Annotated in this window: 59 protein-coding genes and 2 pseudogenes (1 of these 61 running past the window's edge); 50 read left to right on the forward strand and 11 right to left on the reverse strand. The window is 35.5% G+C overall.

The annotated features are described in order from the left end of the window. Window positions 1-542: 542 nt before the first annotated feature. The 7 genes from ACHABU_RS19135 to ACHABU_RS19165 all read left to right on the forward strand — a co-directional run bounded on the left by ACHABU_RS19135 (window position 543) and on the right by ACHABU_RS19165 (window position 9209). Complete coding sequence (locus ACHABU_RS19135; RefSeq protein WP_435766560.1) at window positions 543-1820, forward strand: O-acetylhomoserine aminocarboxypropyltransferase/cysteine synthase family protein; 1278 nt, start codon at window positions 543-545, stop codon at window positions 1818-1820. Between the two features lie 219 nt (window positions 1821-2039). After that, window positions 2040-2639 carry a carboxymuconolactone decarboxylase family protein gene (locus ACHABU_RS19140; RefSeq protein WP_435766561.1) on the forward strand — a complete coding sequence of 200 codons (600 nt, stop codon included), beginning with the start codon at window positions 2040-2042 and terminating at the stop codon, window positions 2637-2639. A 660-nt stretch (window positions 2640-3299) separates the two neighbouring features. Beyond that, window positions 3300-3968, forward strand: a complete 669-nt coding sequence (locus tag ACHABU_RS19145) for a carboxymuconolactone decarboxylase family protein (RefSeq protein ID WP_435766632.1) — start codon at window positions 3300-3302, stop codon at window positions 3966-3968. A 47-nt stretch (window positions 3969-4015) separates the two neighbouring features. Further along, on the forward strand, window positions 4016-5389 hold the full coding sequence (locus tag ACHABU_RS19150; protein WP_435766562.1) for an LLM class flavin-dependent oxidoreductase: 1374 nt from the start codon (window positions 4016-4018) through the stop codon (window positions 5387-5389). Between the two features lie 68 nt (window positions 5390-5457). Next, on the forward strand, window positions 5458-6957 hold the full coding sequence (locus ACHABU_RS19155; protein ID WP_435766563.1) for a sodium:solute symporter family protein: 1500 nt from the start codon (window positions 5458-5460) through the stop codon (window positions 6955-6957). A 178-nt stretch (window positions 6958-7135) separates the two neighbouring features. Beyond that, window positions 7136-8596 carry a CoA-acylating methylmalonate-semialdehyde dehydrogenase gene (locus tag ACHABU_RS19160; protein WP_435766564.1) on the forward strand — a complete coding sequence of 487 codons (1461 nt, stop codon included), beginning with the start codon at window positions 7136-7138 and terminating at the stop codon, window positions 8594-8596. 52 nt (window positions 8597-8648) lie between these two features. Then, window positions 8649-9209, forward strand: coding sequence for an NADPH-dependent FMN reductase (locus ACHABU_RS19165; protein ID WP_435766565.1), 561 nt, complete (start codon window positions 8649-8651; stop codon window positions 9207-9209). 1218 nt (window positions 9210-10427) lie between these two features. Here ACHABU_RS19165 and ACHABU_RS19170 read toward each other — a convergent pair. Together ACHABU_RS19170 and ACHABU_RS19175 are read right to left on the reverse strand one after the other, a co-directional pair. Further along, a complete protein-coding gene (locus tag ACHABU_RS19170; RefSeq protein WP_435766566.1) occupies window positions 10428-11303 on the reverse strand; it encodes a hydroxymethylglutaryl-CoA lyase in 876 nt (291 codons plus the stop codon). A 21-nt stretch (window positions 11304-11324) separates the two neighbouring features. Next, window positions 11325-11972 carry a GntR family transcriptional regulator gene (locus ACHABU_RS19175; protein WP_435766567.1) on the reverse strand — a complete coding sequence of 216 codons (648 nt, stop codon included), beginning with the start codon at window positions 11970-11972 and terminating at the stop codon, window positions 11325-11327. 482 nt (window positions 11973-12454) lie between these two features. On the opposite strand from ACHABU_RS19175, the gene ACHABU_RS19180 reads away from it, so the two are divergent. The 7 genes from ACHABU_RS19180 (at window position 12455) to ACHABU_RS19210 (ending at window position 19570) form a co-directional block, all read left to right on the forward strand. After that, window positions 12455-13663: a CaiB/BaiF CoA transferase family protein gene (locus ACHABU_RS19180; RefSeq protein WP_435766568.1), complete on the forward strand. Its 1209-nt coding sequence runs from the start codon at window positions 12455-12457 to the stop codon at window positions 13661-13663. 436 nt (window positions 13664-14099) lie between these two features. Further along, on the forward strand, window positions 14100-14357 hold the full coding sequence (locus ACHABU_RS19185; protein WP_435766569.1) for a hypothetical protein: 258 nt from the start codon (window positions 14100-14102) through the stop codon (window positions 14355-14357). Further along, the gene (locus tag ACHABU_RS19190) at window positions 14354-15850 is read left to right on the forward strand and encodes a sodium:solute symporter family protein (RefSeq protein WP_435766570.1); all 1497 of its coding nucleotides are present in this window, start codon (window positions 14354-14356) and stop codon (window positions 15848-15850) included. The genes ACHABU_RS19185 and ACHABU_RS19190 overlap by 4 nt, the downstream gene beginning before the upstream one ends. 44 nt (window positions 15851-15894) lie before the next feature. Next, window positions 15895-17139 carry an MFS transporter gene (locus ACHABU_RS19195; protein WP_435766571.1) on the forward strand — a complete coding sequence of 415 codons (1245 nt, stop codon included), beginning with the start codon at window positions 15895-15897 and terminating at the stop codon, window positions 17137-17139. Between the two features lie 41 nt (window positions 17140-17180). Next, complete coding sequence (locus tag ACHABU_RS19200) at window positions 17181-17786, forward strand: flavin reductase family protein (protein WP_435766572.1); 606 nt, start codon at window positions 17181-17183, stop codon at window positions 17784-17786. A gap of 54 nt (window positions 17787-17840) precedes the next feature. Further along, window positions 17841-18749, forward strand: a complete 909-nt coding sequence (locus ACHABU_RS19205; protein ID WP_435766573.1) for a hydroxymethylglutaryl-CoA lyase — start codon at window positions 17841-17843, stop codon at window positions 18747-18749. 470 nt (window positions 18750-19219) lie between these two features. Further along, entirely contained in the window at window positions 19220-19570 is a 351-nt protein-coding gene (locus ACHABU_RS19210; protein ID WP_435766633.1) for a recombinase family protein, read from the forward strand. A 420-nt stretch (window positions 19571-19990) separates the two neighbouring features. Here ACHABU_RS19210 and ACHABU_RS19215 read toward each other — a convergent pair whose 3' ends face one another. Beyond that, window positions 19991-20113 (reverse strand): hypothetical protein, encoded by a 123-nt coding sequence (locus ACHABU_RS19215; RefSeq protein WP_435766574.1) that lies wholly within the window; start codon window positions 20111-20113, stop codon window positions 19991-19993. Further along, the gene (locus tag ACHABU_RS19220; RefSeq protein ID WP_435766575.1) at window positions 20106-20543 is read right to left on the reverse strand and encodes a hypothetical protein; all 438 of its coding nucleotides are present in this window, start codon (window positions 20541-20543) and stop codon (window positions 20106-20108) included. The genes ACHABU_RS19215 and ACHABU_RS19220 overlap by 8 nt, the downstream gene beginning before the upstream one ends. Window positions 20544-21198: 655 nt before the next feature. Here ACHABU_RS19220 and ACHABU_RS19225 point away from each other — a divergent pair. The 14 genes and pseudogenes from ACHABU_RS19225 to ACHABU_RS19290 all read left to right on the forward strand — a co-directional run bounded on the left by ACHABU_RS19225 (window position 21199) and on the right by ACHABU_RS19290 (window position 31412). Continuing rightward, window positions 21199-21411: a hypothetical protein gene (locus ACHABU_RS19225; protein WP_435766576.1), complete on the forward strand. Its 213-nt coding sequence runs from the start codon at window positions 21199-21201 to the stop codon at window positions 21409-21411. Then, window positions 21408-21578, forward strand: coding sequence for a hypothetical protein (locus ACHABU_RS19230; RefSeq protein ID WP_435766577.1), 171 nt, complete (start codon window positions 21408-21410; stop codon window positions 21576-21578). The genes ACHABU_RS19225 and ACHABU_RS19230 overlap by 4 nt, the downstream gene beginning before the upstream one ends. A gap of 234 nt (window positions 21579-21812) precedes the next feature. Then, the gene (locus ACHABU_RS19235; protein ID WP_435766578.1) at window positions 21813-22655 is read left to right on the forward strand and encodes a DUF2971 domain-containing protein; all 843 of its coding nucleotides are present in this window, start codon (window positions 21813-21815) and stop codon (window positions 22653-22655) included. Window positions 22656-22876: 221 nt separating this feature from the next. Further along, window positions 22877-24019: a hypothetical protein gene (locus ACHABU_RS19240; protein ID WP_435766579.1), complete on the forward strand. Its 1143-nt coding sequence runs from the start codon at window positions 22877-22879 to the stop codon at window positions 24017-24019. A 103-nt stretch (window positions 24020-24122) separates the two neighbouring features. Continuing rightward, on the forward strand, window positions 24123-24245 hold the full coding sequence (locus ACHABU_RS19245; RefSeq protein WP_435766580.1) for a hypothetical protein: 123 nt from the start codon (window positions 24123-24125) through the stop codon (window positions 24243-24245). A 236-nt stretch (window positions 24246-24481) separates the two neighbouring features. Next, on the forward strand, window positions 24482-24913 hold the full coding sequence (locus ACHABU_RS19250) for a hypothetical protein (protein ID WP_435766581.1): 432 nt from the start codon (window positions 24482-24484) through the stop codon (window positions 24911-24913). 20 nt (window positions 24914-24933) lie between these two features. After that, the gene (locus tag ACHABU_RS19255; protein WP_435766582.1) at window positions 24934-26034 is read left to right on the forward strand and encodes a BRCT domain-containing protein; all 1101 of its coding nucleotides are present in this window, start codon (window positions 24934-24936) and stop codon (window positions 26032-26034) included. A 124-nt stretch (window positions 26035-26158) separates the two neighbouring features. After that, window positions 26159-27754 carry an RNA-directed DNA polymerase gene (locus ACHABU_RS19260; RefSeq protein ID WP_435766583.1) on the forward strand — a complete coding sequence of 532 codons (1596 nt, stop codon included), beginning with the start codon at window positions 26159-26161 and terminating at the stop codon, window positions 27752-27754. A gap of 203 nt (window positions 27755-27957) precedes the next feature. Next, window positions 27958-28191, forward strand: coding sequence for a colicin E3/pyocin S6 family cytotoxin (locus tag ACHABU_RS19265; protein ID WP_435766584.1), 234 nt, complete (start codon window positions 27958-27960; stop codon window positions 28189-28191). Next, window positions 28184-28504 carry a hypothetical protein gene (locus tag ACHABU_RS19270; protein ID WP_435766585.1) on the forward strand — a complete coding sequence of 107 codons (321 nt, stop codon included), beginning with the start codon at window positions 28184-28186 and terminating at the stop codon, window positions 28502-28504. The genes ACHABU_RS19265 and ACHABU_RS19270 overlap by 8 nt, the downstream gene beginning before the upstream one ends. Before the next feature lie 17 nt (window positions 28505-28521). Beyond that, window positions 28522-29820: an ImmA/IrrE family metallo-endopeptidase gene (locus ACHABU_RS19275; RefSeq protein WP_435766586.1), complete on the forward strand. Its 1299-nt coding sequence runs from the start codon at window positions 28522-28524 to the stop codon at window positions 29818-29820. A gap of 873 nt (window positions 29821-30693) precedes the next feature. After that, a pseudogene (locus tag ACHABU_RS19280) lies at window positions 30694-30852 on the forward strand (recombinase family protein); the annotation flags it as partial. Between the two features lie 169 nt (window positions 30853-31021). Continuing rightward, window positions 31022-31171: a hypothetical protein gene (locus ACHABU_RS19285; protein ID WP_435766587.1), complete on the forward strand. Its 150-nt coding sequence runs from the start codon at window positions 31022-31024 to the stop codon at window positions 31169-31171. 70 nt (window positions 31172-31241) lie between these two features. Continuing rightward, window positions 31242-31412: a hypothetical protein gene (locus ACHABU_RS19290; RefSeq protein ID WP_435766588.1), complete on the forward strand. Its 171-nt coding sequence runs from the start codon at window positions 31242-31244 to the stop codon at window positions 31410-31412. 34 nt (window positions 31413-31446) lie between these two features. On the opposite strand, the gene ACHABU_RS19295 is transcribed toward ACHABU_RS19290, so the two are convergent. After that, window positions 31447-32124, reverse strand: coding sequence for an HNH endonuclease (locus ACHABU_RS19295; RefSeq protein ID WP_435766589.1), 678 nt, complete (start codon window positions 32122-32124; stop codon window positions 31447-31449). 774 nt (window positions 32125-32898) lie between these two features. On the opposite strand from ACHABU_RS19295, the gene ACHABU_RS19300 reads away from it, so the two are divergent. The 3 genes and pseudogenes from ACHABU_RS19300 to ACHABU_RS19310 all read left to right on the forward strand — a co-directional run bounded on the left by ACHABU_RS19300 (window position 32899) and on the right by ACHABU_RS19310 (window position 36409). After that, window positions 32899-34695 carry a GmrSD restriction endonuclease domain-containing protein gene (locus ACHABU_RS19300; protein WP_435766590.1) on the forward strand — a complete coding sequence of 599 codons (1797 nt, stop codon included), beginning with the start codon at window positions 32899-32901 and terminating at the stop codon, window positions 34693-34695. A gap of 298 nt (window positions 34696-34993) precedes the next feature. After that, window positions 34994-35356: pseudogene (locus ACHABU_RS19305) on the forward strand (recombinase family protein); the annotation flags it as partial. A gap of 249 nt (window positions 35357-35605) precedes the next feature. Beyond that, complete coding sequence (locus ACHABU_RS19310) at window positions 35606-36409, forward strand: uroporphyrinogen-III synthase (RefSeq protein ID WP_435766591.1); 804 nt, start codon at window positions 35606-35608, stop codon at window positions 36407-36409. Window positions 36410-36808: 399 nt separating this feature from the next. Here ACHABU_RS19310 and ACHABU_RS19315 read toward each other — a convergent pair whose 3' ends face one another. Next, on the reverse strand, window positions 36809-37510 hold the full coding sequence (locus ACHABU_RS19315) for a lysophospholipid acyltransferase family protein (protein ID WP_435766592.1): 702 nt from the start codon (window positions 37508-37510) through the stop codon (window positions 36809-36811). 292 nt (window positions 37511-37802) lie between these two features. On the opposite strand from ACHABU_RS19315, the gene ACHABU_RS19320 reads away from it, so the two are divergent. From ACHABU_RS19320 to ACHABU_RS19335, 4 genes are all read left to right on the forward strand, one after another. Next, window positions 37803-40016: a copper-translocating P-type ATPase gene (locus ACHABU_RS19320; RefSeq protein ID WP_435766593.1), complete on the forward strand. Its 2214-nt coding sequence runs from the start codon at window positions 37803-37805 to the stop codon at window positions 40014-40016. A 345-nt stretch (window positions 40017-40361) separates the two neighbouring features. Next, window positions 40362-40808, forward strand: coding sequence for a hypothetical protein (locus ACHABU_RS19325; RefSeq protein ID WP_435766594.1), 447 nt, complete (start codon window positions 40362-40364; stop codon window positions 40806-40808). Window positions 40809-40864: 56 nt separating this feature from the next. Further along, window positions 40865-41239, forward strand: a complete 375-nt coding sequence (locus ACHABU_RS19330; RefSeq protein ID WP_435766595.1) for a plastocyanin/azurin family copper-binding protein — start codon at window positions 40865-40867, stop codon at window positions 41237-41239. A 385-nt stretch (window positions 41240-41624) separates the two neighbouring features. Continuing rightward, a complete protein-coding gene (locus tag ACHABU_RS19335; protein WP_435766596.1) occupies window positions 41625-42605 on the forward strand; it encodes a N(5)-(carboxyethyl)ornithine synthase in 981 nt (326 codons plus the stop codon). A gap of 106 nt (window positions 42606-42711) precedes the next feature. On the opposite strand, the gene lexA is transcribed toward ACHABU_RS19335, so the two are convergent. Beyond that, window positions 42712-43335 (reverse strand): transcriptional repressor LexA, encoded by a 624-nt coding sequence (gene lexA, locus ACHABU_RS19340; protein ID WP_435766597.1) that lies wholly within the window; start codon window positions 43333-43335, stop codon window positions 42712-42714. Between the two features lie 282 nt (window positions 43336-43617). Between lexA and ACHABU_RS19345 the strand changes: the two genes are divergently transcribed. The 8 genes from ACHABU_RS19345 (at window position 43618) to ACHABU_RS19380 (ending at window position 49626) form a co-directional block, all read left to right on the forward strand. Next, window positions 43618-44256 carry a YneB family resolvase-like protein gene (locus ACHABU_RS19345; RefSeq protein ID WP_435766598.1) on the forward strand — a complete coding sequence of 213 codons (639 nt, stop codon included), beginning with the start codon at window positions 43618-43620 and terminating at the stop codon, window positions 44254-44256. Between the two features lie 92 nt (window positions 44257-44348). Then, window positions 44349-44582, forward strand: coding sequence for a DUF896 domain-containing protein (locus ACHABU_RS19350; protein ID WP_435766599.1), 234 nt, complete (start codon window positions 44349-44351; stop codon window positions 44580-44582). A gap of 142 nt (window positions 44583-44724) precedes the next feature. After that, a complete protein-coding gene (tkt, locus tag ACHABU_RS19355; protein WP_435766600.1) occupies window positions 44725-46728 on the forward strand; it encodes a transketolase in 2004 nt (667 codons plus the stop codon). A 170-nt stretch (window positions 46729-46898) separates the two neighbouring features. Continuing rightward, entirely contained in the window at window positions 46899-47357 is a 459-nt protein-coding gene (gene sirA / locus ACHABU_RS19360; protein WP_435766601.1) for a sporulation inhibitor of replication protein SirA, read from the forward strand. Window positions 47358-47403: 46 nt separating this feature from the next. Then, the gene (locus tag ACHABU_RS19365; RefSeq protein ID WP_435766602.1) at window positions 47404-47625 is read left to right on the forward strand and encodes a YneF family protein; all 222 of its coding nucleotides are present in this window, start codon (window positions 47404-47406) and stop codon (window positions 47623-47625) included. 272 nt (window positions 47626-47897) lie between these two features. Further along, window positions 47898-48602 (forward strand): cytochrome c biogenesis CcdA family protein, encoded by a 705-nt coding sequence (locus ACHABU_RS19370; RefSeq protein WP_435766603.1) that lies wholly within the window; start codon window positions 47898-47900, stop codon window positions 48600-48602. A gap of 66 nt (window positions 48603-48668) precedes the next feature. Next, complete coding sequence (locus ACHABU_RS19375; protein ID WP_435766604.1) at window positions 48669-49094, forward strand: Na(+)/H(+) antiporter subunit B; 426 nt, start codon at window positions 48669-48671, stop codon at window positions 49092-49094. Between the two features lie 64 nt (window positions 49095-49158). Further along, window positions 49159-49626, forward strand: a complete 468-nt coding sequence (locus tag ACHABU_RS19380) for a CcdC family protein (RefSeq protein WP_435766605.1) — start codon at window positions 49159-49161, stop codon at window positions 49624-49626. A gap of 33 nt (window positions 49627-49659) precedes the next feature. Here the strand turns inward: ACHABU_RS19380 and ACHABU_RS19385 are convergent, their stop codons facing one another. Then, window positions 49660-50118: a DUF2621 family protein gene (locus tag ACHABU_RS19385; protein ID WP_435766606.1), complete on the reverse strand. Its 459-nt coding sequence runs from the start codon at window positions 50116-50118 to the stop codon at window positions 49660-49662. 235 nt (window positions 50119-50353) lie between these two features. Between ACHABU_RS19385 and ACHABU_RS19390 the strand changes: the two genes are divergently transcribed. The 7 genes from ACHABU_RS19390 (at window position 50354) to ACHABU_RS19420 (ending at window position 56633) form a co-directional block, all read left to right on the forward strand. Next, window positions 50354-51463 carry an ATP-binding protein gene (locus ACHABU_RS19390; RefSeq protein WP_435766607.1) on the forward strand — a complete coding sequence of 370 codons (1110 nt, stop codon included), beginning with the start codon at window positions 50354-50356 and terminating at the stop codon, window positions 51461-51463. 257 nt (window positions 51464-51720) lie between these two features. After that, complete coding sequence (acnA, locus tag ACHABU_RS19395; RefSeq protein WP_435766608.1) at window positions 51721-54432, forward strand: aconitate hydratase AcnA; 2712 nt, start codon at window positions 51721-51723, stop codon at window positions 54430-54432. A gap of 211 nt (window positions 54433-54643) precedes the next feature. After that, entirely contained in the window at window positions 54644-55237 is a 594-nt protein-coding gene (locus ACHABU_RS19400) for a TlpA family protein disulfide reductase (RefSeq protein ID WP_435766609.1), read from the forward strand. Window positions 55238-55298: 61 nt separating this feature from the next. Further along, a complete protein-coding gene (locus ACHABU_RS19405; protein ID WP_435766610.1) occupies window positions 55299-55445 on the forward strand; it encodes an FbpB family small basic protein in 147 nt (48 codons plus the stop codon). 104 nt (window positions 55446-55549) lie between these two features. Further along, complete coding sequence (gene tlp / locus ACHABU_RS19410) at window positions 55550-55780, forward strand: small acid-soluble spore protein Tlp (protein ID WP_435766611.1); 231 nt, start codon at window positions 55550-55552, stop codon at window positions 55778-55780. A gap of 128 nt (window positions 55781-55908) precedes the next feature. After that, window positions 55909-56331, forward strand: a complete 423-nt coding sequence (locus ACHABU_RS19415) for an acyl-CoA thioesterase (RefSeq protein ID WP_435766612.1) — start codon at window positions 55909-55911, stop codon at window positions 56329-56331. 2 nt (window positions 56332-56333) lie between these two features. Beyond that, window positions 56334-56633, forward strand: a complete 300-nt coding sequence (locus ACHABU_RS19420) for a hypothetical protein (RefSeq protein ID WP_435766613.1) — start codon at window positions 56334-56336, stop codon at window positions 56631-56633. Window positions 56634-56673: 40 nt separating this feature from the next. On the opposite strand, the gene ACHABU_RS19425 is transcribed toward ACHABU_RS19420, so the two are convergent. The 3 genes in view from ACHABU_RS19425 to folE2 are tightly spaced (at most 35 nt apart) and all read right to left on the reverse strand, a layout consistent with a single transcriptional unit that may run on beyond the window. Next, the gene (locus ACHABU_RS19425; protein ID WP_435766614.1) at window positions 56674-56961 is read right to left on the reverse strand and encodes a HesB/YadR/YfhF family protein; all 288 of its coding nucleotides are present in this window, start codon (window positions 56959-56961) and stop codon (window positions 56674-56676) included. Window positions 56962-56996: 35 nt separating this feature from the next. After that, window positions 56997-57230, reverse strand: coding sequence for a membrane protein insertion efficiency factor YidD (yidD, locus tag ACHABU_RS19430; protein WP_435766615.1), 234 nt, complete (start codon window positions 57228-57230; stop codon window positions 56997-56999). A 3-nt stretch (window positions 57231-57233) separates the two neighbouring features. Then, window positions 57234-57671, reverse strand: the 3' end of a protein-coding gene (folE2, locus tag ACHABU_RS19435) for a GTP cyclohydrolase FolE2 (protein ID WP_435766616.1). The gene runs 501 nt beyond the window's last position; 438 of the gene's 939 nt are visible here — the last part of the coding sequence; the start codon falls outside the window, past its right edge; its stop codon occupies window positions 57234-57236.

The following is a 57671-nucleotide window of genomic DNA, read 5'->3' on the forward strand; positions in this document are numbered from 1 at the left end:
GGCAAATCTTTATCGGTTAATAAGGTTCTCGTGAGACTAATAGAGGTTTACCTCCCAAGGAAGGCACCGACTTATTAATGACTTATTGAAACGGAAGAATTGAGACAAGAAAGGTACTACGATATCAGATGTGTTGATGGTTATACTGAATTGGATTAGTTGGAACGCCGTATGAGGTGAAAGCTTCACGTACGGTGTGAACAGGGGAAAAGGGAGCGATAACCTCAAACCCTTACCTATCTGTATGAAATAGTTTTATCAAAATCCTAGTGCACAACTGGGCCATTTTTATAAAAGAAGCAGAGTTTTAAGTTTCATCTCATATTTTTAAAAGTTCACCCTATTTTTTGTGGTTGATTTTAGGATTATTTTATGGGAGGGAAAACTTGCTATAGTTTAAAGCTATATTAAATGATAGATTTTAAGTATTACACTATAAGAATTTTCAAATGTTATGCTTACCTACGTTGAATTATTAAATAATTTATAAACGTCTTAATAATATCTAATTATTAACTTGTCTAACTAGGAGGAATTATTCAATGACAAATTTTAAACCAGAAACTCTATTACTACATGGTGGACAACAGCCTGATCCTGTAACAGGAGCAATCGCTGTACCGATTTACCGTACAACGTCTTATGATTTCCAAGATACTGCTCGTGCGCAACGTCTTTTCGCATTACAGGAACCAGGTAATATTTATTCACGTATTATGAATCCAACAGTGGACGTATTTGAAAAACGTGTAGCATTATTAGAAAAAGGAACTGCTGCAGTAGCACTTTCATCAGGGATGGCTGCAATCGCATTTTCTATTTTAAACATTACTAGAACAGGTGATGAAATCGTTGCAGCTGGCTCACTTTACGGCGGCACATATAATTTATTTGCTAATACACTACCTAATTATGGTATTAAAACAACATTCGTGGATGAAACAAATCCAGAAAACTTCCGTTCAGCAATTACGGAAAAAACAAAAGCAATTTTTGCAGAAACAGTTGGTAACCCAAGTTTAAATATTTTAGATATTGAAGCAGTAGCAAATATTGCACATGAGTATGGCTTACCGTTAATTATCGATAATACTTTTCCATCACCATATGGTTCAAATCCAGTTGACTTTGGAGCAGATGTAATCGTACATTCAGCAACAAAATGGATTGGCGGACATGGTACAACAATTGGTGGGGTAGTTGTTGATGCGGGTAAATTTGACTGGACACAAGGCCGTTTCCCCGGCTTTACAGAACCAGATGAATCCTACCATGGTTTACGTTATGGAATTGACACAGCTGCGGCTGCATTTGCCACAAAACTGCGTGTTCAATTATTACGTGATTTCGGTCCAACATTAAGTGCGGATGCAGCATTTAATTTCCTACAAGGTTTAGAAACGCTTCATTTGCGTGTTGCCAAACAAAACGATAATGCACTGAAAGTGGCTGAATATTTACAAAATCACCCATCGGTGGAGTATGTAAACTACAATGCTTTTGAAAACTTCCCAACACATAAACTTGCCAACAAATACTTAAAAAATGGCTACGGCTCTATCTTGACATTTGGCATTAAGGGTGGTCGTGAAACAGGTAGTCGCTTAATTGATAGCGTAGAGTTATTCTCACATGTAGCAAACGTAGGGGATGCAAGATCGTTAATTATCCATCCAGCTTCTACAACCCATCAACAATTATCTGCTGAAGAGTTAAAAGTTGCAGGCGTATTTGAAGAGCTCATTCGCTTATCTATTGGCCTAGAAGCAGTAGAAGATATTATTGCTGATTTAGATCAAGCAATTGTAAAAGCACAATAGGTATTATTACTTTAGATAATAGACTTTATTAATATTTTGTTAAATATAACAAGCCCTAGCTTAGTATGATTTTAATGTCGGTTCTTTGATGAACTGAAAATAGAGCCGACCCTTAGTAAGTATATATGGTTACCACAGTTACTAAATTGCATTTTATTACAAATAGCGAAAAATAAAGAGAATTTCATCAACTAAGATATATATTAGGAAGAATTAATGATGAGTTATGATGGATTATATAATAAGTCTTATTTCAATCGCCTTGGAGAATTAAGCGACCTAGCACCAGAAGTATTCAAAGCCTTTGCACAATTTGACAAACTTGCGTTATCAGAAGGGAAATTAACAAAAAAGTTAAAAGAATTAATCGCCATTGCCATAGTTCATACAATAGGATGTCCATACTGCATCGAGGTTCATGTAAAATACGGAAAATCACAAGATATTTCTAAGGAAGAAATGTCAGAAGCGATTTTAGTTGCCACTGCATTAAAAGCTGGCTCAGCACTAGCTCATGGTGTAAATGCTTTAAACGCTTATGATGGAAATGGGGACGAAGATTTATACAAAGCCTCTTACTTTAGCAGATTAAACGAATTCTCAAAACTTAATGGGGATATTTTTAGCTCATTTGTTGATTTTGATCAAAAATCAATGAAAGAAGGAGCATTAAGCGTTAAAGAAAGGGAATTAATCGCTATTGCGATTGTTCACACAACAGGATGCCCATATTGTATTGACGTTCATACAAAAGGGCAAAGCATGCGAATGCAACTAAACAAGAGGTTTCAGAATCTATTATGGTCGCAACAGATTTAAAAGCAGGTTCAGCATTGGCTCACAGTGTTAATGCTTTAAATGCATTTGATTCAGAAAATTAATATTAAACGTTTTTATCATGTATATTCGTTTTTAGAATGATAGAGGGTTAGATCTACATAAATAAAGCAGATTTTAATCAGGAGATAATTAATACCAGGAAAAACACCTAAGTTCTACTTAGAAAGACAGTGATCAAAAATTAAAAAGTTAGGTGCCTTATAACATGCCACAGCTGGGTGTCTATGGCTTAATTCTAAGTTTTATTATCATGATCATTGATGGATATATGAAAAGCCCATGTATATTTGTAGTAAAACTATGGGAAGACACAAAGAACATCTATACAAAAAGAGTGGAAGTTTCTTACGTTGTTTGTGCTTAAACCTACTGATTATGAGCCCATGAATGGACACCGCTCTAAAACTCAAAATATCAGAAGAAGCCCTTATATGAAGTGTAAGACAAATAAAATTACCTAATGGAAAGAATTAAAGATCTAAAAGGCAAAGGAGAGATTCTTTGGTACAAAGCATGCCTAAAACCAAGTAATTTTATAGGTTAAATGTATTTATTTTTAAAGGGGGTGAGTCAAACCAATAGTAGTGAGTTACCTATTACATTGCATTTTTAACAATATTTAAAAACTTGTGAGGAGAGATTACATTGACAAAAACAGATAGCTTATATAAAAAATCGTATTTTAGCAGGATCACAGAATTAAAGGAATATGCACCGGAAGCATTTGAAACCTTCTTTGCATTTAATGACAAGGCATTGTCCGAGGGAAATTTGTCCGTGAAAACGAAGGAATTGATTGCAGTTGCGGTGGCACACATTACCGGATGCCCGTACTGCATTGAGTTGCATGTGGGAAATGCGAAGAAAAATGATGCAGACAAAGAGGAAGTTTCGGAGGCTATTTTTGTGGCAACGGCATTAAAGGCAGGTTCAGCAGCAGCGCACGGTGTGAACGCTCTAAATGCATTTGATGGGGAAGGCGATGATGAGCTATATAAAGCATCCTATTTTAACAGACTGAAGGAATTTGCTGATCTTAATGGCGATACATTCAAAGCCTTTGCTGCTTTTGATCAACAAGCCGTCAAGGCAGGAAAGCTAACAGTAAAGGAAAAAGAATTAATTGCGGTGGCATCTGCACATACAACAGGCTGTCCTTATTGCATTGACTTGCATACGAAAAATGCCAAAAAAAATGGCGCGAGTCTAGAGGAAATATCAGAAGCTATTTTTGTGGCCGTAGCTTTAAAAGCGGGATCAGCCATTGCTCATAGTGTGAACGCGTTAAATGCATTCGATGAGGTATAAGTCATCAGCAATTACCAATTAAAACCATGGAAAAGGGGTTCTAACCAATGGCAAAACAAATTCATTTGAATGGATTTATCCAAAATTCACCTTCTCCACACTCAACAGGGTTGTGGAAACATGAAAAAGATCAGGGAACAAATCATAACCGCTTGTCTTATTGGACAGAAACAGCAAAAATTTTGGAACGCGGGAAATTTGATGCCATGTTTATCGCAGATGTCCTTGGAACGTACAGTGTATATGGAAATAGTCATGAAGCAGCTGCACAGCATGCTGTTCAGCTTCCAGCACATGATCCGCTGATTCCAATCTCTGCGATGGCCGCTGTAACTGAAAACCTTGGCTTTGCGCCAACGATTTCCACTACATATGCACAACCATATGCACTTGCACGGCAATTATCAACGCTCGATCATCTAACGGAAGGAAGGGTCGCCTGGAATGTGGTGACATCTTATCTAGAAAGCGAAGCAGTCAATCTTGGATTTACCGAACGTCTTCCTAAGGAACTACGCTATGACCGTGCCGATGAATTTCTCAATGTCGTTTATAAACTTTGGGAACACAGCTGGGATGATGATGCCGTTGTGTATGATAGAGAAAATGATACATTTGCACAGCCTGAGAAGGTTCGGTCGATTAACCATGAAGGTGAATTTTTCAGTGTGCCGGGGCCGCATTTAGTCGAGCCGTCGCCCCAACGGACACCGGTTCTGTTCCAGGCAGGGGCTTCACCAAAAGGACGAGATTTTGCAGCTAAACATGCCGAGGCTGTCTTTACTAAAAATCATTCGCTGGTTGCATTAAGAGCCTATGTTGCAGACATCCGTAAGCGGACAGAGGAACAGGGTAGAAACAAGGATGATATACTCATTTTTCCTATGATTCTACCAATTATTGGATCAACGGAAGAAGAAGCGTATGCGAACTATGAAGCATTGACTAGCTATGTAAGCTATGAAGGAACAGCAGCGCTTCTTTCTGGACACACGGGAATTGATTTTTCCCAATATGACCCGGATCAGTATATTGAAGATATCGAGACAGAAGCGGTTCAGGGAAATTTGGATATGTATACGAAAGACCCGAATAAGAAGTGGACATTGCGAGAAGCCATTAAAAATCATGGTCTTGGTAATGGAACCGTGAAGTTTATTGGGACACCGGAACAAATTGCGGATCGAATCGAGGAATGGGCTGTGGAAGGGGACGTCGATGGCTTCAATATCGCACAGACCTACTCACCGGATACGTTTCGGGAATTTGTTGACTTCGTCGTACCTGAACTGCAGAAACGCGGCATTTACCGGACGGAATATGAAGGAAAGACATTAAGGGAGAATATGTTTGGCAAAGGTCATGTGCATTTGCCTGATAATCATCCTGCAAAAAAGATTGGTAGCTTACAGGCAAAGTAATGGAATGGAGGGGGTGAATTCCCCCCTTTACGAATAAATAAAAAAGTGTATATGTGAGGAGGTTAGATATGAGTACAATTACGCTTTATACATGGATTGGCTTTTCACTATTTCTTATTGTTATGCTCGTCATTGGTTTCGTAAGCGCCAGAAAAACGAAAAGCGTCAGTGATTTTGCTACTGGTGGTGGCAAGTTGGGACCATATGTACTTGGTCTGTCCTTTGCCGCAACCTACTTAAGTGCTGCAACTTTTCTTGGTTATCCAGGCTGGACCCATACCTGGGGGCTATCCAATCTTTGGCTGTTTTTAGCAATGATTTGCGGTGGACCAATAGGGGTGTTGATGGTAGCCAAAAAGGTGAGGAAACTGAATACGGAGCAAAAGTCACTTTCTCTACCAGACTGGCTCGGCGATTATTACAATAGTGATATTTTAAGAGTGGGGACAGGGCTGATTTTGCTTTTCAATATTTTTTATATAGCGGCACAGTTTGTAGCAGGGGCGCGAATTTTTGAATACTTGCTAGGAATGTCCTACACAACTGGATTGATATTTATAACTGCCATTGTTGTTCTATATGTATTTGCAGGTGGTGCCTTTGCCGATATCTATACAGATGCAGTCCAGGCAGTCATGATGGGTATCGCTGGTCTTGCTATATTTATTTCTGGGATTGTCATTTTCTGGGAGGGCGGTATTACTGCCACATTTACTGGCATTGTTGATGATATTAGCGCACAAGATGTGAATTTAGTAAAGGTTTTTAATCCCGATTCGGCCCATTTTTACTCTGTCGGTGCGATATCTGGTGCCATTGTTATTCAGTGGGCCTTTGCATCCGCACCACATTTGTTCAACAAAGTGCTTGGTCTAAAAAGTGAAAAGGATCTTGGAAAAATGATTGCGACCTATGTTGTCACCGCTTCTTTCTGTCTACTTGTCCTTTTCGGAGGGTTATATAGCAGAATGGCACTTGGTGATACGGTGGCAACAGCTGATCTAGCATTAATGGAATATGCAGTTTGGGCTTTTCCTGCGATACTTGTAGCAATCATTGGTGTGGTGATTCTTGCTGCGGCGATGTCAACAACCGATGGAATTTTCGTTTCTATTTCTACTGTATTTGCCAATGATATATTCCTAAAATATCTTGTCAAACGAGGTATTATCAAGGTCAGTGATGAAAAGGCAGAGAAACTTGCCTTGATGATCAGTCGTCTGGCAGTTCCTTTGGTGGGATTAGCAGCATTCTTAATCGTGTTACAGCCGCCTGTCTATATGGGCGACGTCATGTGGATTGGGATTTCCGGTGTTGCCGCAGGAACAATGGGTCCCATATTATATGCTGTTTATAGTAAGAAGAAAGCTCCTGCAAGAGCAGCAGAACTGTCAATGACTGTCGGTTTGCTCTCCTATCTTATCATCTACTTTGGTGGGATTGTGCCTAGTACGATGTCAGCAGGGGCAGTGGCGACCTTTATTGGTATTGCAACTATTGTAATTTTTGCACGGGTACTGAAAGATCCTAAAGCAATTGAAGAAGAAAATCATACACAAGTAAATTAGGGAGAGGATGTTTTGATGTTTGTTAACCCGATGCTTTCCGTATGGCTGTATGGATGTATTATTAGTCTCCTTATCGTCGGTTTCTCACTTTGGAAATGGTATTTTGGAAAGTAGAGGGCGAAGTATGAAGAAGTTGAAATAGAATGGTAGAAAAGGAAATAATGTTGGAGGTTATATAATGACGAAAACAAAAGTAGAAACACTGAAGAATTATATAGGTGGAGAGTGGATCGAAGCAAAATCGGATAAGTCAGAGGAAGTTATTAATCCAGCAACTGGAGAAGTGATTGCACATGTACCTATATCCACACAAAAGGATGTGGATCATGCAGTGGTAACAGCTGTTGCCGTATTTCAGGAATGGAAGGAAGTTCCTGTTCCGAAACGGGCGCGTATTTTATTTAAGTACCAGCAATTGCTTGTTGACCACTGGGATGAGCTGGCAGAAATTATTACCATTGAAAATGGAAAAAGCTTTAAAGAAGCAAAGGGTGAAGTACAGCGTGGAATTGAAAACGTTGAATTTGCTGCAGGAGCACCTTCTTTGATGATGGGGGAACAGCTTCCGTCCATTGCAGAGGGGCTGGAATCCGGCGTTTATCGCTATCCAATCGGCGTTGTTGGCGGAATTACACCATTTAATTTTCCAATGATGGTCCCAGCTTGGATGTTTCCAATGGCCATTGTAACTGGGAATACATTTATACTGAAACCATCGGAGCGCACGCCTTTGTTGGCGAATCGATTGGCTGAATTACTGGAGGAAGCAGGATTGCCAAAAGGGGTATTTAACATTGTGCACGGGGCACATGATGTGGTAAATGGTTTATTAGATCATCAAGATGTCGCCGCTATCTCCTTTGTTGGCTCCCAGCCGGTTGCTGAATATGTATATAAACGGGGAGCAGCCAATCTGAAGCGGGTACAGGCACTTGCCGGGGCAAAAAATCATTCGATTGTATTACAAGATGCTAATATGGAAAATGCAGCAACGCAAATTCTGAATGCTGCATTTGGTTCGGCGGGGGAACGTTGCATGGCCGCGTCGGTCGTTGCGGTGGAGGATTCGGTCGCAGATGAATTCATCTCCTTGCTACATAAAAAAGCCGATGAAATAAAAATTGGTAACGGGTTGGATGAAGGTGTCTTTCTCGGTCCTGTTATTCGTGAGAGCCATAAACAAAGGACCCTCGATTATATTGAAACAGGAGAAAAAGAAGGAGCCAAGTTAGTACGGGATGGACGAAAAGATGAAAATGCCAAAAGGGAAGGCTATTTTGTCGGACCGACGATTTTTGATCAGGTGAGTAGTGAAATGAAAATTTGGCAGGATGAGATTTTTGCCCCTATTTTATCTATTGTTAGAGTAAAAGACTTGGATGGAGCGATTACCTTAACAAATAAATCACCTTTCGCTAATGGAGCATGTATTTTTACTAATGATGGAGGTAGTGTACGCCAATTCCGAGAAACCATTGATGCTGGAATGCTTGGTGTGAACATTGGTGTACCAGCTCCAATGGCGTTCTTTCCATTTTCTGGCTGGAAGGATTCCTTTTATGGTGATTTACATGCGAACGGAAAAGACGGTCTAAATTTCTATACACGTAAAAAAGTTATTACTACTCGGTGGGTATAAGAATTTTGACTAGGCTATAAAGAAAGATACAAAAATGAGGGGGGCAAAGTGAATGAAGATAGTTGGGTTATCCGGTTCAAGGGTTGGTTCGAAAACAAGAACAGCGATGGAGTATACGATGCAAACAGTCACTAAAAAATATCCAGAAGCGGAAACGACTTTAATTGATTTAGCGGAATACGATGTGCAGTTTAGTGATGGTCGTGACTACCGGGAATACGAGGGCGATACAAAGTATATAGCCCAACTTATTATGGAAGCAGATGCGGTTATTATGGGGACACCTATTTTTCAGGCGTCCATCCCAGCCACATTGAAGAATATATTTGATTTAATACCGGAAAATGCCTTTCAAGATAAAGTAGTCAGTATGCTTGTGACAGCAGGTTCCTCAAAGCATTATTTAATTGTGGAACAGCAATTAAAACCAATCCTCAGTTATATGAAGGCACAAGTGGTTCAGAGATATGTATTTATCGAGGAGAAGGATTTCTATCATAAGGAACTAACCAATGAGGAAGTGCTATTCCGAATCAATCGTTTGGTTGAAGATACCGGCATTTTGACGGAAACATATACAAAAATACGAGAAGCGAAAAAAGTAGTATATTGATTTTTAATAGATTCATTTAGTAGCACCAAAGATCAGCAGGTGTGCTATGGTGCATTTCCTGTAGGTGGGAAATGCGCTCTTTTGTGTGCCAAGCATGCACACATTCTATAGGGTTCAAGTCCGAATCGTGAAGGGAGTAGTAGCGATTAGTTCAAGACAAGGGCAAATACAAGAGATCCGGAGCGATAAAAACTGTCAAACAAAGCATTCCATATCGTTGGACTAAGAAGGAAATATATGAAAATTCTAGAAGAATAATTGCCGATTATTCTAAAAACAACTCTAATTAAATGAATGTAAAAGTAAAGTCCTACAGCTTATCAAAGTGTTAATCTGTAGGGCTTTTTAATTGATTGGTAAAAACAATGGTAATGTGTGGTAAATTCCTTGTCAAACATTGGTAAATAACATGTCAAGGATGGTAAAATCTAGTGGCCGTAATCACTCGACTAAAATTACACTTTAAACTTCACTTTTTTTGTTTGAGCAAAGTCTATTCAGATAGAAATGTTTCAGAAAAAACACAATGAAAGCTAAGGTGACGTTTAATTATTTGGCTTCAAGATCAAGATGCCTTTTTTACTATCCTGACTTCTAATTGAAAATAAGATTAAGCAAATTTAAGAATCAGCTTTGCTTACCTAGCAGGTATAAATTTCCATGTATAAACCCAAGCTATAAAGAATTGTTTTTTTGGTGAGAAGGGATGTCTGTGATGAAAAAGGGACGTTAAAATCGGTTACTATCCAAAATTAAGTCAAGGAAACGTTGAAATCCAAAAAGGGAAATAAAAACAAAGTAGAGAAACAATCCATACATGAACAAGAACCGCTCTCTACTCGTTTATCGGATAATGAAATCAAATTCCGCTCCATTTATAACGATTGCTCGGATGTTATCTTTCGTTCTTTTTTCATTCTGAACTTTTGTCCTTTTTTTCTTGTAGCAGTTGAGCTCGTGATTTAAATGGTATAATGTCTGCCATATAAAGCATCCTTTACTTTTTAGGCTTATTTTCGATTAAAGTTGATGTTTAGTTTCATAATATAACAAGAATAGAATGTAAAACAACTCTCTCCTATACAACAAAAGACTTTAAAAATTTAGGGTATTAGAATAAAAAACAATGGAGATTTAAAAAGTATCGATAATAAAATAATTTGTTTAAATAAAATAGGTTAGGTACTTATTTCTTGGCAATGTGTTTAACTATATTTCTTATAACTTTATAAGCATTCCATCGAGAGACTTACACATTTGTTTTTCCATCCATTTCGCTGTTTCAATTAGTTTATTTAAATCAGTATTCGTATCAACGTTCATCTCCTCAAACATGTTCACCATGTCCTCAGTACAAACGTTTCCAACAGCTTTTGGAGCAAATGGACATCCACCTAAACCGGCAATTGAAGAATCGAAAGTTCGAACCCCGGCAAGATATCCTGCTAACACATTTGCTAATCCTAGTCCTCTTGTATTGTGAAAATGTAAACCAAGTTCAATTTTATCACCAAAGTATTTATTGAATTCAGCAACCAAATAATTTACTTGGGCAGGATTTGCCAATCCTGTTGTATCTGCTAATGTTATTTCAGAAGCTCCTGCTTTCACAAAGGAATCTGCAACTTTTAAAAGACGATCTGTTGAGATATCACCAGCAAATGGGCAACCAAAAGCTGTACCTAAAACTCCAACTACATTTTTCTTTGCTTGTACGCTTTCTTCGATAACCTTACTAAGCTCTGTGACATTTTGATCAACAGTTTTTTTAGCATTTTTTAAATTAAATTCGTCACTAGTTGCTGTCACTACATGATAGGTGTCAATCCCTGTTTTTAATGCTCTATTAAGACCTGAATAGTTTAATACAAGACCTGCGTAGGTGACTCCTTTGTCTTTAGGTACTAGTTTCATCACTTCTTCAGCATCGGCCATTTGTGGAATAACCTTTGGATTCACAAATGAAACAGCCTCAATTTTTTTAATTCCAGTGTTGATCAGACGAGTAATTAATTGGACTTTTTGTTCTGTTGATAATAATATCTTCTCATTTTGTAGCCCATCACGTGGACCGACTTCACAAATTTGTATCATTTTTCTCCCCCTCTCAAAGTCTTAATTATGAGAATTGTTCATCTGCTTTAATACATCATCTCTTCCTTGGTAAATATGTTCTTTCATTGCTATCTTGGCGCGTTCAGGTTCTTGGTTTTCAATTGCATTTAAGATTGTTCTGTGTACTTCTAAAGATCGTAAAAGTTGGTGTTCGTTGTACCAATAGAATGAACGAAAGATTAGAGGGACAACAATAACTTTTGAAATATGTGATTTTAGGTGATCGTTTTTGGCTGCTTTAAAAATTTCTTCGTGAAATTCTTGATTAGTCTGTTGAACGTTTTTAACGCTTGAAATATCAGATTTTATATGATTAGCAATTGCATGTTCATATAAGATGTTTTTTTGTTCAATATTTTTAAGTTCATCTGTTGAACGGTTTAAAGCAGCTTCACTTGCACCATGACTTTCAAGTAAGGCTCTTAAATTATAAATCTGACGAATATCTTTAATTGAAAACTCCCGAACAATAACTCCACGACGTTTGAAAGGGATTACTAACCCGTCTGATTCCAGTTGCTTGATAGCTTCACGGATTGGAGTACGACTAACTTGTAAGGTTTCGGCTAACGCTTCCTCAGTTAATCGTTTTCCGGGCTCAAATTCACCTATTATAATTGCATTCCTAATGAACTCAAATGGATTCATAAACTCACCTCGAGTTTATTGTATACAATAAATGAATATACATCAATAAAACACAAAAAAATTTATTGGATAATATTAATTGTAATTAGGATTGGTATAGGTTTAATTAAATTATTTCTAAATAAAATAAAAAGATAATTAAAATCATATTGACACATTGTATACAATGTGTTAGTTTTATTGCAATTATTAATTTTAAGAAAGTTTTAAAAATTGATAATTAAAACTTAACTAGAAAAGAAGATTGGTGAAGGAAGGAGTGCACATTAGTAGTTATAAAAAAATGAAAACGCTCTCCTTTTGTTTTATTTTGAAATTGATTTCACTAAGATAAACATAATCATTTATCGAAATTTGACAGAGGGAATATTGAATTTGTTTGGAACCCTTTTTAGGGAACTTAGCTGACTTTAGATAATCAAAATTTGTGTAAAAGTTTGAAAGGGTTAGGAAATAAAAATTAAAAAGTTGGAGGGGAAGTAATGAACGGTGAAAAAGAAAAATTGCCTTTAGAAGGAATTCGAGTCTTAGAACTAGGAACACTACTAGCTGGACCTTTTACAGGTCGATTGTTAGGTGATTTTGGAGCTGAAATCATAAAAATTGAAGCTCCGGATATAGCTGACCCAATGAGACAATGGGGTCAACAAAAAGATGGTGTTGGGCTTTGGTGGCCAATTCAGTCACGAAACAAGAAATCAATTACATTAAATTTAAGAGTTGAAGAAGGTCAAAACACATTTAAGGAGTTAGTGAAAAAGTCTGACGTTATTATCGAAAATTTTCGTCCTGGGACAATGGAAAAGTGGAATTTGTCCTATGAGATTCTGTCGGAAATTAATCCGGGCATTATAATGACTAGAACATCAGGATATGGACAAACAGGGCCGTACAGTACTCGTGCAGGATTCGGAAGTGTTGGTGAAGCGATGGGAGGGATTCGATATGTTACAGGATTTCCAGATCGACCGCCATCAAGAATAGGCATTTCAATCGGAGATACGTTAGCAGCCCTTTTTGCTACTATCGGAACTCTAACTGCACTTAATGAAAGAAATCACTCAGGAAAAGGACAGATAGTAGATACAGCGATATATGAAGCTGTTTTTTCTATAATGGAAAGTACTATTCCTGATTACTTAATTGCTGATTATGTTCGTGAGCGTATGGGAAACATTTTACCTGGTGTAGCGCCTTCTAATATTTATCATACAAAAGATAATACTTATATTGTTATTGGTGCCAATGCGGATGGAGTGTTTAAACGTCTTTGTGAAGCCATGGGCAAACCTGAATTGTTTGAGAATGAGAAATATCATACACACCACGCGAGAAGTGGAAATCAGGCAGAGTTGGATCAATTAATAGAGGAATGGACAAATACTCAAGATACTCAGGAAGTACTTGATTTATTGTCAGAAAAAGGCGTGCCATCTGGATTAATCTATTCAGCGAAGGATATTGTAGATGATCCACATTATAAAGCAAGGGAAATGATTATAAAAACGGAGCATCCGAAACTTGGAGAGTTTCCAATGCCGGGAGTTGTTCCAAAGCTTAGCCGAACACCTGGAAAAGTTAAGCATGTAGGAGCCGAGTCTGTTGGTGAGCACAATAAGGAAGTCTATGGTGGATTACTTCAATATGATGAGGGGAAATTGAAAGATTTAAAAGAAAAGCAAATCATCTAATTGAGAGTTAGGGAGATATTGTGGAGAAGGAACTTCTGTTGTTATAGAAGAATGGCAGCCAGATATTATTTATATAATAATTTTCTGCTTATCAATTCAAGAATTTATAACACTACAAGTGGTTGGATGGACCGTGAGCAGATAACCGAATGAACACTAGCGAAAATTGACTATGGAATACCGGCTATAGATTTCGGTTTACCATTTGAAAGGGAGTGTTTAAGTTATATCATCTGTTAAACAACTCAACCGGTTATTTGGAAGAAACTATAAAATGTAAGAAAAAAAGTTGAAGTTTATGAAAATAATAATGAGGTTTATTATACGTTATAAATAAATGTTTAGTAAATGGTTCCAATTGAAAAGATGGGTATATGTTTTACGGAAAATGCCTTAAGATTATAAATTGATTTTAAATTAATGGAGGGGTATTCATATGGATGATAAGTCTGTCAAAGAACCAATTCGTAAAAAGTGGATTTGGGTTGTTCTTGTCTTAATCGTGCTAGGAAATGTTCCATGGTATTTACCTGTTGGAACGATTGAGCCTTTAATTTTGGGAGTTCCATACTGGGCATTCATTATCGTAATATTTTCGCTCATTCTATGCGGATATTTAAGCTGGCTGTGTATCAAAGAATGGAACATAGTTGAAGACATTGAAGAAGCCGAAAAAAAGGAGGATAAAGAATGAATGATCTAACATTTTCGGGTGTTGATGGCGTTATTATTTTGGCCACTTATGCTTTAATTATGTTGTTAATTGGTTATTTATCAGGGCGCGGTGATAAGAATTTGCATGATAGCCTAAGTAATTATTATTTGGCAGGAAAGAATCTTGGTTTTATAGCGTTATTTTTTACATTATACGCGACACAGTATAGTGGAAACACGATTGTTGGTTATGCTCCGACAGCATACCGTACAGGTTTTCCCTGGCTGCAATCGATTTCATTTATGACGATTATTATTGGTGTCTACCTTTTGTTTGCACCTCGATTATATGTCATTTCCAAAAGGCAAAACTTCGTAACCCCAACGGATTGGATAAGTTTTCGTTTCAAATCGAAAGCGGTTACAATCTTAGCGATAATTCTTATGCTATGGGGATTGGGTAATTATTTGCTAGAACAGTTAGTTGCAATCGGGCAGGCAGCATCAGGTTTAACGGGGGGAACAATTCCATATCAGTATGCCGTTATAGCATTTGTACTTGTTATGCTAATTTATGAATGGCTAGGTGGTATGAAAGCAGTTGCGTTCACAGACGTTATGCAGGGAATCGTATTAATGATTGGTATTGTTATTTTTCTGATTGGTGGATTCTATTTGGTTGGTGGAAACCTTTCAACGGTAACTCAGTCTATTGCTGAAACAGATCCGGCAAAAGTAGGTGTACCCGAATTTATGACATCAGTAAACTGGCTCAGTATGATTCTCTTAGTAGGATTAGGCGCCGCCATTTATCCGCATGCTGTTCAAAGGATATTCTCTTCAGAAAGTGAACGTACATTAAAGCGCTCATTATCACGAATGGCATGGATGCCGCCGTTAACAACAGGACTAGTATTTGTTATCGGTATACTTGGAATTTCTTTAATTCCAGGTCTTAATGAATCTGATTCTGAACAGCTTGTCGGCATGTTGGCCAATGAAATTGCTGCAATTAATGGTTTTTATTATTGGGTAATGATTCTATTTTTCGGCGCAATTGTTGCTGCAATTGTATCAACTGCAGATTCCGTATTACTTAGTTTTTCTTCGCTTATATCAAATGATGTATATGGTAAGTTCATAAATCCTGATGCAGCGGAGCGCAAAAAGGTAATGGTAGGCAAAGTAGCTGGCATCATAGCCGTTGGTATATTACTTTGGATTGCTTGGAATCCTCCAGCAACGCTATATGAAATATTTGTGTTAAAATTCGAACTTTTAGTGCAAGTATTTCCGGCATTTGTACTTGGATTATATTGGAAAAAATTGGCTGCCAAACCGGTATTCTGGGGTATGCTAATTGGAGCATTAATTGCAGGAATCATGACTTGGACAGGTAATAGCACATTTATTGGAATTCACGGCGGTGTTATAGGATTATTTGTAAATTTCTTTATTGCGGTTGTTGGCTCGTACTTAACTCCTATTACTTCTGAAAAGAAAGAGGAACTTAAAAAAATTAATTTAGCATAAAACAAAAGCGAATCTCAGTGAGATTATTGGAAGAGATGAAAATTATGAGAAAATCTAATCTAACATTGACATCGACATCATCAGAAGTTCAATCATGGAAAATGATGACCTGGCTTCTTGTTACACAAGTGCTTGTCGCCTTTGTTGGCAGAAGCCTTGCCCCTTTAGGGGTGCTTATTGGTGAAGATTTATCATTAACAAACGCACAGATTGGAATGCTCCCTGCTGCGCTTTTTCTTGGACAATCGTTAGCTTCTATTCCTGCAGGTTTTTTAGTTGATAAAACAGGTTCAAAAAAAATACTTTTAATTCTTTCTTTATGCTTAGGATTATCTTTTATATTAATGACTCTTACCTCTGTTTACCTCATTGTTCTTATTATGATTATGATTGGTGGGGTCGGATATGGAGCCATGCATCCTACGTCAAACAAGGGAATTATTAATTGGTTTACGAAAAAAAAGCGCGGGACTGCAATGGGGATTAAGCAAATGGGAGTCACGTTAGGTTCAGCTTTGGCTGCACTTTTGCTTTTACCATTAGCAAGTATATGGGGGTGGCGCCCTGTGGTTATTTTCGCCTGTTTGCTATTAATTATGATGGGAATTTTAGCGTATAAATTTTATTATGACCCCCCACAAGAAAAAACTATGAGTATAGAGGACACGCCCCGTTTATTAGCCTCTATTTACTCAATGTTTAAGTGTAGGCCCCTTATTATTGTTAGTCTAGGCGCAATGGGATTAAATGGAAGCCAATTAATTCTTAATACATATATTGTATTGTTTGCATATAAGCAACTTGGAATCAGCTTATTTTTGTCAGGTATTTTGTTGGTCATTTCAGAAGTTAGTGGATCATTAGGACGTGTTGTCTGGGGAATTGTCAGCGATAACTTCTTTCATGGAAAAAGAATTATTGTTTTAATCATTATCTCAATTCTATCAGGTATTTCTTCATTTGTAATTGCAATACTCCCTCATGACACACCATTTTGGATAATGGTACCAATTATAATTGTTTTTGGTTTCTGTATTTCTGGTTTTAACGGTATTTGGATGAATGTTGCTACAGAACTTGTTCCTAGTGATCAGGCTGGAATTGCTAGTGGATTTAGCCTTACTCTTGCTTCATTTGGGGTGATAGTTGGACCACCAATATTTGGATTTATTGTTGACTCCACAGGTACTTTTACATTTGGTTGGCTGTTTATCGGTGTTGTTATGATGGGAGTTATTTTGTTGTTGTCACTAGCTATGGCAATCACACCAAAAAGAAATGCTTATTGATAATAAGGATTTTAAAATTTCGACTCATGGGAGAGTGAATTATGAATATTGATCCAAGAACTATAAATTCAAAAAATGCTTACAAACTTATGATTGGTTCTATCGTACCTCGTCCGATCGCGTGGGTATCAACGATTAACAATAGAGGGTGGAGAAATTTAGCGCCATTTAGCTTTTTTACAGTGGCCTCTCGAGAGCCCCCTATGCTTTGTATTTCTGTTGGTCCAGGTGTAGGGGAGCGTGAGGGGACAATTAAAGATACACTAAAAAACATCCGCTCACAGGAACATTTTGTAATCAATATAGTTACAGCATCCTTAGGTAATGAAATGCAAAAAAGTTCAAATAACTCGAAAGAGGCTGTAGATGAATTTGAAGTTACTGGCTTGACGCCTGCTGAAAGTTTAGTTGTCCCCTCACCTAGGGTAAAAGAAGCCCCAATTGCATTCGAACTTGAACTTAATAGAATAATAGAGTTGGGAAGTGATTATCTTATTATAGGTAACGTAGTACAATATCACATAAAAGATGAATACTATCTTGGTAATTATAAAATTAACTTAGAAAAATTAAGACCTTTGGGACGTCTAGCGGGGGATTATAGTGAAATACAGGAAACTTTTTTATTACCGAGAGAAAGTAAATAATGATTAGAGATTCATCATATTTTAAAAGAGGAAGTATATAGCGGGAGGGTCTTTATGGATAATAGAAGGGTTTTTATTACAGATGTTACTGGAAGAGATGGTTTCCAGATGGAGAAACACTGGATTAAGACTGAGGATAAGATAAGAATTATCAATCGTATTATTAATTCTGGGGTTAAGCGAATAGAAGCTACATCTTTTGTTTCACCTAAAGCTATTCCTCAGTTGCGGGATGCTAAAGAAGTTATAGAGCTAATTAAGCGTGATAACGTTGAAGTTGTAACTCTTATTCCAAATATAAAAGGAGCAGAATTGGCAATGGAAGCAGATGTTGATGAAGTTAACGTCGTTGTCTCAATTAGTGAAACTCATAATAAGAAAAATATAAATAAAACAGTAGATCAATCTGTGAAAGATATAGCAGAAATAAATAAATTTGTTGTTTCAAATAATAAACGAGTAAATGTAAGTTTAGCCACTACATTTGGTTGTCCATTTGAAGGAATATACGAGGTAAGAAAAGTTTCTGAAATTATTAAAAAGTTAATGTCAATGGGATTGAAGCGATTTACACTGGCGGATACCACTGGGATGGCAAACCCTACACAAGTTTCTGATTTTGTAATACACTTAAAAACTGTATTCCCAGATGTACAATTTAGCTTGCACCTTCATAATACACGTGGAATGGGATTAGTTAATTTATATTCTGGTTACAATGCCGGGATTAGGCACTTCGATGCATCCCTTGGCGGGATTGGTGGTTGTCCGTTTGCGCCTGGTGCAACTGGCAATGTATGCCTTGAAGATGTTGTTCATATGTTACATTATATGAACATTCCTTTAGATCCAGATATTGATGAATTAATAAAGGCAGCAAAACAAATGGAGACTTTATTAGGCTATAAACTACCTGGTCAAGTGATGAGAGCGGGTATATCTACTGCAACATTTGAATCTTGAATAAAGTGGGAATTATTACTTTAAACAGACCAAAGAGGGAGACACAATAAATATTCAGCTTGCTATATAATTGTATGACATAGCATTAAATCTAAGTCATGACACGGTTACATGGGCAGTAGTAGTATAAAGTAGTGGAAGGACATTTCAGTGAAGGGGATTTAATAGAATTCAGTAAAACAGGTGAAAAATAGATTTATAGGTTACTAAATCTACTCAGCCATTCATAAATAATTTAAAATTTGTTCACATAAAGGTGTCATAAGTAAGTATTAGAGAATAAAATGGCTAGATTATCTTTGTTAAATATAATTTCACTAGGACTGAACTAATCAGATAGTAAATATTATAAACCGAGTCCCAATAGAGTACACTCTACTGGGACTTAACGCGTTTATTGATTTTAACGAGTTTTCGATATCCCATTTACATGTTCCAAAAGTGGTTTACTTAATGCAACTTGTAGATGAATTAAAAACAGAGAAGTTTCATTAAAGTCGATAAAGGACTCGTGGTTAGATACGACAGAGGACAACCCCTTTTCGGAATTTCTGGTGACTGTGATGTCCGGTTTATCCCAATACGAGCGTAAAATGATTAAGATGCTGCAGAAAGAAGGGATTGAGCAGGCTAAGAAAAAAGGGAAGTTTAAAGGCCGACTCAAGAAATATACCACGAGCCATTCTGGAATGAATCACGCGATTGAATTGTATCAGCAGGGGGATAAAACAGTGAAGGAAATTTGTGAGATTACTAGGGTAAGTCGGAGTGCGTTTTATCGAGAAATAAAGGAGCGAGAAAACAAGCAATCTATCAATTAGCACAGGGGGAAAAACACTACTATTTATAATTATATCTTTACTAAAAGGGACTAGATACAAAGTTAGAACTTACATACATTTTATAAAATATGATTTAATCGACAAACGGGTGAGATTGTAGCATAAACTTCTATTGTAGAATCCACGGATTGTAGAAGGAAGTAATATAGACAGTTTAAATTATGAACCGTACATCTTTTAAGGGTAAAATATTAAGCGAAACCAACCTTTCGCTCAACATTTTACCATCCTCATTTTCCAGCATACTTTGATCTTGATGATTGTATTATAGATGGTAAAACAAATCCCGAAGCAAAAACCCTTGTAGATACATTGGATAGTTACGATTATTACTTTCCTAATAAGAAGCAATCAGAACAGATTTTTTTCACAACCGATGAAATGACAGACCAGGATATTTTAAGCTTTTACAGCTTGGATTTCTGCTTGCTGCGTTTCCTCAAGTAATCTAATAGTCCGATCATCCACCCCGCGTATTCTTAAAACGCTTTTTATGTCATCATTCATTTTATAATTACTCATTATTTCCCCCCTTAAATACATAATTTGTAATTTCATTATTCAATATTTTTAAATCAGATAACCGGGATAACTTGCTATAATCGTTAAGCTGCATTTTGACCTGTTTCGGTAATTCTCCCCAATCCGCAACCTTTGCAGCATATTGGGCTGTTGTTCTTACACTTTCATAGCTGCGATTATTCTGCTCTAATTGGTTACATAATGCAAAATACTGCTGTTTAACCTCGGCCAACTTGCCTTCTATGTCATTTACCTGCTGTAGATGCTTATCACGCTCATTTATAACCGCCTTAATTGTTTCTGATGCAGCATCTTTCAAATTTGGATTATCCTGGCTCTTTAAAATTTCCATTTTTCTATTACGGCTGTTGATCTGCTGCTTTGTATCATAAATTTGTTTGTGCAGCTTGTCTGCTTTTGCATCATCCATATTGAAAACTGCTTTCTCATAATCAATATTTAACTTCTTTAATTTTTCGCTGTTTATTTTCCTGCTGCAAACCACTTACTTTTTCATTAATTTTTTTCAATTGCTCCTGGTAATCATTTAATGTCATATTTTATTTCCCCTTTCTACCCTTTCAAATTTTTCCTAATTTGATAATAAAGATGATAATATATAAAGTTTCCTACCAATACTGGCGATAAGAAAACAGTATTAAAATTGTATCTAGTTTAGTTTCAAATGTTTAATTCCTTATTTGTGAAGCGATAATGTGGTGCTACTAACATTAAACCACCTCACTAATGAAATTAAAGTAACCTGTTTCCTCAAGAAGATTTCTCCACAAGTAGGCTGAATGATCTCTCCTGTAGTGCATCAAGCCATCTTTATCAATGAATTTTGACGGCAAATCATCATCCGTAGCCATAGAGCAGCAGAAGAAGTTTATAATCAGTACGTAGAAGCGCAAGAGCAAAAGCAAAAGGAAAAGGAAAAAAGTCAGTCGCAAAATGATTTTATGGAAATGGCGAGGAGAAATAGAATAACTAGGTAATGGTAAATGGGAATTAGTCATATATAATGTATGGCTAATTTTCCGCTATTCCATGCAGGACAAGCGTTTTACTAGAGGGGGTGGGGTATGATGAAAGAAAGACGAATTAATAAGCCACAGCATGTTAAAAGCCTTATGAGTGAACAAATAAATGTTTTGCGGAATAATGATGATCTTAATCCAATCGATAAAGCAAGATCCATTGCATACCTTGCAAATACGTCACTTTCAGCATATAAAGATGGAGAAGCAATAGAGAAACTCGAAAAAATCCAGAAGAAATTGGAGGAATTACAGTGAATCTTCATGCTCAAGTCAAGAACATTGAAAAGCAGCTAAATCAATTTTTTTCGGGTAATGATAGAATTACATTGATTATAGATGATATTCCATTAAGTGATGGAGATCCACCTATTGAATATCGAGAACAAAAGGAAAATGAACCTGTCCTGGATTATATGAATTAACTGGATAATGAAGGAATTGAATATATTTATGTAAGAGGGTAGCCAAATGGTAGTGCATCCCCAATCAGAAGAAAAACAAAAGAACAATCCAATACCATGGAGCTGAATCATGAGAGTAAGAGATTTTTGGAGTCTTTATAATTGAGTATATTGACAGCCATATTAAAATCCATCAGCTGTAAAGGGATAAATGCTATAATTGTAGATATTTGTAAACAAATGGGGGATAGTTAAATGGATTTAAAATTGAAAGGAAATTCTTTCGGTCATGCAATGCAATTTGAGTCAATTTACGATTACAGTGAGCAATATAAAGTGAAAGGAAATCTTAAAGTTTGGAAGTACATGGATTTGAACAAACTTGATTCTTTGTTGAAAAATAAGGCTTTGTTCTTTGCAAAATCAAGTGCTTTTATTGATCCATTGGAAGGTAGTTATTCCAACTGGGATATAAATCAACTGGATGATGAATTGGAATTAACTTACCTTCCTTCAAAAGAAGAAATGAGGAAAATTCAAGATTTCTCAGCGATTTCATGTTGGCATATTAACGATTACGAGTCAGCTGGTATGTGGGATTTATATTTGAGAGGGGATGATGGAGTTTCTATACAAACGGATTATATAAATCTATTAAACTCCATAACTGATTTAAGATATCGGGTTTTTTCTGGTAAGCTGCAGTACATTGACTTCCATAAAGAAATGACCAGCAAGAATATTTATGACACTTTATTTTATAAAAGGAAATCCTTTTCCCACGAGAACGAGCTCAGGTTGATGATTGTTGCAAGTAGGATTGACCAATTCCATTTGGAGAGCGTTTTTGAAAGACAAGGTATTCCTGTTAATGAATGGCAAGAAAGAATGGAAATGCTTGAAGAGCAGTCTTATGAGTTTTCACATAATAATGGAACACTAGTTTCTTGTGGGCTTGATAAATTAATTAAAAAGGTTTATGTCTCTCCAAGGAGCTCTCAAGAGATAGTTGAAATGGTGACCGAAATGATTACTAAATATGGCTTAAGTAAAAATAAGGTAATTCAATCTGACTTGTATAAAGATTTTATTTATTAGGCTTTTTATGGGAGCTTTTGATTTGAAATTTAATGCCACCTCCCTCTCTATAGATTTCCAAGGTAAAATAAACCAAAATGGATTGAAAAAATAGTTGGTATTTTTCCAACGCAGTAAAAGATGTATGGGATAGAGGTGGATTAATTACCCAACTTGAAAGGAAGAGGCCCGTCTTCTTTCCCACATAATAACATCGGGAGCAACTGTGGGAGGTTGTTAATTTGAATAGAAAGAAGTTAACACAGGAAGAATTTGAAAAGCGGGTTTATGCCCGTACTAATGGCGAGTACAGTGTGACAAGTAAGTATAAAAATGCACGTTCTAAAGTAACTATTCGTCATAACAAATGTGGTTACGAATCTGATTTTAGAATTGATCAATTTTACAATAGTAAAGGGTGTAAACTTTGCTCGGGGAAAATTCTTAATACTGAAAAATACGAAGAGCGTATAGAAAGCCGTTTTGGCGATGAATTTACGTTGCTCGATGAATATGTTAATTCAACTACTAAGATTAGGTTTAAACACAATGTCTGTGGTTATGAATTTATGAGGACTCCAAATGGATTTGATAGCAAGAAGGGGTGTCCTAAGTGCAACAAACGCATGAGATATACCGATGATACTTATAAAGCGCAACTTAAAGAGTTGAGTAACAACGAAATGATTGTGTTGGAAGAGTATAAAAGTGCCAAAATACCTATTATCCACAAGCATTTGATCTGTGGATATAAATGGAATGTTTCCCCAACAAGTATCAGAAGTGGAAAAGGTTGCCCATATTGCTATGGGAACATAAGATTGGAACACGAGGAATATGTTGACATTGTAAAGGAATTAGTTGGAAATGAATACAACGTTTTAGGTGAATATGAATCAAGGCAGACTCACTTATTGATGAGACATGAAACCTGTGGAACTGAATGGAACATAACACCAGCTAAGTTTAGGAACGGACGCAGATGTCCAAACTGTAAATCTAGTGGCGGAGAAAGAGCTATTGAAGAATACTTGCAAATAAATGGATATAAGTATAAAAGCGAATACACTTTTTCTGATTTAAAGCATATTGTACGGTTGAGGTTTGATTTCGCTGTATTTAATAATAATAAAGTTATTACCCTAATAGAGTTCGATGGTCCACATCATTTTAGTCCTATTGATTTTTTTGGTGGGGAGAAACATTATGAAGGAACAATTTATAGGGATAAATTAAAAAACGATTATTGTTATCGCAATGGTATTCCATTAATACGCATTCCTTATTATAATGAAGAGTATATAGAAAGCATACTAGATCACGAGTTAGATAATATTTATAAAAAAAATGGAATTAATGCAGAACAAATAAGTTTATTTACATAAGCATCTTCTAATGAAGATGCTTTTATTATTGTCTTTTTTAAAGCTGTAGACATTAGAACAGCTTTTTTATTATGCCCAGGAGGCAAACAAGGAGTGAGGCCAGATGCCTGTGCAAAACAAGAACTGGAAACCATTGAGATTAAACCTGCAACACTTTGCTGTTGAAGACGATCAAGGCGCAAGCCAAGATTCAACTGGTGACGAAAACTGGGTATTGAACCTATAACTGTACATGGATTACGTCATACTCACGCAGGTGTACTTCTCTATCAAAAGGCATCAATTCATTAAATGTTCTTGATTGAAATAGCAGAGCAATTCGCAATTGAATTCGCTTCTGCTTTTTATTTGTATAAAATTTAATTTTCAAAATTTAGTACGATTAATTAGGGAATAAATGGTAAAATGAATATAGAATTAGAAAAAATATGTAGTTTGGTTTAAGGGAAGGTGGAGATGTGTATGTTGCAACAAAGAGTAAACGAATTGAATAGTGCTATTTTAAATATTGTAAAGGATAAAGTTCATATAACAGGTTTTATGCGTGAGGAAATGTTGCTATTACATTTGAATAAAGGTTCAAAATGCTGGAGTTCTCTAGGAGTCTATGATTATCAGGAATTAGATTTTTATAATATTAAAAGTGATTCTTTAATCATTGTTCAGAAAGATGAACTGGAGATTAATCGATATCAGTATAAACGTATTTATAAAGATACACTTCAATATAAAGATGCCGAGGGAAAAGTGTTTTCGCTTACATTTACCATCAGAAAAAGTTCATATAGTAAGCATTATCATTTATTAACTGAAAAGACATCTTTGTTATTTGATAATAACTATGATATAGATCGGTATCTTTTAGATGAATTTGATGTTGCTTGCTCTTATTAAAAAAGTAGGTGGGGATATAAATGAAAAATATGATTCTGTTGGATATTGAAACGGGTGATTTTAACGTTGAATCGGGTATTTATGAAGTTGCTTTACTGGTTATAAAGGACGAAAAGATTATTACAAGTGAACATATTGCAGTGGTTGAAGATGAAGCTTCTATACATTTAGGCATGGGTGAAGGGTATACTGATATATCTGAAAACCCTTCAAAAATAAGGCAATTTAAAAATATAATTGATACTTATAAATATCCGATTGTTGCCCATAACGTATCCTTTGATAGAAAGTTTCTTGTTCATTATGGTTGGTTAGAGGATGATTATGAATGTTATGATTCCTTACGGGCAATTAAATACGCGAATCCTCATTTGTTTTCATATTCATTAAGATATCTAGTAGCTTTTTATAATACTAAACAACCGCTAACACACGTTGCATTGGACGATGTTAAAGCTCTTTATGAAGTGATTATAAAAGCGAATCCTACCAGATGGATTCCTTTGTACAAGGTTTCCCCTGAAAAATTTAAAAATTTTGTAGAGTCTACGACAAATGTGGATGGAGAAAGTACAGTTTTTCAGGATAAAAGAATCGTTTTTACCGGTGCAAGCCCTTTTCCAAGAGTATTGATGAAAGAAGTTGCTAAAAAATGTGGGGCAATTGTGACTGGAAGTGTATCAAAGAAAACAGATCTTTTGATTTGTGGAGAAAGCCCAGGTAGTAAATTAGATAAAGCACGTGAGTTAGAAATAGAAATTCAAACAGATGAATGGTTTATTGATGCTGTTTCGAAGGATTTAAGTTTAGAAACGGCTACAATCACACGTCAAAGGGTTGCTGCTGCTAAAGAAATAAATTCTTTTCCATACAGGAAAGTTCCTGAGTTAAAAGGAAAAGTTATCAATATAGCGTTGTTGCCTATTCGGATTCAAAATAAACTCGAAGATATTCTTATGAATCATATGGAAGTAGCAGGAGTTAATAAGGGTTCAACTGGATATAGGGTGGATACTATTATTTATTCTGATAATTGCGATTATGTTTTATTAAAAAAAGCAGAAGAATTAAAAATTAATACTATTCCTTTATCTGAATTTAATCGAATGTTATTGGATTAAAGCTAAATATAATTTATTAAAGAGGATAGAAGAAATATTAAAGGATTCGTTTGAGGTAAATTTTAAAAATGCTACTCAAATGACATTAAAATTGACTGATAAAATGATTAGGGGTGTGAAAAGGATGTTGAAAGTACAAGAAAAATCACTTGATTGGGCATTAAAACATATTGAGAAATATGGCGATACAAATATATTTCCAGTTCCTTTTGAATATCAAGCAATTCGTTATCTTTGGGAAAAGGATACTAAAGAACTTCCTAATGGTAGTAACTTCAAGAATTACTTGCAGGGTCAGGATCTATTAAATTGGCCAGTTAGAAGTTTTAAAAGAAGTTTGACACCTAAGCACAAGTATGGTTTCAGACTATCTACCTTACTAGACCCAATAGATACTCTATTTTACACTGCCTTAGTTTATGAAATAGGAGAAGATATTGAGGAAAGGCGTGTTCCAGTTGATAAAAATATCTGCTTCTCCTATAGATTTAAACCAACTGAAGAAGGAAGCATGTTTGATCCTGACATTAATTATGGGAAATTTTTAAATCATTGTGCTTCAAAAATTGATCCTTTAATAGGTGATGACTCTATTGAATATATAATTATAGCAGATATTGCTGATTTTTATCCGAGAATTTACCTTCATCCTTTAGAAAATGCTCTTAGCTCTTGTACTAGTAAGAAAAATCATGCAAAAGCTATTAAGCAGCTACTGAATAATTGGAATTACAGTATCTCCTACGGAATCCCGGTTGGGCCGAATGCTTCTGCTTTACTTGCAGAGTTAACACTTAATGACATTGATGAGGCATTACTCAGTGAGGGTGTAGATTTTTGTAGGTACGTAGATGACTTTAGAATCTTTTGTAAAACTAAAAAAGAAGCTTACGAGCATCTAGCACTCCTTGCTAATTTTTTATTTGATAATCATGGTCTTACCCTACAGCAACATAAAACCCGTATTATACCTGTAGAAGAATTTAGGGATAATTATTTGAAGAGTCAAGAATCAATGGAAATAGATAGCTTAAATAAGTTGTTTTGGGAGATCTTTGAAGAAGTAGGAATTGATGATCCATATACTACAATTTCTTATGATTCTTTACCAGAGAATCTACAAGAAGAGATTGATACAATGAACTTGGAATCCATACTGAAGGAGCAGTTAGAGACGGAGGATATTGACATTAAGACAGTTCCATTTGTTTTACGAAGGTTAGCCCAACTTCAAAATACTGAAGTATTAGATTTAGTGTTAGATAATACTGAAAAATTATACCCTGCTTTTAAACATGTTTTTAATTACTTAAATGATGTTAAGCTAACTAAAGAACAGAAAGAAAAAGTTAGCCAAAAGTTATACAATATATTGGATGAAACTATAATTGGCCATTTAGAATTCCATAGAATGTGGTTGTTTAGCACTTTTGCTAATGGCCCCCATTGGAAAATAGATCAATTACCTCATCTTTACAATGAATATTACGACGATTTTTCTAGAAGAGAAATTATTCTTGCACTTGGAGAAGCTAGTAAACAGTCATGGTTTAGGCCTAAAAAAAGAAACGCTTTGGAATTTCCTACTTGGCAAAAAAGAGCTTTTATTAAAGCAGCAAAATGTTTGCCAGGTGACGAAGCAAGTCATTGGTACCGTTCGATAATGCCTAGGCTTGATCCACTAGAAGTTGCCATTGTTAAATGGACACAAAAACAATAATGATAAACTTATATAGGCTATCTTTTTTTATGCAAATAAGGGCCTACACATAAATTGTACAGATTTTCTAGAAACAATGGAATTGAAAGAAACATTTTTCATAAAATCTGAAATGTTGGACTTAATAGAATATATTTATGCATAAATTAAGGGAAAAATATGGTAATATGAATTTATACATTAATTAAAATGGAGGGAAGTATATGGCCCATAAAATACTTCCCCAACCGTCATATATAGATATTTGTATCTTTTTGAAGGTAGTTGGGGGTAGAAAGGTATGGAAGTCACGAGATGGGAAAAGACTTTACACTTGGGACGAATTACACGGGGAATTAGAGGTTTTTAATAATAGAGGTAGACATTTAGGAAGTGCAGATGCAATAACTGGTGCATTTATAAAACCTGCAGTGAAAGGAAGGAAACTACATGTCTAAGTTGAAATTCATGGAAGCTTGTTTACAAGGTGAAGCATTACTGGAGGAAATAGATGATTATGTGGATGAATGGCATGATAGTGATTCAGATGAAGAAATCTATGATTACCTTGGTATGACAATTGAAGAGTACGGGGTATGGGTTGAGGACGATTCAATGCTAAAAACAATCTTTTATTCTAGGGAAATAGGTCAACCAATAACGAATCTTATTAGAGAAAACGATACTAGCAAACTTGTTGCTAGGGCAGCAAACCCTGAGGAAGCTATGAGAGTAAAAGAGTGGTTGCAAAGAACAGGTCGCTTATCCTAGGGGGGCTTTTAATAATTATGGCAACTCAACGCGAAAAAAAATTAGCAAAATTGATTCTAAAGAAATATTCACTTTCTCCACCTATCGATATTCATACACTTATAGAAAAATATGCAGTTTATGAAGAAGCTAATTTACCGAATGATGTAGATGCAATCTGTATTATGAACATTGAGAGACCCCTTGTAATATTAGATCGATTTAAATCCGAAAACCGAAAGAGATTTACCTTGGCACATGAATTAGGACATCTAATCATTCCATGGCACCAAGGAATGATTTCATGTCATACCGACCAAGATGATCGTGTTGATGGAGACTCATATCACAATATGGAAAACGAAGCAAACAGCTTTGCTTCGGAGTTACTAATGCCATCAGATTGGTTAGAAAATATTATAACAAACAATGATAATAAAAGTCTTGATGAAATAATTGACATAGTCTCCGACAATGCCCAGGTATCCAAAAGTGCCGCGTTCTTTTCTCTAAGAAACCATTTACCAAGTGGATATTTTTTCTTTATTAATAATAAACAATTAGGTTTTCACAGTCTCAAAAGATCAGAAGGAACAAACATTGTTATCCCAACTGTAAATAATACTTATGATATTAATTGGTTAAAAAGTTGCTCAATTGATCAAGGAGTTCTTAGTTTTAATTCTTTAGACATTTATTGGCTGAAGTTACCACAGGGACTTACGGATGAACAAATAGATGAAATCATTAAGGAATCCGATGAGATAGATATAAACAATATTTTCACTGAAATTGAAAATAGGGAAAATGGATTATTTGCAGCTACTTTTCAACAATTATTACTATCCCTTCCAACAGGATTCGCTTTAGCTGTAATTGGAGAAGAGTATTATAGAACTTATGTGTCTCATGATACCAAAATCAGAGTACCTATTTTTGAAAAAAAAAGACAAGTATATGAATGGTTTAAGGATTATTCATATAGACATGGAATATTTAAGTATAAAGATTATGTATATATATGGGGTCACTTTGTTGTCGATACTCCGAAAAATACTATTCAAGATGTAAGAGTTTCAACTGAAATATTTAATAAAATTCTTGATGACTGTTATAGTAATGGAAAAAAAGAAGAGAAATTAAAAGTTAGACGAAGTATAAGTGGAATAATAGGCGCACTAAATAATGATGCACCTGATGATTTTGAGGAATTCTACAGAAAATTTAAAGAGAGGTTTATTGGTGTTGAACGTTTCAAAAAAGTGTATGAACATCCAGAGTTTGATGTCTTTGTCATTAAGAAAATCAAGGAACTCATAAAAAGAAAAAAGAGCTGAATAATTATTACACTCTACCTCCATCATTTTTTGATGAGACTGCACAAAAATTGCACAGATTTTCTAGAAACAATGGAATTAACAGAAACAGTTTGTATAATTAAACATCGGAAACCTGATTTAATGGACTTAATGGAACCAATTTATGCATAAATACTGTATAAAACTCTCGCTAGAGAATTGACAGGGTAGAGGTCCAATAAATTATTAAATTTTGAGTTATATAACGCCATTTAATTTTATGGACCCTGTTGTATTAAAACAATAGTATGAAAATAGGTTCTAGCGTGGGTAAGACCCTGTACTTTTTGAAAGTTGATAAACTCACCATACACCCCATGTGTTGCCAAATACACTCTGGACACATGGAATGTGCTACGCAATTAACACTCAAATAGTCTGCGAATGTTATTCAACTCTTGCTGGGGTGCGGAAACAAAGACGAATAACAAAGGGGCACCTCAAAGTCAAAAAACAAAATATGAGACCGCCCCTTTTCTAGTTAAACCAGTATTCTTCCTTAGAGAATCTTTTACTAATAAATGCTAACATTTTTGCTAACGCAATTAAGTTGAAAGTGTAAATTCAAATGAAATATGTTACAAAAAAATTCATGATAAACACTGAAGTTTTGGAGCATCACGTTATATGCAAATTTTCACATAGCTTCTTTGGGTTTTGTTTTATTAGCAAATAGTCCGTAAAAGTACACTTTTACGGACTATTTAAATTTTCTATTAAAAGGTATCATTTAACGTTCGTAAATAACTAAAAAACATTTATGAACGTTCACTTTATTACATATATATTTACGAACGATTTAATGTATAATAGAGAAAATGTTGCTTGCTCTTTTTAAAGGTGGTTGCAAAAATGGAAACGAGAAGAATGGGATACATACGAGTTAGTAGTAAGGATCAAAATGAAGAACGACAAATGGCTGCAATGAAAGAGAACGGTATTACTGAACGTGATATTTTTATTGATAAGGTTAGTGGAAAAGACTTTCAACGTGAAAATTATCAATTACTCTGATTATTGCGGATGAATAGAGCCACTTGTGCGGAGTTTTGAGCCAGTGATTGCGGAAGATAGAGCCACCGTTTGCGGACGGGAGAGCCAACAATATAAATTAGAGCGACCTCTTGTATAATAAAAGTTGCATGCAAACAAGCATGACTATTATACAGGAGGTTTTTTTATGGCTAATTGTCGTAAGGTTCTGGAATTGTATTTTGAAGGAATCAGTCAAAGAACGATCAGTTCTAGTACTGGTCATTCAAGAAACACAGTTTCTGAAGTCGTTCAATGTGCCACAAAACGTGGTGTGGAGAAATTGAACACACGATGACCAATCAATGGTTAGAAGCGTTTCTCTTTCCAGAGAAACAGGCTATTGAGAAAGGGTACTTCCCAGTTGATTGGGAAAAGTGCATAAGGAATTACAGAAAAAGAATGTCACTTTGACTTTATTGCACCATGAGTATGCAACGGAAGCACGTGAAGGTGGTAAGATTCCTTATGCCTATCGAACATTTGCAGAGAAATATGGAAATTATGCGAAGAAAAAACGACCTGACTCGTGCTCGTAAATGTGAATGCTACTCTTTTTCTATTTCAGTTAACTCATTCCCCATATAAAATCTCCTTTAATTCATCAATTGAGTAAGGAGGGTTTCGTTTATGTAACATAGCATGACAATTAGGACATACTGGGCGTAAATCAGTAATAGGGTTAACTTCATATTCTTTACCAATTTGGCTTATTTCTACTATGTGATGAACGTGGATAAAACCTTCACCAATTTCACCATAGGTTTCATAAAAATTAAATTCACAAATGGAACAAGTAAATCCGTAGTGTTCAATACATGTCTGTCTAGCTAAAGGGTTTCTTTCATAAAGATTGACCGATATAGTTTTAGTAGCCCCTTCTTTTAATATTATTGGGTTTGTAACCTCTTGTGGGGTTTGCATATTATTAAGAAGGTTTGTAACATCATTAAAAATTTTTGCTTTTAAAGGAATTGAGGAACCTTGAAATCCCTCAGTTAAATATTTATCGTATTCTATATTAAGTTGAGATAAGTTATTTAAGGAAATGGGTTCTTCTAGAAGATTAAACAAATATTTAATAGGTACTCTATACTTAGCTTTTTGTCTATCCTCTTCTTCATACCAGTATCCTTTTTTGTCACTAGACATTAGTTTAGGTTTTCCTATTACTTCAACTAGGGCATATATACCAGTAGTTAACTTTGACTTATCGTTAAGTTGCTTTTTTGTTCTGTTATCTATTCCCACTCTTATAACACCAAGGTCACCAATAACAAATGAATCTTTGTCGCTATCCCTTATGGAGAATGTGTCATATATTTATCCTGACTTTAAGAAGTCATCAATTGCCCACTTTTCAGGATTACAAAAAAACGTCCAATATCCCGTAGGAGAAAGTCTAGAGCTGTTTGTTCTGGTAGTTTCTATTTGATTAGACTCAAACCTTTTAACATTTTCATCAGTTGTAAAACTAAAAGTTTTCTCCTCATTATAACGCCATGATTTGCCTTCAAAAATCCCCCTATGTACGGCAGGAAATGACTTAGTTTCTTTACCTAGATAATCCTTTAACCAATTAGCAAGCTTTCTGTATTGAAGGTAGTTCTTTTAGTTCAATGTTGTTTTCAAAAATAATTACAGGTTTATCTCTTTTATTAACAGCTTTTGGTCTCCTAAGTTCCATTTTTATACCCCAACCTAACTTTATATTTTTTATTAAATACTAGCTAGAGAATATCTTACCATAATGTTCTCTAATAAATTCCTTAGTATTAAGCTCATTTCTAATTCATTTCTTCCACTGTTAAAGGTTAGCATGTTTCATTTAAAACTTCGGGAATAATAAAACAAGATATTTCCTCGGTAGTTGGATAAACATGTTAAAATTTGCGGAGAAGGTAAGGTTGATGTTAGATTAAAGAAACTATTAAGTTTATTCAATGGAACAAACATAAAAACGGAAAAATACTGTAAAAAGAACATGATACCAGCTATAGAAGAATTATTACTTGAGGTGATATTTTGTCAAACTATAATGTCAATAATAGTACGGTGAACATTTTAATCGGCTGGATTGAAGAGGATATTGTTGCAATACCCGAAATCCAGAGACCTTTTGTATGGAAACCATCCAAGGTAAGAGACCTTTTAGATTCCTTATATAAAGATTATCCTATTGGATATATCATTACTTGGCAGAATCCAGATGCCCGTCTAAAAGATGGTACGATTTCTCAAGGTAAGAAAATTCTGATTGATGGGCAGCAGCGAGTTACGGCTTTGATGGCGGCTATTGCTGGTAAAGAAGTTGTTGATAATAACTATAAGAAAAAAAGAATAATAATAGCCTTTAATCCAATAGAGGAAAAATTTGAGGTACAGAACCCTGCAATATTAAAAGATAAGAAATGGATACCTGATATAGCGAAAGTTTTTCAGCAGGAGTTTGACACATTTGATTTTATTCATTCTTATTGTGAATTGAATCCCGAGTTGAATAAGAATGAATTGAACTCTATTCTTCAGAAACTTACCCAGGTTAAATATAGTTCCATCGGAATAATTGAATTAGCTCATACGTTGGATATAGAAACCGTTACTGAAATATTTATCCGTATAAACTCAGCTGGTGTCAATCTTAGTCAAGCAGATTTTGCTATGTCCAAAATATCGGTGAATGATAAATATAATGGACCATTAATTAGAAAAACCGTTGATTATTTCTCCCATTTAATTAAGAGTCCTGCAATCTACGATAATATCAGGGAGAACGATGAAGAGTTTACAGCCACAAATAATTTCAACAAAATTAAATGGGTAAAAGAATATAATACAAATATTTATGAACCAAGCTATTCTGATGTACTACGTGTAGCATTCACCTTTAAGTTTTTACGTGGACCCCTCTCCAATCTGGTTAGCCTGTTATCAGGACGTGATTTTGAAACACGGGAATATAAAATTGAAATAGTTGAAAACTCTTTTAAAGCTTTAAATGATGGAGTCTTGAAATTTGTAGATGAAACCAATTTTAAACGTTTCGTTATGATATTAAAATCAGCAGGAATTATTCATACAAAGTTAATACGTTCTCAAAATGCATTAAACTTTGCCTATGCTTTATTTTTATTATTACGTGAAAGAAATATCAACGGTTCTGAAATAAATAGAATTGTCCGTAAATGGTTAGTAACTTCTATACTAACAGAAAGGTACTCTGGTTCCGCTGAATCTATGTTCGATTTTGATATAAAGAGATTTGCTGCTCAATCGGACCCAATGGATTATGTTAAATCAGTAGAAGCCGGGGAGCTATCAGATGCTTATTGGAGTAATATTCTAACAACGAATTTAAATACTTCTGTAACAAGCAGTCCGTACTTTAACTTATTTATAATGGCTCAAATTTATGATAATGACAAAGCTTTTTTATCGAAGTCAATCACTGTACAACAATTAATCGAAGAGCGCGGAGACGTGCATCACGTGTTTCCCAAAAAGTATCTACAGAAAAATGGTTACAACAATAGAAGACAATATAATCAAATAGCCAATTATGTCTATACAGAACAGGTTGTAAATCTAGCTATAAAGGACGAAGCCCCGAGTAATTATATGGATCATGTAAAATTGCAACTAAATGATATGAAATCAAGAATTGGAGAAATCACTAATACGGAGCAATTAAAAATGAACATGAAAATGAATTGTGTACCAGACTCCCTCTTTAATATGGATGCGAGCAACTTTGAAACATTTTTAGAAGAGAGAAGAGAGTTAATGGCAAATAAAATAAAAAATTTCTATGAAAATCTATAACCTAACATTATAAAACAACTTTGGTGGCTGCCACATACTCAAACATTAGTATTTGAATAAATTCAAAACTCGTCTTTTATTTAAGGCGAGTTTTTTAAAAATCATTTTGAGAGTCTTATTATTAGCCTTTTAAATCATTGTCTATTATTTTTGGTCTACCATCTTTGTTTATTCAATTGAATATAGAACTCTTTTTAAATGAAGGTGCCAATATTAAAGATTGGGATGTAATGTTTTAGTTCAGAAAAAACGAATCAATGTTTATTGACGTATTAAATAAATTAGTAGAAGATTAAATAACGATATTACTAAAAATATTCAAGCGGATATTGTCGTGTTAGATATGCCATTGCTGGATACTACCCAATACAAAGACAGTATGGGAACCTTTATTGCTGACCTTGTATTGCAAATTTTGTCCTGGATGGCCCAAGAAGAAAGGGATCGCATTCGAAAACGGCAACGAGAAGGTATTGATACAGCATTAAAACAAGGTAAGATATTTGGAAGACCGGAATTCCAAGTGACAGATGCTTTTCGGAAAGCATACAAGGAATGGAAAGAAGGGAAAATTACAGCAACGCGGGCCATTCAAGAAGCAGAGGTCAAGAAAACAACTTTTTATAAGCTAGTTAAACAAATGGAAGAGCATTCAACATAGACTATGACTACACTAAAGTCGGTAAATCCATGTTTTTGGGCAGGAAAAATGTAGTTGTTGTCGGTGGGGGACGTGTGCTGATTATGTCGATATTTTGTATAAAGTCGGCAGTTAATCAAACATTCCTCCCAACTAAAATGGAATAAAGATTATTATTTAAGCAACCTTCTGGAAGCTACTATCTTAATGAGCAAAAACAGATGTAGACTCTGGAGTGACTGAGAAAATTATCAAAAAAGGTGGGTACATATGAAAGGATTGAATGGTAAAAAAATTGGTGTTGCAGCAGAACGTAGAGCGGAAGCTATTTCGACACTCATTCAAAAATATGGTGGTACGCCAATCGCATTTCCTATTCAGGGAGAACAGAAATTAAACGAAAGTATCTGTGAACAAAATATAAAAGAGTTATTGGCTAAACCTTTTGACATGGTTGTACTAACGACAGGCGTTGGTGCTGAAACGTTGGAAAATACGGCTCAACGACTTAATTTGGATTCTAATTTCATAGAGAAACTCGGTAACACAACTTTGGCAATTCGCGGTAGTAAAACAGTGAAATGGATAAAAAAATACTCTCTTTCAGCTAAATATACCTCTGAGGATGGTACCATGGAGAATCTGCTTACTTCTTTGGCTTCTGAACAGCCTAACAAGGATAAACACTTATTTCTCCAAGCTTATAACCAAGGGGATGTTATTTTAAAAAAAGCACTTGAGGATCTTGGATATGATGTCTATCTGTCAAAACCATATCATTATAGGGCTCCAGATGACAAAACATTACACGGCTTGAAAAAGGCAGTTACCGAACAAACTTTAGATGCAGTTATCTTTACAAGTAAAACGCAGGTGCAGAACCTTTTTCAAACTACTGAAGGTGAGATAGTGAAAGCTTTTAATGAAAATGTCTTAGCCGTTGCGGTTGGAAAAGTAACCGCTGCTGAACTTAAAATTAAGGGAATCAATAACGTTTTTCAATCTGAAAAACAAAAAATGGGAGCAATGATCGTAGAACTTAGTGAACATTATAAAAAGGTGTCGATTCATTAGTCTATGTTATTCATATATGGTCATTAAAGTATCCCTAAATAAATTGTAAGGATAGGGGGACTTTGCCCTAAATACTAATAGTACACCTATAAGTAACTATGATTGTCTCAACAATAAGGGTAGATTGGTGCTTTTTGCTAATTCTAGGTAGTTCATATAAACAAAAAAATTTATTTAAAATATCGTCCAGCTATGCTTCAAACTGGGCGGTATTTTTTGTTCCATTTTCTTTGGTACATGTCATAAGAAAGGAACAGAAGTTATTAACGTAAAACGACCATCAATAATCATACTAGTTGATAGTCGTTTTTGTTGGTTGGTACATTAGTATTTTCGATTTAATATCCATTAAAATTTTAGTGTGATTTTTACCCTAATCTATTAGGGTGCAATAGCCAGCTACAAATGTTTTTTAATTTGTGCTAGAACTGCTGTGGCTAGTTTGTTTGTATCTTTAAAATCTCTTGAATCGATGGGATCAGAGTAATGGACAAAAACTTTTGCTGGTGAATTCTTGCCCTTCTTTCCTATCAATTTATAAGAATCCTTAAAGGTCACAGGAACGACTTTAACCCCTGATTTAATCGCCATTCGTAAACTACCCGATTTAAAGTCTCCAATTTCAGGACCTTTACTTCTAGTTCCTTCTGGGAAAACTGCTATTGAACTACCTGATTTTAAACTTTCTATTGCTTGGTTAATAGCCTTTAGGGAACTACGAGCGTTATCCCTGTTGATAAACACGCATCCTCGTTCTTTCATCCAATAACCTAACAACGGAATTTTCTCCATTTCTTTTTTAGCAACAAAAGCCATCGTTTGAGGTGCTGTTGAATATAAAATTGGTATATCCATATTACCTTGATGGTTGCCAACATATAATACAGGTTCATCTAAAGGAATATTTTCTTTTCCAGTTATTATAAGGTCGGCACCTGAAATTTTAATTAAATTGTTTGTGCATTTTAGAATAATTTTATCCATTAGTTCTAGTTTTTCTTTGCTCTTACCTGCCTTGTTTAATTTATTGATAGTAAATGATTTATTTGCTTTACTTAAAATATAACCCCACATGTATCCTTGAAATAATAGAGTACGCATATTTATTCCTCTTTTCAATCATATTTATGTAATCATAAAAGAAATGAACAAATTAAATAAGTCACAAGTGTCACTAGTTGATATGGAATATGTCACATTATGAGGGGGAATATCGGTTGCATTTTTTCAAGTGAGCAGGTGATTTAGGAAAGAGGGTGGAATACTCTTTCTGTTCTGATTCTTTGTTTAATTTATACCGTACAGGGGTATAGTATGATATGATTGTGATAATTGAGGTGGAATAAACTACATAAAGTCTTCTCAAACTAGAATGATTGAAGGAGTGAAAACAATGGAAAAGCAAGGTAACGGAAAGAATAAACACCTTCATGAGCATGAAGGACATAATGAGCAAAGTCATTCACATCACCATCATAGTGAACATGAAAGTCATGAGACACACAATCACAGCAAACTTGATCATCACAATGGTAGCGAACATGGGGGAGACGTGAATCATCCTCCTAATCAACATGAACATAGTTCGCATGAAGGACATGAGAACAACAACGAACATGAACACCACCATCACGGTGGGCATGGACATGGAAGCAGCCATGCAGGTCATCATGAACATATGATTGAAGACTTTAAAAAGCGCTTCTGGGTATCCCTCGTTTTGGCGATACCAATTTCTTATTTGTCAGAAATGATTCAAATGCTTTTTGGATATGAAGTTAACTTTACTGGTGACACTTTATTATTATTCTTACTTTCAACGATTGTCTTTTTCTATGGTGGTAAACCTTTCTTACTAGGTGCATGGGATGAATTAAAAGCAAGAACCCCAGGAATGATGATGTTAATTTCTTTAGCTATTGTAACCGCATATGTATATAGTACATTGACAGCCTTCTTCATTGAAGGTAGTGACTTCTTCTTTGAATTGGCTACGTTAATTGTCATTATGTTGCTCGGACATTGGATTGAAATGAAATCGATTATGGGTGCTTCGAAAGCCCTGGAAGAGTTAATAAAACTTATGCCAAAGGAAGCACATAAACTGGATGCTTCTGGAAACATTGTAGAAGTTTCTGTTGAAGAGTTGTTACCAGGCGATCAAATTTTAGTTAAATCTGGAGAAAAGATTCCACTAGATGGAGAAATTTTTGAAGGGGAATCAACAGTTGATGAATCCATGCTTACTGGAGAATCTGTTCCTGTCGAAAAAGGACCTGGTATGGAAGCTATTGGTGGTGCGGTGAACGGTGAAGGTGTACTAAAAATAAAAGTTAGTAAAACAGGTAATGATACGTACCTTGCTCAAGTGATTCAATTAGTTAGTGACGCTGAGAAAACGAAATCAAAAGCCCAAGGATTTGCCGATATTGCTGCCAAATGGCTATTTTATGTTGCAATCGTCACGGGAGCCATAACATTAGCTTATTGGGCAATAACCGGTGATTTTGAATTTGCTTTAGAGAGAATGGTTACGGTCCTGATTATTGCTTGTCCACATGCACTAGGTCTAGCAGGTCCGTTGGTTACTTCAAGATCTACATCAATCGCAGCGAAAAAAGGATTGTTAATTCGCAATCGTACCCCATTTGAAAGTGCTTGGAAAGTGGATCGTGTTGTATTTGATAAGACTGGTACGTTGACGGAGGGAAACTTCGGTGTGACGGATGTACATCCAAGCAATGGTGTAAATGAGGAAGAATTATTGAAATTAGCTTACTCTGTTGAAACACAATCGGATCATCCAATTGCAAAAGGTATTGTGAAAGAAGGAAAAGAACGAAACATAGACTCCTACCATGTAACAGATTACAGAAACTTAACTGGGAAAGGATTAACGGCTAACGTAAATGATTCAGAAATCGCAGTTATTAGTCCAGGAGCTATGAGAGCGAAGAAGATTTCTTTTGAAGAAAAAACCTATGAAAAACTTGCCCAGCAAGGGAAAACAGTTGTTTTTGTACTAAAGGATAATGTACTGCAGGGAATGATCGCCTTAGCAGATATTATCAGAGAATCGTCTTACACAGTCATTAAAGAATTGAATGAACGTGGTATAGAAACAGTAATGATGACTGGAGACAATAGCCGAGTAGCAAATTATGTAGGTGAAAAACTCAGGATTTCAAAAGTGATTGCAGAAGTTCTACCACATGAAAAGTCGAATAATGTGAAGGAGTTAAAACAAGGTGGAAAAAAAGTTGCCATGATTGGTGACGGAATTAATGATGCGCCTGCCTTAGCGGAGGCTGATTTAGGTATTGCAATAGGTGCTGGTACGGATGTTGCAATTGAAACTGCTGATGTTGTACTAGTAAATAGTAATCCAGTAGATATCTTAAATATAATTAAGCTGTCTAAAGCAAGTCGTAGAAAAATGGTTCAGAACTTAGGATGGGCTGCTGGATATAATATTGTTGCCATTCCTCTAGCTGCTGGTGTTTTGTATAATATTGGCATTGTGATAACTCCAGCAATTGGGGCAGTAGTTATGTCATTAAGCACAATTGTTTGTGCAATTAATGCTCAATTGTTGAAGATTGATTAAAATAAAACTAGGTTTTCATTGACTAAGTAGAGTTCCTGCTTAGTCTTTTTACTAAATCCCTTCCATTTGACGTCAATCCCAATATCACTATAAAACTCCTCAAAGTTATTATAGTTAACGGTTGTCATCTGAACATGCGGCTAAAAAGATAACTCCTATAATAACAGTTAGAATAGTTATTTTTTCATCTCTTTTTCCTTATATATCGCAAGTCTACTGTGACAAACAAAGAAATTTGAAAGCGGCGTAAAAAAATAAACTTAGGAAAATGATTTCCCATGAATGAACGTTTTTATTCTTCATATAATGAACCATTAGGACGAGATTCATAAAGGGGAATTATAGATGCCAAATTCACTATATGTTACATTCATAGGTATTTTTATTTTAACGATTTGGATTATATGGAATACTATCTATCACCGAAAGAAAATAACAGTGATGACCGGAATGATGATTTCGATGGTACTGGGGATGGGTGTTGGGTTAACCATGGGGGTAATACTTGGCATTCTACTGGCAGGCGATTTGTTTTCCTCCACTCTATTGGCGATGATAATAGGAATTGCAGCCGGTTTCCTTGCAGGTTTGCCGATTGGTTTGATGGCGGTTTTAGACGGAACATTAGCGGGAATGATGGGTGGGATGATGGGTGCGATGCTAGGGGAAATGATTGCTCCTGAGCACCAAAATACTTTAATAAGAATCATGTTCCTGTTATTGACCGGTACAATCATTATTCTGTTTCAATTAATGCAACAGGAATTTATAAAAAGCCCACATTATTGCTGAGTCATCCTGTTGTCATGACCGTAGTATTTGTACTTTTTATTATCGGATATAATCAGATGGGATCAGTGATTCCATCTTCACATTCACCGAATAGCAATAACAACCATCACAGTATGAGTACGAACAACTTAGTGATACAGGCTGACGAATACTCTTTTTCCCCAAGTCATACACAGATAATAGCCGGAGAAGAGATAACGATAACTCTAGATAATATCGGAGAATTGGAACATGAGTTGAAAATAAAAGAAGTGAATAGTTCACATAATCACCAAAAGAATAATGATGAAATTCATGTTCATAGCATGGCAGGAGAGCAACAGGAAATTTCATTTACTCCGGTTTCTCCTGGTGAATACAGTTATATTTGCACAATCCCAGGGCATGCAGAGGCCGGCATGATCGGAATAATTGAAGTTTCATCCTCGTAAATCAGAGGTGGGTTAAAATTATTAAAATATAAATAATAAGCTTAAGAAAGGAGAGATTGAAGAGTCAATCCTTTCTTTTTTAAGTAGTACCAAGGATTAGTGTTCAGCAATAATAACAAGGTTTCAGGAATAAATAAACTGAAATATTAGATTCGAATTATATTTTTGTATTAGTACACTGGAATTATTCGAAGTTGTGTTATACTAAAGAGGTAGTTTGGTAGCAAATGGTAACAAGCATACGGATGCTATCTAAAATCAATGACAATAGTTAATACTTTACTTTAGTAAAGTGAAATACAAAAGATAACGTAAAAGAGTCATTTCAGGTGTGAAGGATCGATTAGTTTTTCAATTAATAAAAACTATTGGAGGAATGACTGACATGAAAAAGATTGGGTTTTTAATGAGTACGAAAGAAAATGAAAAAAGGAGAGCTTTATTACCTCATCATATTGCTTCTATTAAAAATAAAAAATTTTTATTTTTTGAAAGTGGCTATGGTAACTTGCTAGGTTATACAGATGAAGATTATAGATCAGCAGGAGCAAACGTTGTTTCCAAACGTGAAATATTGAGCATAGATGTAATCTGTGATCCTAAAGTAGGGGATGCTAGCTATTTAAACGAACTTAGTCATGGAAAAACAATATTTGGTTGGGTGCATACGGTACAAAGTCAAGAAATAACTGATATATTAACAGGAAATGGCCTTACCGCAATAGCGTGGGAGAATATGTTTGAACAAGGTCGACATAGTTTCTGGAGAAATAATGAAATGGCTGGAGAAGCTTCGGTGCTACATGCCTTTTCCCTGTTTGGAAAAATGCCATATGATTGCAAAGTGGCTTTGATAGGAAGAGGAAACAGTGCTAGGGGAGCGTCAAGAATATTAACTTCATTAGGTGCAGATGTAACTGTATACGATAGAAATATGGAGAAATTATTAAGAAAAGAGCTAGGGAGTTACGATGTTGTTGTAAATGCGGTTTTATGGGATATTAATAGAGATGATCATTTAATATATAAAGAGGATCTTTTGATAATGAAGAAACCATCAATGATAATTGATGTAAGTTGTGATCGAAAAGGTGGTATTGAATCGAGTGTTCCTACATCAATAGAAAATCCAACTTATATAGTGGATGGTGTACTTCACTATATCGTCGATCATTCCCCAGCTTTATTTGCCTATACGGTTTCTGAGATTCTTGGAAAAGAACTAGTTAAATATATTGATATTATTATCGAAGACAGAGTTAAAGAAAATGAAGTTTTAAGTAACGCAATTATTGTAGAAAATGGGAAAGTAATGGATCAAAAAATTATTGAGTACCAGAATAATAAAACGTATGAAAAAGTATGACATCTCCATAGGGACCTTTAGATTTCCGAAGCTTCCTGCTTTGCCTTTATATAATAGAAAACAAAAAGAGAGGTTTTACCAACATTTGGTAAAGCCTCTCTTTTTGTTAATGGATGTTTCTGTATAACCCGATTACTTTTCCTAAGATGGTTACATTAGGATAGATTAAAGGGTCCATAGTAGCATTTTCAGGCTGCAAACGTATATGGCCTTTCTCCTTGAAGAAACGCTTCACCGTAGCCTCATTATCTTCTGTCATAGCAACTACAATATCACTGTTATCAGCTGTGTTTTGCTGTTTCACGATTACCATATCGCCATCAAGTATTCCCGCTTCTATCATACTTTCACCATCAATGACTAGTACAAATAAATTGTCATCAGGACTGGCAGTAGAACTAGGAAGTGGAATAAACTCCTCGATGTTTTCAACTGCTGTAATAGGAAGCCCTGCAGTTACCTTACCGATTACAGGAGCATAGCGTGCTTCGTTTTTCGGGATCTGATTCTCTTCGTTTAGGTCGATAATTTCTATTGCCCTCGGTTTGGTAGGATCTCTTCGAATGAAACCTTTGCTTTCTATTCTTTCCAGGTGACCATGTACGGTCGAACTTGAAGCAAGACCAACAGCTACTGCTATTTCACGAACGGAGGGTGGATAACCTTTTTGTTTAACTTCACTTTTTATAAAATCAAGAATCATTTGCTGTCTTTTTGAAAGTTTTGTCATCTAGTGCTCACCTCTCACATAGGATTTATTAATGATAGTTTACCATTTTATTATTGTATAAGCAAACATTCGTTCTAAAATTCGTTGACAGGACATATGTTCGGTAGTATACTTTAAATAGGCGAACAATAGTTCTAAAAAATTCAAAGGGGGACTATACCATGTTTGAAAAAATTTCAAAAACGGATGCTTTCTATTTAGTTGCTTTTGCATTATCATTGGGTTTCCTATACTTTTCCATGATTATTAGTGGGTAAATTTTAATGAAAGAGGGGCATTGGTTTGAATGCAGTAATATACTGTCGTGTCAGTACAGACAAGAAAACACAGGAAACATCATTGACGCGGCAAAAACAGGAATTGCTCCGACTTGCCGATAAATATAATTTTACTGTCATCGACTCTATTGAAGAACAGGTGAGTGGATACGAAATCGAGCGGGAAGGTATATTTAAAATGTTGGATTATTTTTCTGAAAAGAAAGCGGATTGCTTATTGATTCAGGATGAAACAAGACTCGGCAGAGGGAATACGAAAATCGCTCTATTTCACCAGCTTCAAAAATTAAATATCTCCATTTATACGGCAATTCATGATGGTGAACTGGAATTGACGGAGTCGGATTCAATGGTGCTTCAGATTGTAGGCATTGTCGAAGAATATCAACGTAAAATTCATAATATGAAAATAAAAAGAGGTATGAAAAAAGCAGTAAGTGAAGGATATGATCCGAGACGCAACCTTTCCAATAACAATAAGGCTCCGGGCAAGGAACGTATTTCTTTTCCAATTGAAGAGGTTATCCGTCTACGCGAAAATAAACTTACCTTTGATGAAATAACTAAGACGCTAAACGGTTTAGGCTATCATGTATCTAAAGCTACCGTACATAGGAGATATAGGGAAGCTCAAAATACTTGAATATCCAATCTTGGTAGAGTACGATGGAAAGGCAGGAATATACAAAATTCCCGCCTTTTTAATTTTGTTAAATTTACCGGGAGGGTAAAAAAATGCTATCGAAAGAAAAGCTGGAGCGGATTAATATATTGGCAAAAAAATCTAAAAATGAAGGTTTATCCGATGAGGAAAAAGTGGAACAAAAAAAACTGAGAGAAGAGTATTTAAATAATGTTAGAGGCTCATTCAAAAATCAGTTTAAATCAATGACCGTCGTAGATCCTGAAGGCAATGATGTAACCCCACAAAAAGTTCGAGACCTTCAGGAAAGAAACAAAAAACACTAAGAATACTAAAAATATATTTAATAATCATTCAAGTTAATTTGGTTGATAAACTAATTATAAGAAATTACTTGTTGCAAACGACATTTCATTATAGAATGTATGTGGATACTTAATTTCCTTAAAAAATGGAAGGAGTAATATTATGTCAGAAAATATCGAACAGTTATCAGTTAATACGATTCGTACATTATCTATTGATGCAATAGAAAAAGCTAATTCAGGTCATCCAGGTCTACCTATGGGGGCAGCACCGATGGCATACACACTTTGGACGGATTTTATGAATCACAATCCGAAAAGTTCAAAATGGTTTAACAGAGATAGATTTGTACTATCTGCCGGACATGGTTCTATGTTGCTTTACAGCTTGCTCCACTTATCCGGATATGACGTTAAAATTGACGATTTAAAAAACTTCCGCCAATGGGATTCAAGAACACCAGGACATCCCGAAGTAAACCATACGGATGGTATTGAAGCTACAACCGGTCCACTTGGTCAAGGTCTTTCAATGTCTGTCGGAATGGCAATGGCGGAAGCACATCTTGGAGCAAAATTTAACAAAGAGGACATATCTGTTGTAGATCATTTTACATATGCTCTTGTTAGTGACGGTGACTTGATGGAAGGTATTTCCCATGAAGCTGCATCACTTGCAGGACATTTAGGCTTAGGTAAATTAATTGCACTATATGATTCCAATGATATCTCACTTGATGGTGATTTAAACCGTTCCTTCTCTGATAATACAGATCAACGCTTTAAAGCTTATGGTTGGCAGGTTATCCAAGTAGAAGATGGTAACGATTTAAATGCAATCCGAAGCGCGATTAAAGAGGCTCAAGCTAACACAGAACAACCGACTTTAATTGAAATTAAAACGATTATTGGTTATGGTTCACCAAATAAATCTGCTTCTGCATCCTCCCATGGTGCACCACTTGGATTGGATGAAGTGAAGTTAACAAAAGAATATTATAAATGGACACATGAAGATTTCCACGTACCTGAAGAGGTATATGCAGACTTTAAAGGGAAAATTGTGGACAATGGTATAGAAAAAGAATCCGAGTGGAATAAATTAGTTGAAAACTATAAAGAAAAATATCCAGAACTTGCAGAGGAATTTGAATTAGCATTAAAAGGTGAACTACCTGCTAATTGGGACAAAGAGCTTCCTGTATACAAGCCTGAAGAAAAAGCACTTGCAACACGTGCATCTTCTGGTGAAGTTCTAAATGCAATTGCAAAATCAGTTCCTAATCTTTTCGGAGGAAGTGCAGATTTAGCAGGTTCAAATAAAACGAACTTGAATGATGATGCTGATTTCACGCGTAAAGACTATTCAGGCAGAAACATCTGGTTTGGTGTACGTGAGCATGCGATGGGTGCAGCACTAAATGGTATGGCATTACACGGTGGTCTCAACGTATATGCTGGTACATTCTTTGTCTTCAGTGACTACTTAAAACCAGCAATTCGTTTAGCTTCTATCATGAATGTGCCGGTTACGTATGTGTTTACACATGATTCTATTGCGGTTGGAGAAGATGGGCCAACACATGAACCTGTCGAACAATTAGCAGGATTGCGTGCCATTCCTGGACTATCATTGATACGACCAGCTGACGGAAATGAGACACAGGCAGCATGGAGACTTGCAATCGAATCTACTGATCAGCCGACTGCATTAGTTTTAACAAGACAAAATTTACCTACACTAGAAGGTACAAAAGAAAATGCATATGAAGGTGTTAAAAAAGGTGCCTATGTAGTAAGTAAATCAGATAAAGAAACACCTGATGCACTACTAATTGCAACGGGTTCTGAAGTGCAGCTTGCAGTAAGATCTCAACAAGCTCTAAAAGAAAAAGGTATTGATGTAAGTGTTGTAAGTATGCCATCATGGGATCGTTTTGAACAACAAGACGTGGCATATAAGAACGAAGTAATTCCACCACAAGTGAAAGCGCGTGTTGGAATCGAAATGGCTTCATCATTTGGTTGGGCACGTTATGTTGGTGACCAAGGAGCTGTTATCGGAATAGATCGTTTCGGTGCTTCTGCTAATGGCGATAAAGTGATCGAAGAATATGGCTTTACAGTAGAAAATGTAATCAGTCATGTTGAAAAAGTTTTAAAATAGCATAAAAAGATGGTTCCGTCTGGAGCCATCTTTTTGCTTTTTTATATCAAAAAGCGCATCCGTAAGTAATCCCCTCTTGATTCGACAAAAGTAGTTGAAATTTGCATTATAAAGTGACAAGATTTTGTTCCCTTTTTATTTATAATAGAGGATAAGAGGGAGGAATAGAAATGAATGAGTACTCTATTTATTGGATTGAAGAAGAAGTTGCCAAAAGTTACTTTCATAAAAGTGATATCCTATTACGATTTTTGAAAGAATATGAAGCTGAACCGAGCAGAAGTGATTTGAAATCCCAGTACTTATACATTACTCGTCAAGTTCAGTATCAGGAAATTATTTCTCACTTGAATAATCTTGCACCAAAAAATATAACTGTTCATTCGGTTGGACAAATCATACATATTAAACGAAAAGATCAGTCCATCCTGGTCCAGATAGAAAATGGGTTATTAAATTTCAAATGCAAGAATCTACAAGAAGCCGTTATGTTATTATTTCCTATTATACGTGACTTTTACCCTTATCTGTTTGTAAAAGGAAAAAATGTACCAAATTATGGCTGGATTTCTCCGATCATTCAAAAAAATAGTGATAGGGTAAGACAAGTATTGTATTCTTACCGCTAATTTAATATACTGTATAAGAGACAACACGAAGGAGGAAAATCTAGAAATGGGCACAATTTGGGTCGTACTAATTGCTATAGCAGCATTAATTGCTGGTGTTGCTCTTGGTTTTTTTATTGCAAGAAAATATATGATGAACTATCTGAAAAAGAATCCACCGATTAATGAGCAGATGCTTCGAACTTTAATGATGCAAATGGGGCAAAAGCCATCTCAAAAGAAAATTAATCAAATGATGCGTTCCATGAATAGCCAAAGCGAGAAGTAACACCTGAATCGTCAGGTGTTATCGCATCGTTTTAATATACATGAATTTTCATATTGAATAATTTTTCATCGTACTATTAGCAATTATTTTGGTTTATTTTACTTCCTAACCACTTTTTCTGATACAACTGTAGCAGAAAAAGTGGTTTTTATTTATCTAAAATTGTGTATCCGTTCAAGTCGTTTAAAATATTCCTCTTTTTGTCAAATTCAATTGGTTTATTTTACCGCTGTATCTGTTAAAATTGATAATGGACAGATAGGAGGGTTTTTATGTCAGAGATAAATATATTTCTCGCGTTTGGAGCGGGATTCTTATCCTTTATATCGCCTTGTGTGCTGCCACTATATCCGGTGTTTTTATCTTATATTACCGGAATGAGTGTAAGCGAACTCAATGATGACAATAAGAGGATGAACAAGAAAGCTTTAATACATACGATATGTTTTCTGATCGGTTTTTCCAGTATTTTTATAATGATTGGTTTTACAACGACCCATATCTCCGAGTTCCTGTTAACTTATCAAGATATGATTCGACAGATTGGTGCAATTTTAATCATATTCTTTGGCCTGGTAATTGTGGGTGTATTAAATTTTGAATTTCTAATGAAAGACAGAAAAATAAACTTCAAAAACCGCCCAGCAGGATTTTTTGGTTCTATTATAATAGGGATGGCTTTCTCTCTTGGCTGGACTCCGTGTACAGGTCCAATTTTAGCTATTGTACTTTCTTTGGCTGCAACCAATCCTGACATAGGGATGGTTATGATGATCAGTTATATATTAGGATTCTCAATTCCATTCTTACTTTTATCCTTTTTTATAGGAAAGTTAAGCTGGATAAAAAAACACAGTTCACGTATAGTGAAAATCGGCGGCTGGGTAATGATATTTATGGGTATTGCCTTGTTCTTTGATTGGATGACAAAACTTACTGCATTTTTAGCAGGATGGTTTGGTTTTTCGGGGTTTTAATGGATTTTTAACTGATGATATATTAGTATTATATATATCACATGCGCTATAAAGGGGAATATATTTATGTACAAACCAAACAATATGATTTTACAAACTACAACATCATTAATTGCCTTTATCCTTTTGGGGTTTGCAGTATATTTACTATTTGCGGGGCATAATTCACCTGGTGGTGGGTTTGTTGGTGGTTTGATGACATCCGGAGCGATTTTACTGTTAAATATGGCATATGGAATGAATACGGTAAGAAAAATGCTACCAATCAATTTTACGATGCTTATTCCAATTGGATTACTTATTGCAGTTGGAACTGGCGTTGGTTCATTTATCTTTAATGTACCATTTTTATCCCAAACATTTGGTTACTTTACGTTTCCTATATTTGGAGAAGTGGAACTAGCTACCGCAATGCTGTTTGACTTCGGTGTTTACTTTACTGTTGTTGGTGTCGTAATGACAATTATTTTAACCATTGCAGAAGATCAATAACTTGCGAATTCCCTTGATTAATATACTGTTATAGTGACACTTGTTTACGAGAGAGTGATATGATATGTTTTGGCTAATTGCAAGTACGGTTGTCGCAGCATTCATGGCTGCCGCAATGATAGTAGTCCGATTAAAAGCAGCGAAAAAACCGGCTTCAGTAAAAAAAATAATTCTGCCACCACTCTTTATGAGTACAGGTGCCCTGATGTTTGCTTTTCCGGTGTTCCAAATTTCTTGGATTCAAGTACTCGAGGCTTTTCTAGCAGGCATGATCTTTTCAATATTCCTTATTAGATCATCTAAGTTTGAAATAAGAGGCAATGATATTTTTCTAATTCCGTCTAAGGCATTTCCTATTATTTTAATTGCTCTTCTGGTTGCTAGAATAATTATCAAACTAATTATAGGTAGTCAGATTTCCTTCGGTGAGACGAGTGGGATGTTCTTTATGCTCGCTTTTGGAATGATTTTCACTTGGAGGATTACAATGCTGTATCAATTTATGCAATTAAAAAAGCTGAGTTACAGATAATGCGCTTAACTGTTATGTTAAGCGCATTATCTTTTATTTATATTTTGTTTCCCAGTTTTCATTGTAATTGGATTTTGATAATTTAAAAAGATATTCATACGGTTCAACATCGATCCTCTTTTGTTTCAGCTTTTTTCTCAAAAATTTATGGTCACGTTTTGGTGTTGCTAGGATATAACCTTCGATTAATGTGCGTTGACTAATATAGTCTTGTTCTTTCTCTAACGTAATTTCTCCGATCTTGCTAGCTATTCGATGTCTTGCTACATCCCTGAATAGTTCAGGAACAGGTGATACTAATTCTTCTAGTAATTCTTTTTCTTCCGTCTCCCACATGTGTCTGGTCTTTTCCATATAAAATTCTTCCCAATCCATAACTGATTTCCCATCATCTTTCGGCAGTTTTTTGAGAAATTTTCGGAACATAAAAAACCCGCCGATAGCCATTAGACTAATAAGCAAAAATCCCCATAGTACAATTATTACTGACATATTCTTCACCTAATTCTTTCTAAGTTTAACCTTTATTTTTCAAATATTAGTTAATATTTTAATAATTAATTTATTTTTCATTATATTTGTAGTAAGATTACTAATAATAATTAGATTTAAAAAGAGCTTCTCCGCTTATTATAATGTCAACAATCCGTATAGACAAGTATCATATTCTATTCGCCATAATCATACATATATATAGAAAAATGTAATTTTGGAAGGGGGAACAAGTATGGAAATAAATAATAATGACGATATATCTCATAAATGCGATAAGAAATCTGATAATCTGCGCTATATCAAGGATGTGTCTGAACTGCCGCATCGTATTTTGGAATGGATTAATATGAATAGTGACGGAGTGTTTATTTTAGCAGATACGGATGGAAAGTTGCTATATGTAACAACAGCAATTGAAAAAATTATTGGTTATAAAGTTTCAGAATTGATTGGCACGTATTGGTATGAAAGAATCCCTATAAAAGATGTTGAATATGTAAGAAAACAGGTACGTGAATATCCTGGTGATAAAAAGAATGTGAATATAAATGTTCTTAATAACGACGGGAAATATATATTACTGGATTGTAAGTTTGAACAGTATGTGGATGGGGCGGACACTTATATTTTAGCATATTTGAAAGATATTACTTATAAAAAGGAAACAGAGGAAATGATGGTTCGTTCTGAAAAAATGACAATTGCTGGTCAGTTGGCTGCAGGAATAGCCCATGAAATTCGCAATCCTTTAACATCGTTAAAAGGTTTCTTACAACTATTGCAGGCTGGGGTTAGTCACAAAGAAGAATATTTCCATGTCATGATTGACGAAATCGATAAGATAGAAGCAATAACATCGGAACTGTTATTTATATCGAAGCCCTTAACGGAAAACAGACGAAAAGAAAGCGTGGAACAGATGATTGAAGATGTGATTGTACTGCTGCAGCCACAAGCAAAGTTAAAAAATATTGAGCTTGTTGTTCAACAACCAATTCATGGAGAAATATACTGTGATCGTTCCCAAATTAAGCAAGTATTAATTAATTTGGTTAAAAATGCGATTGAAGCAATGGATACAGTGGGGAAAATTACCCTTTCAGTGAATTGCAATCACGAGAGCGTTGATGTTTCAATAGCGGATGAAGGAAACGGCATACCAGATGACATCCTACATAAACTTGGTGAACCTTTCTTTACCACGAAACAAAGTGGTACGGGCTTGGGGCTCTTAATCTCAAAGCAGATTCTTGACTCCCATAATGCAACTTTAAAAATTAAACAAAATACAATAAAAGGAAGTACCTTTCAATTGGGTTTTCTAAATAAGGTTTTTGATTAAATTATTATGATAACTTGTTATTAGTTGCATCTTAATTTGCTATAAGCAAAGGTTATCATTATACATAACATATTTATATATAGTAGTTTGCGATAATCATTTGTTTTATCGTGTAGATTCCTATATTATAAGTATTAAAGGTCTAATTAAATATTAATGATGAAGCGTATTTTTAAAAAGGGAAAAGTTTGTCGAATGATGACCTTACTAGAAGTGGGGAATTTGGCGAAACAGTAGGAAATGAAAGGGGTAACATTATGACTGATAGCAATGTTTATAACGCTAAAAAACAGTTTGATTTAAACGGGAAAACGTATAATTATTACCGATTAAAAAGCTTGGAAGAATCAGGAGTTGGTAAAGTAGGGCGCTTGCCATTTTCCATCCGTGTACTTTTAGAATCACTATTACGTCAACATGATGGTCGTCAAATCAAAGACGAACATGTTGAAGAGCTCGCAAAATGGGGGACCAAAAAAGGAATTGGGACAGATGTTCCATTTAAGCCATCTCGAGTAATTCTACAGGATTTCACAGGTGTGCCAGCAGTTGTTGATCTTGCTTCTCTAAGAAAAGCAATGGTTGATTTAGGTGGAGAGCCTAATAAAATTAATCCAGAAGTACCAGTAGATCTTGTAATCGATCACTCCGTACAGGTGGACGAATACGGTACAGCTGGTGCACTTAAAGCAAATATGGATTTGGAATTTGAACGTAATGCAGAGCGTTATGAATTTTTGAATTGGGCTCAAAAAGCGTTTGATAATTATCGCGCTGTTCCCCCTGCAACAGGTATCGTCCATCAGGTGAACCTGGAGTATATTGCAAATGTTGTTCATGCGTTGGAAAACGAATCCGGAGAATATGATGCCTTTCCGGATACTTTAGTAGGTACAGACTCCCACACAACTATGATTAATGGTTTAGGTGTGCTTGGATGGGGTGTTGGTGGTATTGAAGCAGAAGCTGGAATGCTTGGCCAACCATCTTACTTCCCTGCACCGGAAGTTATCGGTGTGAAGTTTACAGGTAGCTATCCTAATGGAATAACTGCGACTGACTTAGCATTAAAAGTAACCCAAGTTCTCCGTGAACAAAGTGTTGTAGGGAAATTTGTGGAGTATTTTGGTCCTGGATTGGAAGATATGCCGTTGGCTGATAGGGCTACGATCTCCAATATGGCTCCAGAATACGGTGCAACGTGTGGATTCTTCCCAGTTGATGAAGAGTCATTAAATTATCTTCGTCTTACTGGTCGTAGTGAAGACCAGATTGATTTAGTGGAAACATATTGTAAAGCAAATGATCTATGGTATTCATCTGATCAACCGGACCCAGAGTATACGAAGGTTATCGAGATTAATCTTTCTGAATTAGAACCAAATCTTTCCGGACCTAAACGTCCTCAGGATTTAGTTTCTTTATCCAATATGCAAAAAGAATTCAACAAAGCAATTACAGCACCTGAAGGGAACCAAGGGTTTGGAATGGACAAATCAGAATTTGATAAACAGGTAATTGTACAGCATCCTAACGGTAAAACGAGCACAATGAAAACAGGTGCACTCGCAATTGCCGCAATTACATCTTGTACAAATACATCCAATCCATATGTAATGCTTGGAGCAGGTTTGGTGGCTAAAAAAGCTATTGAAAAAGGTTTGAAAGTACCAGATTATGTAAAGACTTCATTGGCACCGGGTTCGAAGGTTGTTACTCGTTATCTTGAAGATGCAGGATTACAAACGTATCTTGACAAGCTTGGATTCAACCTGGTTGGTTATGGCTGTACGACTTGTATCGGTAACTCCGGTCCATTACGTGAGGAAATTGAAAAAGCAATTATGGATAGTGATTTGATCGCTTCATCTGTATTATCAGGTAACCGTAACTTTGAAGGTCGTATTCACCCATTAGTAAAAGCTAACTACCTGGCATCTCCGCCATTAGTTGTTGCATATGCACTGGCTGGTACGGTAGATATTGATTTAACGAAAGAACCGCTTGGAAAAGATCAGGATGGCAATGCGGTGTATATGAATGATATATGGCCTACATCGGAAGAAATCAAAAAAGAAGTTGCAAGTGTTGTAACGCCAGAAATCTTCCGTAAAGAATATGAAAATGTATTTGCTTCCAATAAAAAATGGAACGAGATTGAAACAACCGATGAACCGTTATTTGAATGGGATAGTGAATCAACGTATATTCAAAATCCCCCATTCTTTGAAGGTTTAACACCAGAAGCAGGAATAGTAGAACCATTAAACAATTTGCGTGCCGTTGGTCTATTCGGTGATTCTGTTACAACCGACCATATTTCACCAGCCGGCGCAATCGCAAAAGACATGCCTGCAGGTAAACATTTACAGGAAAAAGGGGTATCACCGAGAAACTTTAACTCTTATGGATCTCGTCGTGGTAATCATGAAATTATGATGCGTGGTACGTTTGCCAATATCCGTATTCGTAACCTGTTAGCACCTGGTACAGAGGGTGGTTATACTACTTACTGGCCTACAGGTGAAGTTATGCCAATCTATGATGCAGCTATGAAATATCAGCAAGATGGAACTGGTCTTGTTGTCATGGGTGGTAAAGATTATGGAATGGGATCCTCCCGTGACTGGGCTGCAAAAGGTACGAATCTGTTAGGCATTAAAACGGTTATTGCTGAAAGTTTTGAGCGTATTCACCGTTCCAATCTGGTTATGATGGGTGTACTACCATTACAGTTTGAAAAAGGGAAAAGCGCTAAAAAACTTGGCTTAACTGGAAAAGAAACATTTAACGTGGAAATTGATGAGACTGTTCGTCCACAAGATGTAGTGAAGGTCACTGCAACGGATGAAAAAGGAAAAGTAACCAAATTCAATGCAGTTGCCCGCTTTGACAGTGACGTGGAAATTGACTACTACCGTCATGGTGGTATTCTTCGCATGGTATTGCGTGATAAATTGAAAGTCTAGAAGTTATATAAAAAATACTCCGTGCACATCGCCGGAGTATTTTTTATGCTGTGAAAAAAGCCTACCCAACTATCCAAATTCATTCTTAATCATTAATGACTATTTTAAGAACAATAAGCTGACTCTCTTTACAAATGCTGAATAAATACATACGATAAGTAAGATTGATAAACATTTCGTAATTAAATGCCAGTAATGGGGGAAGAACATATTGTTTAAAAAGATGTTTGGTATAACTATGTTAATCGTTTTAGCAGGAATTGTAATCGGTAACTTTATTGAACAGCAATTTGAGAAGAAAGCAGAACCTAATATATATGATGTTACAGGAGATACCAATGTAGAAGGTGGAGCAATTGCACCTGTTGAAAGTATTGGTATAGAGCAGGGAGAAGCAGCTCCTGATTTTGAATTAGAAACTTTAAATGGGGAGCAATTCAAACTCTCCGACCTTAAAGGGAAGAAAGTAATTTTAAATTTCTGGTATACCTGGTGCCCGCCATGTCGTGAAGAAATGCCGGAAATGCAAAAATTCTATGAAGAATTTGGGGAGGAAGTAGAAATCATTGCAGTGAATTTAACATATATGGAAAAAAGTGAACAAGATGTCCATGACTTTATAGATGAATTCTCATTTACGTATTCTGTTCCCTTGGATCGTGAGGAGACTGTTGCAGAACTATATAAAATTCATGCTGCTCCGACTTCCTATTTTATCGGAACAGATGGAATCGTTGGACAGACAAGAAGGATTGGTCCGATGGAATATGAGTTCATGGAAGAAATGGTGCATGCACTAAATTAATTTAATCTATTATAAAATTCTTAAGTTTTGGTAATACTCTTTATAAAAAGGGTGGATTGCCATGTCTCTTAAGAAAAAGCTTAGTTTTGACGAGTTAGTTGCCGAAAATCGAAAACAGATTTTACAGGATCGCATGCTAATGGAGAAAATCGAACATAATTTGGACATGCGAATGCATCAAACCGTTAAAAAAGCAAATGAAAATTAAGGAAGAATGCTGTGTTCCAATATATTGGAATGCAGCATTCTTTTGTATAGGAATGGGATTTAATGAAAAAATAAGCGTATCTTATTGTAGAAAGGAGTTCTTAAATGACAGATAAACAGTATCAACCCAAACCTGATGATCGTAGTGATAATGTAGAAAAGTTGCAGGATATGGTACAGGACACCATTCAAAATATCGAAAAAGCCCATGAAACAATGGAATTTTCAAGTGGTCAGGAAAAAGAACAAATTATAGCGAAAAATAAGCGTAGAGAAGAAGCAATTGAAGGTTTTCGCAGAGAAATAAAAGATGAATATCATAACCAAAATGACTAAATATAGCGATAAGCCTCAAATCATTATGATTTGAGGTATTTTTTTCATGAGGTTACAGATCTTAAATATTCCGATAGTTACTTATTTTATGATACGATTAAATAAACTTGGAATAGGGGGAAGCGTTGTTGTTAAAATCAAGAACACCAATAGAAGTTAGATATCAGGAAACGGACCAAATGGGTGTCGTTTATCATGCAAACTATTTGGTATGGTTTGAAATAGGAAGAACTAAATATGTAGAAGAACTTGGATTGAGTTATGCAAAAATGGAAGAAAGTAATGTCGTTTCTCCTGTACTTGATGCGGGGCTTACATTTAAAAGACCCATTCGGTATGGTGAAGATGCCTATGTAGAAACATGGTTGGAAGAATATGATGGAATTAGGACTGTATATGGATATCAGGTTCTCAATGCTGAAGGAGAGATTGCGGTGAGTGGATTTTCCAAACATGCAGTTGTCAAAAAAGATTCATTTCGACCAATTTCATTAAGAAGATCATTTCCTGAATGGCATAAAGCATATATTGCTCAAATCGAAGGAGAATAGTGATGGCATTTGGATTAAAAAGAAGTGAGCTTATTTCGTGGAAGAAAAATGTCGAAAATGGAGAGATAGACTTTTTAACTCATTTTTGGATGGATGATCGATTTCCGGGTTGTAACACAGTGACAAAAGTAGGTTGCAGTGATATAGATAAACTTAAAAACTGGGGTAAAGTCTATGGTCTTCAAGAACAATGGATTCACAGAGATGAAAAATATCCCCATTTTGATTTATTTGGTGATCATCAAAAGGAAGTATTACAAAAGGAAAACAAGTGGGATCAAATAGAAAAATTTAAATTATAAAAGGCGTCCATCAGGACGCCTTTTATAATGAAGATATCCATTATACATATTTCATTCGTGGTTCCTTACGCTGTTCATCATATTCTATATTCAAATCGCTCTCTTCAAAATACCAAACATCAGCGTCTTCTACATAGAACGTTATGTTTCCCACAGTTTTAGATGTATGAACCGATTGTGGATGATCCTTTTTCACACCGAGCGAAAAACCTGGTATTTTACCACCTACGCCTCCATATCTGACGAAAAAGCGAATCTCTTCTGTACCGTCAATTTCCAGTTCTTCTTTATACCAAATCGCAGCTTCATTACTAATATCAAGTTTCATTTTCAGCAACTCCCTCTTATGTTTGAATGCGCATGCTACTTGTTACGTTTAACCTTTTTCTCAGGTACGAGATCAACGCCACCAGGATGAAGGGGATGACATTTGCTAATCCTTTTCACGGTCAGGTAGGATCCTTTTATTGCACCAAAGCGCTTGAAAGCTTCTAACCCATATTCCGAACACGAAGGATAAAATCTGCAAGTGGAAGGTGTAAAAGGACTAATAGCTACCCGGTAAAATTTAATAATGCCAATAAATATATATTTCATAACCTATTGCTCATGCAGTGATGCTAGTTTATCATATTTTATTGATGCGATTGCATCATGCATATGAATGGATTCTTCGTTTTTGCAGGAAACGTTAAACTTTGTTATAAAGGGCATTTCGTATAAATCAGCAGCAACAAGGCGCACAATATCTTCTACGAACCTGGGATTTTCATATGCCTGTTCCGTAACCATTTTTTCATCCGGCCGTTTCAGTACGGGATGAAGTCTTGCGCTTGCATTACTTTCTGCAGCTTCCAGAAGCATTTCTTTCCAATCGGTTATTTCCTCATCAAAATCATCGGAAAGTGTAACTTCCATGTTTACTTCTCCACGCTGATTATGTGCGCTGTATTCACTTATTTCTTTGGAACAAGGACATAAAGTAGTGATTAGTGCAGATAAGGCTACATGTGCTGAATACCCTTTTGTTTGATCATA

It is taken from the genome of Oceanobacillus sp. CF4.6 (genome assembly GCF_051262635.1).
Lineage (GTDB): Bacteria > Bacillota > Bacilli > Bacillales > Amphibacillaceae > Oceanobacillus.

Bases quoted from the DNA above. Each gene is read 5' to 3' on its own strand.
- ACHABU_RS19135 (WP_435766560.1), top strand. From the start codon at position 543: ATGACAAATTTTAAACCAGAAACTCTATTACTACATGGTGGACAACAG.
- ACHABU_RS19140 (WP_435766561.1), top strand. From the start codon at position 2,040: ATGAGTTATGATGGATTATATAATAAGTCTTATTTCAATCGCCTTGGA.
- ACHABU_RS19150 (WP_435766562.1), top strand. From the start codon at position 4,016: ATGGCAAAACAAATTCATTTGAATGGATTTATCCAAAATTCACCTTCT.
- ACHABU_RS19155 (WP_435766563.1), top strand. From the start codon at position 5,458: ATGAGTACAATTACGCTTTATACATGGATTGGCTTTTCACTATTTCTT.
- ACHABU_RS19160 (WP_435766564.1), top strand. From the start codon at position 7,136: ATGACGAAAACAAAAGTAGAAACACTGAAGAATTATATAGGTGGAGAG.
- ACHABU_RS19165 (WP_435766565.1), top strand. From the start codon at position 8,649: ATGAAGATAGTTGGGTTATCCGGTTCAAGGGTTGGTTCGAAAACAAGA.
- ACHABU_RS19170 (WP_435766566.1), bottom strand. From the start codon at position 11,303: ATGATACAAATTTGTGAAGTCGGTCCACGTGATGGGCTACAAAATGAG.
- ACHABU_RS19175 (WP_435766567.1), bottom strand. From the start codon at position 11,972: ATGAATCCATTTGAGTTCATTAGGAATGCAATTATAATAGGTGAATTT.
- ACHABU_RS19180 (WP_435766568.1), top strand. From the start codon at position 12,455: ATGAACGGTGAAAAAGAAAAATTGCCTTTAGAAGGAATTCGAGTCTTA.
- ACHABU_RS19185 (WP_435766569.1), top strand. From the start codon at position 14,100: ATGGATGATAAGTCTGTCAAAGAACCAATTCGTAAAAAGTGGATTTGG.
- ACHABU_RS19190 (WP_435766570.1), top strand. From the start codon at position 14,354: ATGAATGATCTAACATTTTCGGGTGTTGATGGCGTTATTATTTTGGCC.
- ACHABU_RS19195 (WP_435766571.1), top strand. From the start codon at position 15,895: ATGAGAAAATCTAATCTAACATTGACATCGACATCATCAGAAGTTCAA.
- ACHABU_RS19200 (WP_435766572.1), top strand. From the start codon at position 17,181: ATGAATATTGATCCAAGAACTATAAATTCAAAAAATGCTTACAAACTT.
- ACHABU_RS19205 (WP_435766573.1), top strand. From the start codon at position 17,841: ATGGATAATAGAAGGGTTTTTATTACAGATGTTACTGGAAGAGATGGT.
- ACHABU_RS19215 (WP_435766574.1), bottom strand. From the start codon at position 20,113: ATGAGTAATTATAAAATGAATGATGACATAAAAAGCGTTTTAAGAATA.
- ACHABU_RS19220 (WP_435766575.1), bottom strand. From the start codon at position 20,543: ATGGATGATGCAAAAGCAGACAAGCTGCACAAACAAATTTATGATACA.
- ACHABU_RS19225 (WP_435766576.1), top strand. From the start codon at position 21,199: ATGATGAAAGAAAGACGAATTAATAAGCCACAGCATGTTAAAAGCCTT.
- ACHABU_RS19235 (WP_435766578.1), top strand. From the start codon at position 21,813: ATGGATTTAAAATTGAAAGGAAATTCTTTCGGTCATGCAATGCAATTT.
- ACHABU_RS19245 (WP_435766580.1), top strand. From the start codon at position 24,123: ATGCCTGTGCAAAACAAGAACTGGAAACCATTGAGATTAAACCTGCAA.
- ACHABU_RS19250 (WP_435766581.1), top strand. From the start codon at position 24,482: ATGTTGCAACAAAGAGTAAACGAATTGAATAGTGCTATTTTAAATATT.
- ACHABU_RS19255 (WP_435766582.1), top strand. From the start codon at position 24,934: ATGAAAAATATGATTCTGTTGGATATTGAAACGGGTGATTTTAACGTT.
- ACHABU_RS19260 (WP_435766583.1), top strand. From the start codon at position 26,159: ATGTTGAAAGTACAAGAAAAATCACTTGATTGGGCATTAAAACATATT.
- ACHABU_RS19265 (WP_435766584.1), top strand. From the start codon at position 27,958: ATGGCCCATAAAATACTTCCCCAACCGTCATATATAGATATTTGTATC.
- ACHABU_RS19270 (WP_435766585.1), top strand. From the start codon at position 28,184: ATGTCTAAGTTGAAATTCATGGAAGCTTGTTTACAAGGTGAAGCATTA.
- ACHABU_RS19275 (WP_435766586.1), top strand. From the start codon at position 28,522: ATGGCAACTCAACGCGAAAAAAAATTAGCAAAATTGATTCTAAAGAAA.
- ACHABU_RS19285 (WP_435766587.1), top strand. From the start codon at position 31,022: ATGGCTAATTGTCGTAAGGTTCTGGAATTGTATTTTGAAGGAATCAGT.
- ACHABU_RS19310 (WP_435766591.1), top strand. From the start codon at position 35,606: ATGAAAGGATTGAATGGTAAAAAAATTGGTGTTGCAGCAGAACGTAGA.
- ACHABU_RS19315 (WP_435766592.1), bottom strand. From the start codon at position 37,510: ATGCGTACTCTATTATTTCAAGGATACATGTGGGGTTATATTTTAAGT.
- ACHABU_RS19320 (WP_435766593.1), top strand. From the start codon at position 37,803: ATGGAAAAGCAAGGTAACGGAAAGAATAAACACCTTCATGAGCATGAA.
- ACHABU_RS19325 (WP_435766594.1), top strand. From the start codon at position 40,362: ATGCCAAATTCACTATATGTTACATTCATAGGTATTTTTATTTTAACG.
- ACHABU_RS19330 (WP_435766595.1), top strand. From the start codon at position 40,865: ATGGGATCAGTGATTCCATCTTCACATTCACCGAATAGCAATAACAAC.
- ACHABU_RS19335 (WP_435766596.1), top strand. From the start codon at position 41,625: ATGAAAAAGATTGGGTTTTTAATGAGTACGAAAGAAAATGAAAAAAGG.
- lexA (WP_435766597.1), bottom strand. From the start codon at position 43,335: ATGACAAAACTTTCAAAAAGACAGCAAATGATTCTTGATTTTATAAAA.
- ACHABU_RS19350 (WP_435766599.1), top strand. From the start codon at position 44,349: ATGCTATCGAAAGAAAAGCTGGAGCGGATTAATATATTGGCAAAAAAA.
- tkt (WP_435766600.1), top strand. From the start codon at position 44,725: ATGTCAGAAAATATCGAACAGTTATCAGTTAATACGATTCGTACATTA.
- sirA (WP_435766601.1), top strand. From the start codon at position 46,899: ATGAATGAGTACTCTATTTATTGGATTGAAGAAGAAGTTGCCAAAAGT.
- ACHABU_RS19365 (WP_435766602.1), top strand. From the start codon at position 47,404: ATGGGCACAATTTGGGTCGTACTAATTGCTATAGCAGCATTAATTGCT.
- ACHABU_RS19370 (WP_435766603.1), top strand. From the start codon at position 47,898: ATGTCAGAGATAAATATATTTCTCGCGTTTGGAGCGGGATTCTTATCC.
- ACHABU_RS19375 (WP_435766604.1), top strand. From the start codon at position 48,669: ATGTACAAACCAAACAATATGATTTTACAAACTACAACATCATTAATT.
- ACHABU_RS19380 (WP_435766605.1), top strand. From the start codon at position 49,159: ATGTTTTGGCTAATTGCAAGTACGGTTGTCGCAGCATTCATGGCTGCC.
- ACHABU_RS19385 (WP_435766606.1), bottom strand. From the start codon at position 50,118: ATGTCAGTAATAATTGTACTATGGGGATTTTTGCTTATTAGTCTAATG.
- ACHABU_RS19390 (WP_435766607.1), top strand. From the start codon at position 50,354: ATGGAAATAAATAATAATGACGATATATCTCATAAATGCGATAAGAAA.
- acnA (WP_435766608.1), top strand. From the start codon at position 51,721: ATGACTGATAGCAATGTTTATAACGCTAAAAAACAGTTTGATTTAAAC.
- ACHABU_RS19405 (WP_435766610.1), top strand. From the start codon at position 55,299: ATGTCTCTTAAGAAAAAGCTTAGTTTTGACGAGTTAGTTGCCGAAAAT.
- tlp (WP_435766611.1), top strand. From the start codon at position 55,550: ATGACAGATAAACAGTATCAACCCAAACCTGATGATCGTAGTGATAAT.
- ACHABU_RS19420 (WP_435766613.1), top strand. From the start codon at position 56,334: ATGGCATTTGGATTAAAAAGAAGTGAGCTTATTTCGTGGAAGAAAAAT.
- ACHABU_RS19425 (WP_435766614.1), bottom strand. From the start codon at position 56,961: ATGAAACTTGATATTAGTAATGAAGCTGCGATTTGGTATAAAGAAGAA.
- yidD (WP_435766615.1), bottom strand. From the start codon at position 57,230: ATGAAATATATATTTATTGGCATTATTAAATTTTACCGGGTAGCTATT.